Genomic DNA, 57,671 nt, shown 5'->3' with positions numbered 1-57,671 from the left:
TTGCGTCCACCATCTACCAGTTGGGCAGCCAGGCGTCCGGCGCCGGTGTTCGCCCAGGTACCATCAGGATTTACGGCCACCTGGGTAGGAGCCAGGTAGTATACATCTGTAATGTTATAGGTAGGCGCATCTGCTTTTGTCTGGTAAATGCTCAGGTTATTGTCGACCTGCAACCAGCTTATAGGCTTCACATTGATCTTGGCGCGCATGCCGGTACGTCCCCAGTCATCTTTGGCCAGTTTATTCAACCCATTTTCTTTGGTATAATCGGCCGACAACAGGTAGCTGATAGGCACTTTCTTCGCCGTTTCAGCGCTACCGCTTAACGTGATGCTGTGATTCTGAGAGAAATTATTTCTGCTGAAGAAGTAATTATTCCAGTTATTGCTACCCATATAAGCCCACTTGGTGGGGTCGCTGGGGTCAATCCTGGTATCCGGCAATGAAGGATTATCGGATCTTTCTTTTGCCCATTTATAATATTCGTCAGAGAAGTTTACGTAATCCCAGGGGGTGTTGTTGGTAGCTGTTTCCAGCACGCGGGAGTAGATGTAGGGATCCGTTACGGCTTCCGGCATTACGGTCCGGCGGGACATGGCAAAGTAATTACTATAGCTTACCAATTGTTTACCACCGGTAGTACCCTGTTTGGTAGTAATCAGGATCACGCCGAAAGCAGCTCTGGCGCCATAGATGGCTGCAGAGGCGGCATCACGCAAAATGGAAATGGAGGCGATATCTGTAGGATTGAGTCGCATCATATCGTCCGTAGAGGCATTAATACCATCAATAATGATCAGCGGTGCTACCATCCCGTTAGAGCTGGCGATAGTGGCAATACCACGGATATTGATATTAGGCACCTGTCCGGGACGGCCGCCTGCATAACTGATATTCAGCCCAGGGCTCAGACCCTGCAAACCCTGCATCACGTTGGCAATAGGCCGCGCTGCCAGTTGTTTACCTGAAATCTGGTCAATAGCGCCGGTGACATTTAATTTCTTCTGGGTGCCATAACCCACTACAATCACTTCTTCCATAGAGCTTTTGGAAGGTTCCATGGTAATGGTCAGCGTTTCCCGGCCATTCAGTGATACTTCCTGCTGGTCGAAGCCGATGTAGGTGAGTATCAGGATAGCATTTTCCGGCACCTTTAATTCAAAGTTTCCTTTATCATTGGTGGTGGCGCCTATGCTGGTGTTTTTCAACCGCACGCTTACGCCGGGTAATGGCTCTCCGGTAGTGTTTACTACGCGTCCTTTTACCGTGACATCTTTGCTCACCACGGCTGCCGGTGCAATCACGATCAGGTTGTCCGACATCTTCCGGAAGCGAAGGGAAGTATTATCCAGTATTTGATTTAATACCATATCGATGCTGCCATCCGTCACATCCAGTGATACTTTGTGATTTTGTGGCAGGTTATCATCATTGTAAACAAACCGGTAATGGCTGTTTTTTTCCAGCAACGTCAGCGCTTTTTCCAGTTGTACCTGGCTGAGCTTTAGCGTGATGGTCGATTGCGAATGTACCGATGCGCTGACGTGCAGGCAGGCAACGGTGAGCAGCAGCATAGAAAGCTTCATAAAGATCAACAGTTTATACAACTTCCGCTTAGGCGGAAGCCAATTGTCCACTGTACTTTTTTTCATACATTTGTTTTGTTGGTTAATAATTGTTGATGGAAAGTTTACCCAATACAATGCTGTTAACCGATATTTGGACGGGGAATGGTGCGAACATTTCCCGTTTTTTTTTTCGGTTAAAAGCTTACTTGTTAAAGCTGTTTGTTTACGGTGTTACTGTTTTAGTTGTTTGCTATTTAATGAACCTGTTTTAATTTTATTTCGTGCGTCTGATACTAAGTGAACTTTTTATTTATTGAATCCATATTTTTCCGGCAGCATCTTTTTGCCAGGTGAATGATAACGTGGTTTCCAGCGCATTGAGTACCTGTTCCAGGCTCTCTGATTCGAATACGCCGCTGAAGTATAATTGTTTTTTCCGATTGTCTTTAAATCCTATTTCCACCCCATACCATTCTTCCAGCATAACGGCTACTTTTTCCAGTTCGAGGTGTTTAAATGCCAGTTTGTTTTGTACCCAGGCGGTTTCTGTTAACACGCTGTCCTGAACAGGACTGAGTTTACTTTTGTAAATCACGATAGGCGCCGGCGCCGCCACTGTACGGACTTCGGCTATTGGCTGCTGTACCGGAACGGTCAGCTTTTCATTGGGCTTGAGAGATACCACCTGGTTGTCCGCCTGCTCCAATACTACTTCCACGGCGCCCTGTACCAGGGAGGTAACGGCGCTGTCTTCCTGCGGATACGCCCTTACATTAAACGAGGTGCCCAATACCCTTACGTGGAAGGTTTTGGTGTGTACGCGGAAAGGGCGCGCTGCGTCTGCGGTTACCACAAAGAAGGCTTCTCCTTCCAGTGTTACTTCCCGGGGCCCATGTGCGGCAAATTGTTTTGGATAGTCCAGTTTACTGTCCGCATTCAGCCATACCCGGGTGCCATCAGGTAATAATACCTGTGAACGCATCCTTTTAGGCGTAACCATTTGCGCCAGCTCAGCAGGCTTTTTATGGGATGGCTGATACCACCACCAGCCGCCTATAGCCAGCATTACCAATATGCTGGCGGCGATGCCGGCATACCATCCCCAGATCCGGCGTTTCACCGGTTCGTTGATGTCGGCCGCCGCTGTTAAAGCCTGCATCCGCAATTGGTGCTTCTCCAACAGCTGCTGTACCTGTGGACCGGTATATTGTTTCCCGGCAGGTACCCAGTTTTGTGCAAATACTTCACGGATATAGCTGGCATCAGGATATTGCTGCAATAGCTGCTGCAAATCCACTGCCTCGTCTTCCGTTAATATGCCGGCCATTTCGCGGGCCAGTAATGTGTACAGTTTTTCCTGATCCATAGTTTCAGTTAAGGACAAATAACGACCTCATTTGATGGGTGAATAGTAACTTTTGTCCTTCCCACTATAAGAAGGACAAATAAACCGGTGAAAATTCCCTAAAGAAAAATAAAAAAAGTTAAGAGTCAATCCGGAGGTAGGTTTGCGCCGTTTCATCCGATAGGTCAAAGCGGATGGCCTGGGATATTTTTTTAACAGCAATCGTCAGCTGGGCATCCACTGTTTTGGTAGAGATATTCAGCAGCTCCGCTACTTCCCGGTAACTTAAACGGTCTTGTTTGATTAAACGGAAAATCAGCTGGCAGCGGGCTGGTAAGCTGCGAATGGCCCTTTCAATTTTTTGGGATACTTCCGCCGATACCATCCCGTTTTCCGCATCCGGCGCAATGGCCAGGATGTCGGTATTGATATCGTCCAGGGAATGATGCTGATGCCTTTTTTGTTGCTGCAGGGTGTTGAGCGAAAGATTTTTAGTACTTACATACAGGTACACGACGGGGTTTTGTACGTGTAATAAGTCGTTTCTTTTTTGCCATAAGGAGATAAATACATCCGACACAATTTCTTCTGCCAGGTGAAAAGAGGAAACAATGGAAGCAGAAAAGTGGATCAGCCGCGCACATAAACTAACATATAATTCATTATACGCCTGTATATTGTTCTCATAGCAGATCCTGTGAAAAAGCAATTTTATCTGCTCATTTTCTCTCATGGCGCAAAAATATATAAAAGGGAATAAGTCTTTTATTAAGTGATTGTTACGTATTTTGGTTGACCAATGATCTTTTCCATTATTCAATGAACAGCAATATATACATTTTTTAGATTTCCCGCTTATTCCCTTCTTCTCCGGAAATAAACGTTTACTTATCTTTACCCCATTAATGAACGACTCACCCGCTATAAAGCTTTCCGCACTTACCAGTAAAATACAGCAGGCGCTCCACAACGTGTTTGCTGAGCAAACGTATTGGGTGGTAGCAGATGTCACCAATCATTCTTTTTACCAGCAAAAGGGATATCATTATTTCGACCTGGTGGAAAAAGATTTGGCAGCAGGTGGTATCGTGGCAAAAGTGTCGGCGGTAGCCTGGGGCAACGGCGCTATACGGATTAAGGAATTTGAAATCGTTACCGGGCAACCATTTAAAAACGATATTCACGTATTAATCCGGGTATCGGTGAGCTATCACCAGGTACACGGATTACAAATTGCTTTACTGGATATTGATACCAGTTTTACAATCGGTTTGCTGGAACAGCAGAAGCAACAAACGCTGTTACGGCTCACCAATGAATGCGCAGATTTTATCCGTAAAGTGGGCGACCGCTACCTGACGCGTAATAACCAGCTACCGCTCCCCCGGGTAATACAGCGCCTGGCAGTTATTACCTCCGGTAATTCTGCCGGGTACCAGGACTTCCGGCATACGCTGGAGCACAATCATTTCGGCTATACTTTTATCATCGATAATTATTTTACGGTAGTACAAGGTGAAACCAAAGCGGAATTGGTACAGCAGCGGTTGATAGATGTGTACAACAGCCAGGTACCCTATGATGCAGTCGTAATTATTCGTGGTGGTGGCGCACAAACGGACTTTCTTATTTTCGACACATTTATTTTAGGCCGTGCAGTAGCTAAATTTCCCATCCCGGTGATTACAGGAATCGGGCATCAGAAAAATGAAACCATCACGGATATGATGGCACATACGGCTACCAAAACGCCTACCAAAGCGGCGGAATGGATTATTGCACATAACAGGAGTTTTGAAGAAGCCCTGGTATCGATGCAACAGCTCATCGTGATCCGCTCCCAGCAGCTTTTTTCCGGTCATTTCCAGGAACTGTCGGCGCTGAACAGCAGCATTATCAATCAAAGCAGAACATTGTTGGCCAGTCATAAAGAGGAGCTGCATAGTATCAAAAATACGGTGTTACAGCACTCTTCTGCTGTTTTACTGAATCGCCACCGGGAGTTGTTGGCGGTGTCAAATGCGGTGCTGCAGCGGCCACGGATCACCGTATCCAACCGGCTCAATGACCTCGACAATATGGTTGCCCGCTTCCGGTCTTTCAGCCGGATGTATATACAAAATAAACGGGGACAAATTGCCCATTACGATACCTTATTCAAACTGATGAGTCCTGCCAATATCCTGAAACGCGGCTTCGCCATGATTTACCAGGATGGACAGGTACTGTCAAATGCCAGTACACTTCAGCCGGGCAGCCACATCAGGGTGGTATTGCCGGATGCCTCACTGGAAGCCACTATTACTTCAAAAAAAACTACGCATGAACCAGGAACTGACATATGAAACCGCCTATAATGAATTGCAGGAAATAGCGGCTGAAATAGAGAATGAAGCCGTTTCCGTAGATCTCCTGGCAGAAAAAGTAAAGCGCGCCGCCATACTGATAGAATTCTGTCAGCAGAAATTACGTTCTACTGAAGCGGAAGTAAATAATATTATTAAGCAGATGGAAGGGAATAAAGGAGGGGAGAAGTAACCCATTAAGGCTCAGCTACCACCTTATCTATACTGTCTTTATATTGCTGATATAATTTTTTGATATACGCCGATACATCATACGTATTGCTGGCCAGAATAGCGGGCGTTGGCCGGTAGTGTTCCATAAAATAATCCAGGCTATCTCCCTGCAGTCCTGTCACTTTTTGTACCAGAGCCGGGTCATACCTGCGTTGTACATAATCCTCACTTTCTTTTTCCAGTAATTGCCTGCGGAAAGCCGCCCGTTGCTTATTACGGCGGAAGGACAAGTTGGTAAATAATTGATGCAGGTTAACATGCTCCCGCATGGTATGAAACTGATCGTATAGTGGCTGATTGCTATCGGGAGGAATCAGCAGGTTTATACGCCAGTTCTGCCGTTTTTTGAAGTAGGCTCCATACTCCTCGCGTAAGCGCAAGGAGTCGTTGGCATAGTTCCGGCCGCGTACCAGCTGTTGTTGCAGGGTAATCACCCCTTGTTGCATACGAATAGAGAGAGAAGATAAGCTGAATAGTTCCTTCGTGATCACCACTTGTTGTGGGAGGTATCCGATCATGGAGAAGCGTAGTGTATCTCCGGGGTGACTCACTATTTGAAAAGCGCCTTGCTCATCTGTGATCACTGTTTTTCCGGTAGTGATATTACGCAGGCTGACGCCGGGTAGCACCACTGCAGTAGCGCCATCTTTCACGTTGCCTGAAAGGGATTGTTGCGCCATCAGGGCGGCCGGGAACAGCAGTAGCAGGGTACTGGAAATGGACAGTTTCATAGGGGCAAATTATCGGAAATAGGGATGGCCTGTATGGGGAGAACGTCTAAAGTTTTGTTATAACCCCGGGGAACTTATCTTCATACAAAAGCGATGTACAGCGGCGCAGGACGCCGGTGAACGCTATGCATGATCCATCTCCCTAAAATACTTCGTTAATCCCGAAATAGAACCCGGATTGGTCTTTTCCTCTGCCATAATCCAGGCGGATATTGACTCTTTTTTTGAATTCCCAGCGGTAGCCGATGCCATAGCTGATCAGGGATTGATGGAATTCGAAGGCATTGAATTCCGGAAATACGTTACCACCGCCTACCCAGGCCACCACGCCACTGCGGTTATAGATCCGCTGACGAAGTTCTATTTGTGCGGCGGCATAGTTTTTATCGCGAAAGCGGCCTTCATAATAGCCACGCAAACGATTCGAGCCGCCGGCTTCTGCCAGTAGGCTCCAGGGCACATCGCCACTACGTTCCTCGGCATAGAGGTCGGTCGCTAAAACGGCGCCTTTCCATAATTTTTTGTACCAGTCGAATTGCAGGTCGAACTGCGAGAACACTGCTTTGTTACCGAAGAAGGAAGGGAAGAAGCGATAGCCCAGGCGTATATATACGCCCTTGTAGGCGTTGGGAATAAAATCGCGGGTGTCGTAAACGATGAAGGGGCCGGCGCCTATGCCCAGTACTTTTTCTGGTAGCATAAAGGGTTTGCCGCCCGTGGTATCGAGCTTTTTCGTTTGTACATTTTGAATTTGAGCGCAGAGGCCTGCGAATAATTTGCCGTTTAGGTTAACGGAGAAATCGGCCTGCATTTTTTCGGTGAGCTGTACAAATTTGCTGTAATTATCTTTGTTCTCGCCGGCATCATAACCAACGCCCCAGTATTTGTTGGGACGGGAGCTAAAGGAGGCTTTGAGGGCCAGCCGGAAGCGGTCGTGCGGAAAAATGGTAGTATTGCTGATGCCTACTCCATAAAAGCCGGTAGCTGCCACAGAGGCGTAGATAGCGGCATTGGAAACGGGCAGCAGGGAATCCTGTTTATCAGTTTTGTATTGGGCGGCCATCATCACAGCAATGCCCACACTGGTTTCCGGCGTGTATACCGGGCCACCAATGAAGCTGAGATCTACTTTCTTCTTTTTCTTCTCCACATTGGTATGCTTTAGATAATACATGATATTATCAAAGAAGCCCCTGGGCACGGAAACAGTAGCCGTGGAATCGGCCTTGTCCTTAAGCTGAGCGTTCAATACAGCCGGGGTGGCAATAAGGAGAAACAGTAATCGGTATTTATTCATGTATGACAATGATATGAATATAACACGATTTTTAGAAAAATGATGAGGGAAGGGATAAAAAATGCAGATATGGCAATAGCAGCGCAGGCATATGCCCGGCTGCTATTGTGGAATATAGGTTAACAAATTAATCAATAAATAGCTGTGTCACGGCGGCGGTATTCATGGCCCATTGTGGGGTGTATACCTCATCGGCTGGCAGTTGGTCGGTGACCGTTAACTGCTGTGCTGCTGCTTTGATTTGCAGTAACTGACCAATGGAAAGCTTGTTTCCCAGTTTTCTCAGGGTCGCTTTTACATTCACCAGGTTCAGCTGCTGTACTAACAGTCCGTCGAACGGCATTTCCAACCAGATGATTTCTCTTGCCGCCACATCCAGTACGCCAAACACCAGGCCTTTGGTTAGTCCGCGGGTGATACGTACCATATGCTGTACACAGGATGGATCGTAGGCTACGCCTGTTTTTTCGGAGATTTTCATTGGATGTTTGCTATCCATCCATCCCAGCTCCAGGTTAGGCGTAATTTCCCCGCCGCTATACGCATTGCAGGTAAAGGTGACATAACGGGCATCAGCCTTTGCCAATGCTGGTATATCTATTTCAATATATTCCGCCGTACCCACTTGATGTGGAATAGAACGGATATCACCGCTATGTTTACACCCCGTAGTTTGCAGTCTTGAAAAAGAGCAGGTGTCCAGCCCTTCGTCGTAGGCGATACGGCAGCTCAGGTCCATATCCAGGTGCTGGGCACGTAATCCTTTACCCCATTGCATGAACAGGATGATTTTATCTCCGTCTAATTTATAACGGGTACCCATCAACGCAGCTGGCAGGTCCTGTATTTGTTCGCTACGGTCGCCGATAGACAACGGTATTTTGAACAACTCCGGCGCGATGTACATGCTTTTGGCAGTAGTGGCCTGTGCTTCAAAACGTTTGGTCATGGCCTGCAAACACAGTGTTGTTACTGCTTCCCGCATCTCTGCCAATTGTTTATCGTCGTACATCCCTAACAGGCGGTTGGCCGGTATGCTTTTGCTGACACCCCCCAGTGGTTTTACAGAGCGGGTAGCGGTTTTATCGAAATAATAATCTGCATACATCTGCAAGGTAAACAGCAAACGGGCAGGCACTTTATCTACAATGTTACCGAATGCAGCGGCTACCGGCGCAGGTCCGAACCACAGTATATTGGCAAACAGGGAGCGGGCAAATAATCCCGGACGCTGTTGCAACAGGTACATAGTACTGTTCACATCATAGCGTAAACGAAAATGGTTCAACGCCCCCTGCCATACGGTATAATCTTCCCGGTAAAATTTATCAATCACCGTACGCAACTGCTCAAATCCTGCGCGCTGGCTGAATTCGGCCAGGCGTAATGCCCGGATGAAGCGTACCCACATGCCGCGTTTAGGGTGCATGTTTTCGCACATCGCGGCCGCATCCATGGTCATGTTATTTAACCATCCGGCTACCATGATACCTTCGCGGCGGCTGTATTTCAGCTTCAGCTTCTGGGTCATCAATTTTTCATGGGCGCTGTAAGCCGGTAAGTTGGAAAGGTTTTTTATTTTCCGCTTAACAATGGTTTTAGGCGCTATCAGCTGCAGGAAGCCGGTATGCTTATACCACAGGTAACGGAGTATATCCGTAGGCGTAGTAAACAACGCGGCAGCTTTGTCCGCTTCGTTGCGTTCAATCAATATATCCACCACGGCTACCAGTGTTTCTTTCATACCAATCTTTACTTCTGGTAAAGGAAGCACAGACAGCAAGGATTTCAGGCTATCTACCTGGGTAGCATCCAATGCTGTTTTGGACGTTAATAAGTCCTGCAGGTAGGCAGATGCAGACGCATTGGTCCAAAGATCCAGCACACGCAGTTTATCGTTTTGTCCATAGTTTTCTATGGTACCGGCTTCCAGCGGTGTACCGCAGAAAGGGCATCCGTTATAGCGCTCCAGTGGAAAGGCATCCCGCGGAATAGTGTGTCCACAGGCCAGTAAGTGACCATAGCGGGGAAATATGTTATTGAACCAGGTGATGACGTAAGCCGAAAGATTTACATTTATAGGAATCTCCCAGTTTTTAATCAGGGGTGTCCAGTTTTTATTCACGCCCATCACATCCTGGAATGTTTCCAGTATAGTAGCCTGGTAGGCAGGTGTGGTTTTATTCAATACCTGCAATAAAGGCTCGGTTACACCAAACCCCAGCTTCGCCAGGTTCGCTACCAGTAAAGCGGTAGTAGGGGCAAGATATGCATCGTTGGCTTGCAAAATATTTTCAGGAATAAAAATGGACTGCTGACGTAAACCTACGCGTAATAATGTGTTCATGATAGTTGTTATTAAGAATCAGATAATGTTGTTGCTATTTCTTGGAATAAATGAAGTAAGCAACAATTGACCTCGATTATCGTAAAGCAGGTTGGATTCGAACCAACATCCCCGCCTCCCTGTGAGAAGTAAGTTTTAATTGACCTGCCGGTAATGTTAAAACTATTCAAGACGGTGTTTTACCATTCAACTACTGCTTTTCCCAGTACATTGTTATAAGTTACCAGGTAATGTTGTGGCTATTTCTCAAAAAAATGAAGTAAGCAACAATTGACCTCGGTATTCGTAAAACAGGTTGGACTCGAACCAACATTCCAAATCTTAGTGAGCAATAAGTTTTAATTGACCGGTTGGTAATATTAAAACTATCAGGACTTTGCTTTACCATTAAGCTACTGTTTTTCCAATCTTCGGCGGTAATGATGAATGTTCATTAACAGTGAGTTGAAGTAACATTTACTTGACCGCTTCCGATGACACAAAGATGCAAGCACAAGTGCGCAGTATACTTGCGTACTTAAAAAAAGTTTGAAAAAATATTTTAAGTAGATGATAATCATTAATTTGTGAGATAATTATTTTTTGAGATAGGTCAACTGCGCAGATAGATTGCGTAGAATTTTCTTTTCTTTGTATAAAATCCGTGTATGTCCATTAATAAACTGGCGCTGATCCGGTATAAAGCCATCGATGATTGTTTGCGTAACCGCTATCGTAAGTGGACCCTCGAAGACCTGATAGAGAAAGTAGCCGATGTATTATATAATGCAGAAGGTATCAGCTCCGGCGTCAGCAAGCGTACTATCCAGGCGGATATTCAACTGATGCGCAGCGATAAACTGGGATATAATGCGCCCATTGTGGTGAAAGACCGTAAATACTATAGCTACAGCGATTCCTCGTATAGTATTACTAACGCGCCTATTAACGAAGGAGACGTAGACAAGATGAAGGAAATAGTATCCGTGCTGAAACAATTCAATGGCTTCAGCTACTTCGATGATATGAGCGAAATGATTGCCCGCCTGGAAAATAATCTCTATAAATCTACGGATACACACCGCAACTGTATCCAGTTTGAAAATAACCACCAGTTGCTGGGATTAGCCCATATCAATCCCCTGTACCAGGCCACCCTGCACCGCAAAGCCTTACTGATAGAATATAAATCATTCAAAGCCACTAAAGCACAGCAACATATCTGCTATCCCTACCTGCTGAAAGAATACCGTAACCGCTGGTTCCTCATTACCCGCACCAAACAGTCTCCGCAGCTTACTACCATGGCGCTGGACAGGATCGTGACATTACAGGAATTACCAAAGGAAAAATTTGTTCCCTATAACGGCGTCCCATTCGAAGAATACTTTGGAGATCTCATCGGGGTAACTAAATCAGAGAAAGATGTGGCACATAAAATAGTGCTGGAAATAGATAATAAGCATGCCCCGTATGTGCTCACCAAACCCCTGCACCATTCCCAGCAGGTCATCAAAGAAGGGGAAAGCAGTACTATTATCAGTATTGAAGTAGTCCGGAACTTTGAACTGGAGAGAGAAATTATGGGATTTGGAGAACAAATGAAAGTATTGTCCCCCAAATCCCTGGCCCTGCAAATCGCTAAAAGACTGGGCATGGCCACCCGGAGATATAAACCCGGTAATGAATAACGTATACGCTTACACGCGATAAGCTGATTACCCCGCTACCTTGTGATACACCATGGTATCGGAGGCCAGCTGCTGCAAGCGATAACCACCGGTATCAATGGTCAGCTTCGGCATATACTTACGTAGCTCAGCTACTGCTGCCGGCGTTACGCCTGCCTGGTAAAGGTATACCTGTTGCAGTTTTTTGTTTTTCTGGAGAGATGTTAAAGATGCTCCCGTCAGCGCAGTGCCTCCCAGGTTGAGATAACGTAACTCTGTACAGGCATTTAACGCAGACAAGTCCCTGCCTTTTATCCCCGTATTCCTGAGATCCAGTCGTACCAGGTGCGTGAGTTTGCCGATCACGCCAAATGAACTGTCTGTTACCCGGCTACCTGCCAGGTTGAGCCATACCAGCTGCGCTTTCAGCGGCAACAACAGCTGCATATCTCCATTGGTGAAATTCGAGGCGTTGATGCCATCTACATTCAGGTAATTGCTGCCAGCAGCTACCGGCAATACTTTCATGCCTTTTGCCTCCAGTTTGGCAATATGCTCCGCGCTTACGGCGCTTACTTTTTCTTCCGGGATAAACTCCTGCTTATCCAATGGCGTAGCAGGTTGCATGCCTTCCAGTACCGCCAGCATCAACGGCGTTTTGGTGAGCTCTTTTACGGTTTTGCCGGTAGGCGCACCCTGTGAAATCCACCAGTGCAGCAGTTCCAGTTCCTGTGGTGTTACGCCCGGTTTACCCTTGGGGGGCATGCGGTGTTCGTCTTCCTCAGGTAAAATCAGTCGCTTAAATAATTCACTTTCTTCCGGCAGGCTGTCTTTCAACACGGGACCATGCTCGCCCCCTTTACGGATCAGGGCCACAGACTCCAGTCGCAGCCCGCCTTTCAGCTTTTGTTCATTATGACAACCATAGCAACGGTTGGTTAGCACCGGCATTACCAGGTCTTCATATACACGGGCATCGCCGATATTCGTATAGGCGGCAGCGTGTGCTTTCGTTAGGCCCACACCTGTCAGCTGCCGTAAACCATCCGGCATAGCCTGTGTGAGGTAGTCGTCGCCATGAGTCAGGCTGCCGCCATAATGGCCGGCGGCGCTCAGCAGCAATACCATCAACACGGAAGCCGGTACCTGCCAGCGGCGAAGACGCCCTTTGTGTTTATTCTTTTCCAGGATATACAGGCCGGTGCTCACAACGGCCACGCCTATACCGAGATATTTATGCGTGAGCAATAAATTTTCTTCGTAGCCGCCATCCAGGGATAGCAGGTAACCGGTAATACAACTGGCGATGGCAGACAATGCTGCAATCAGCAGGGTAGCCGGTAATGCACCCTGTAGGTGCCGCCATTTTTCGCGGCGGGCCAGCAAGGTCAGGATGCAGGCGATCAATAATATGCCAATTGGCAAATGGACCAGCAAAGGGTGCGAACGCCCTAGAAACATGCTCCAGCTGCCGGTATTTATCAGTAGTCTCATTATTTACTATAACGTTGTTTAAGCTGCTTCATCATATATACATTGATATCCCATTGGTCGGCTACCGGCTGACGGGTATACGGCAACGTAGGCAGGTAATCGGCCGGACCGAATTCCGTGAGGAATGTCAGCGGCTTGCCCGCGGTGCGGTGATACTGTACTACCTGGTCCCACCACGCAAAATGCGCTTTTACCGCACCTTCCCATTCTGGCGCCCGTGGATCATTTACCTGTGGGCCTTCCGGGTGACCAATACGCGCGTGTATATGCGAAGCACGCTCCAATGCTTTGGCTACGGTAGCAGATTGATCCTGCAACAGGGATTCGTGTACGTTACACCAGTGTGAAATGTCGAGCGTAAGCCGCAGATCCGGTTTTGCCTCAATAAACTGCCGCGCCACATGTGCCGCAAACAGCATCCGCGAACGGTGTGTTTCGTGATATACGGGAACGCCGGATTGTTTGGAAATACGAACGGTCATGTCAATCAGCGCACAGTTTTGCGCAAAAGTGAAATAGTCCCTACCGGAATGACAGTTAATATACAGCGGTTTTACTTTACTGTTACTGGTAGCCGCTTTCAGCATGGTTTCAAATTGCTGCGCATGTTTCGTATAGTCGCTGTCGTAGCCTGCGGCTAAGAAGCCTACTGCCATCTCATGTTTCGCCAAAGCAGCAAATAATTCCTGTTGTGCGTTGGCATCACCGGGCCACCATACTTCCAGGCCGTCGTAACCGGCCTGTTTGGCCTGTTGACAAAACGCATCTATACTACCGTTATAGCCCCAGTTAGTAGCTAACACAATTAACCGGAATCCTTCTTTTGCAGGGGCCATCGTGGTGCCGGCAAAAGAGGGGAGAGAAGGTAAACATAACGCAGAGGCCATCAGGGCTGATTGTTTCAGAAAATTTCTTTTTGTTTGATCCATGTTTTAGCTGAGTATGGGTGTAATTACTTTTCCTCCGGTATCTGTTAAACGGAAAGGACGTCCCTGGAAGTGGTAAGTGAGTTTTTCGTGATCAAATCCCAGTTGTTGCAGGATGGTGGCATGAATATCATTGATGGCTACTTTACCTTTTACGGCAGCATAACCTATTTCATCGGTTTCTCCGAAGGAACATCCTCTTTTGATACCAGCGCCAGCCATCCACATAGTGAAGGCTTCTACGTGGTGGTCGCGGCCCAGGAAAGGCATTTCTTTGCCATCCCTGTTTTCCTGCATCGGGGTACGGCCAAATTCTCCACCCCATACCACGAGGGTTTCATCCAGCAAACCCCGTTGCTTCAGATCCTGCAGCAGTGCGGTAATCGGACGGTCTATCTCGCGGCATTTGTTGCGTAAGCCATAGTCGATAGAGCCGCCTTCATCGGTGCCATGTGTATCCCAACCCCAGTCGTACAGCTGTACAAAACGTACGCCTTTTTCCACCAGCTTGCGGGCCAGTAAACAATTGTTGGCAAAAGATTCCTTACCGGGTTGTGTGCCATACATTTCATGGATATAATCCGGTTCGTTGTTGATGTTCATCACATCCGGTACAGAGATTTGCATCTTGTACGCCAGCTCATACTGGGAAATACGCGCCAGTGTCTCGGGATCGCCGAAGGCGGTGTATTCTTCTTTATTGATTTCGTTGATCGCGTTAATAGATTCTTTGCGCAGGTCCCGGCTCATACCATCCGGGTCGGAGAGATATAGTACCGGTTCGCCTTTGGTTCTGCATTGTACGCCCTGGTATACGGAGGGGAGGAAACCGCTGCCCCATACGCTTTTACCGGCATCCGGTGTTTTACCGCCGGAGGTAAGTACCACAAATCCGGGCAGGTTGCTGTTTTCAGAGCCCAGTCCGTAAGTTACCCAGGAGCCGGTGCTGGGGCGACCCAGTCGTGCGCTGCCCGTTTGCATGAGTAATTGTGCCGGGCCATGGTTGAACTGATCTGTTTGCACTGCTTTCAGGAAGCTCACATCATCGGCCATGGTGGTGAAATGTGGCAGGTGGTCAGAAATCCAGGCCCTGGATTCTCCATGCTGTTTAAATACGGCCTGTGGTCCCAGCATTTTGGGAACGCCTCTGATGAAAGCAAACTTTTTGCCTTCCAGCAGTGACTGGGGGCATAATTGGTTATGTAGTTTCGCCAGTTCGGGCTTATAGTCGAATAGTTCCAGTTGGGATGGAGCGCCGGCCATGTGCAGGTAAATCACTGCTTTGGCTTTACCGGGGAAGTGCGGTGCTTTGGGCGCCATCGGGTTGCCGGCAGCATCTACCAGGGTTTTATTGCTGCTGCTACTGCTGCCGCAGCTGGCGAGGAAAGAGCCCAATGCTGCTGCTCCCAGGCCTGTAACACAATCCTTCAGAAAGTGACGCCGGGTAAAAAAGCGCAGGGTAGTATCATTTGCTTCCTTGATCAGTTTTGCATGTTTGGTCATACTGCTTAGGATTTAGTCAGGAATTCATCCAGGTTCATAATAGCATTAGCCACTACTGCCAGGGCAGCCAGTTCGGCCTGTTGCGGTTCACTGTTTTTGCTTTGCAGCATTTTCATGGCGGCGTTAGGATCTTTCTGGAACTCTTTCAGCGCCTGTGTATAGAGTGTTTTTAGTACGTTCAGTTTATTATCAGGGATGGCTTTATACATCGCCGTTTGATAACCCCAACGGATACACGCTACCACATCTTTGCCCCCGTTTTGTTGCATATGTTTCGCCAGTACAGTAGCTGTTTCCAGGTAAACGGGATCGTTCAGCGTTGTAAGCGCCTGTAAGGGGGTGTTGGTACGGATGCGGCGTTGCAGGCATACTTCGCGGCTGCTGCCGTCGAAGGAAATCATAGACGGATAAGGGCTGGTACGTTTCTGATACACGTACACTGCTCTTCTGTATTGATTACCATCGGTGGCGGTTACCCAGTTGGCGCCGTTGTATACGGTTTGCCAGATGTTATCCGGTTGGTAAGGCATGATACTCGGGCCGTGCATTTGCGGATTGAGTAAGCCGCTCACGCGTAATGCCTGGTCTCGTACTTCTTCTGCGGTGAGGCGGAAGCGGGAACCTCTTGCCAGTAAACGGTTAGCAGGATCTTTTTCCAGCATCTCCGGGGTGGCGTTTGATGTTTGTTTATAAGCGTTTGATAAAACAATTTCTTTGAGTAATGGCTTGATATGCCATTTGTATTCGTGCATGAACTTGTAGGCGAGGTAGTCCAGCATCTCCGGGTGGGAGGGCAGGAAACCCTGTGTGCCAAAGTCTTCCAGTGTTTCCACGATGCCGGTACCGAAAATCTGTTCCCAGCAACGGTTTACCATCACACGGGCGGTGAGCGGATTCTGCGTAGCTGTCATCCATTCCGCCAGCCCGAGCCGGTTGCGGGGAGCATTTTTAGGGAAAGGATTGAGCGATGCCGGTACATCCGGTGTTACTACGGGGCCTTTCACGAGCCAGTTACCCCGTTCAAATACGTGGGTAGTGCGGGCCATGTAGGCAGGGTTTTCTATCATCACGGGCACATCGTCCGGGTTCTGATTAATCAGCGCCATCATTTCCGCGTTGATTTTGTCATATCCTGGTTTTCCTTTGCCGGGCATATCACCGCGGAAGGCAAACCATTCTATGGCGCAAACGGCATCTGCCGGGTTAAGCGCCGGGTTGCGGAATACCAGGTAGAGATCATGGGTGCCGGTGATGGCAGGTAATGGCATGGTGATGGCCAGTCGTCCGTTGGTAGTGGCCAGTTGGTGCGTGAGGATCGTTTTACCTTTGAGGCTATCGAGCCTGATTTCCATGGTGCCACCCGGACTACCGGTCCAGTAGTTCATGAAGAGCTGTGTTTTCCCGTCCAGTTGCTGATGGGGTAAACGGCAGCTACCATTATTTCTTACGCCCATGTACTTGGTATCGAGCAGGGCGCCGTTGATATATTGGTCGGCGTCGTGGGCATGTACTTTAGGTTCCAGTACTTTCAAGAATTCCTGTACATCCTGCAGCTGGTTGGTGTTGCCATTTTGGGCAACCCAATTGCTGATGTCCTGTACCTGTGATGTACTAACGCTGTCGTATAAACGCAATTTGGGATGCTCCATGTGGGTATCTTCATCGCGGGTGTTATTGAGGAATGCCAGCAGTTTATAATAGTCCTGGAATCGGAAGGGGTCGTAAGGGTGGCTATGGCATTGCACGCAGGCGATGGTTACGCCCTGGAACACGTCCATGGTGGTGGCTACGCGATCCATCACGGCGGCGGTGCGGAATTCTTCATCCTGTGTTCCTCCTTCGTCGTTGCACATGGTGTTACGATTAAACGCGGTAGCAATGAGTTGTGCATTGGTAGGATTGGGAAGCAGATCGCCGGCCAGCTGGTTAATGGTAAAGCTGTCGTAAGGCATATCGCTGTTAAAGGCATCAATGACCCAGTCGCGGTAACGCCATATCCTGCGGCCTTCATCTCTTTCATAGCCTTTGGTATCGGAATAACGGGCGAGGTCCAGCCACATGGCGGCCCAGCGTTCGCCATAGTGCGACGACTGTAGCAGTTCATCCACTATTTTTTCGTAGGCTTTGGGATCTTTGCTGTCGGCAAATTGTTTTGCCATTTCCGGCGTAGGTGGCAGACCGGTGAGGTCGAGGCTTACGCGGCGCAGCAGCGTCATTTTATCGGCTTCCGGCGAGGGTTTGAGCCCTTCTGTTTTCAGTTTGGCCTGTATAAAACGATCAATGTTGTTGCCATTGGCTACATCAATATCCGGAACGGCCACTTCTTTGGGGGCTACATAAGCCCAGTGTTCGCCCCATTCGGCGCCTTGTTTCACCCAACGGGTGAGGATATCTATTTCCGCTTCCGTGAGTGGTTCGCCTTTTTGTGGCATCCGTTCTTTTGGATCTTTACAGGTAAGGCGGCGGATGAATTCACTCTTTTCAGGGTGACCGGGAATAATAGCAGGTTTACCGGATTTGGTGTTGCCCAGGGCTTCTTCCCGGAACAGTACACTAAATCCGCCACTTTGTTTCACGCCTCCGTGGCAGCTGATACAATGCTTGTTCAGCACCGGTTTTACTTCCGTGCTGAAATCTACTTTTTTATTGGAATGACAGGCGGCAAACATAATGCCTGCGCCGGCAGCAATAGAGAGGACCACTGTTATCCTCAACGTGGAGAAATAATGCATTAGCAATTGATTGACACGTTGTAAAAATAGGCCGACAGTAACAGAATGCTACTAGATGATCTGCTGTTTTTGATGGATTATATTATGATTACACTTTCTTTTCGCGGTACTGGTTGGGCGAAACGCCCATGACTTTGGTGAACATCCGGGAGAAATAATATGGGTCTTCCATACCCAGTTGCATGGCTACTTCTTTAATGCGTAAGGGCGTGAAGAGCAGGTATTGGCAAGCCTTCTGCACTTTCAGGTGATTGAAATACTCAATGGGAGAGAAGCCGGTGTTGTTTTTAAAAAGGAAGGAAAAGTGCGACTGCGACAGGTTTACAGACTTGGCCATTTGTTGCAGGGTAAGCATTTTATCCAGGTGATTATTCATATAATCAATCGCCATATCTATGGCATCGTGGTGCTGTGCTGATTTTCCGGGTTTGTTGACGCCAGGATATATGCAGGACGAGAGATAAGACCAGAAGTTCATATTGGAATACACCAGGTTTTCCTGGCGATAGCCGCGTGCTAGTGGTTGATAAATAGCCTCAAACTGTTCCAGTCGCTCCGGTAAATGCGGCAAAAAAGTTTTATATCCATTCCATTCCTTCACGGCGGTGTCTACCAGGGGGCCGGCACTGCTGCCTAAAAAATGCACCCAGTAAATAGTCCATGGATCGGTGGCATCAGCACTATACTCGTGCGCCAGCTTGCGTGGCAGTATGAAGCAATCGCCTGGTTGAATAGGGAACGTTTCTTTTTTAATGGTGACGGTTCCTTTACCATCTACACAGTAAATAAGGATGTGCTGATCGGCACCCTGGGCTCTTTTCCGGTGGTGGAAAAGGGCTTTGGGATAATAGCCAATGTCTGTAATATAAAGTGGCGTCAATACAGGTTCTTTAGCACAGTTTTTATTCAGGATGTTGCGGGGAATGACGATCATGCGCTGCCCCTGGAAACCTTCCTTTTTCCTGATCATTACGTTGCTGGTTTTATCTTTAAACAATCGATTTTATCCTTTCATGGTTACCGGGAGGGTGGTGTGCCCTCAGCAAATGAATGCTTAGCAGTCCGGAAAAATATCACTATAGCTTATCTTATCCAGCGCCAAAACCAGGCGCTTCCGGTGCAAAGTCACTAGCAGACCGGATTTTAGTGGCATTGTTCACAAATGTCTCTCCCAATATATTAAAAGGAAAACGGTGATCAATGTTTTTTATTTTGGAAACTTTCAGAATATTTTGAAAATTCAATAAGTTAAAATAACTTTGAGGGCAGAAAGCAACAAATGGGTTATGAATATCATTGCTTACCTGGTTTACCTGGCCCTCACTTACCTGATCACTGTAAAAGTGGGATGGACATTTTATCGGAACGGCCGCGTTTTTATCCTCGGATTATTGCAGGGGAATGCCGCACTCACCGATGCCATTAATAACATTTTACTGGTGGGATATTACCTCGTAAACATTGGTTATGCTACCATCATGATCAGCACCTGGCAACCCATTCACAACCCGTTAGCCATGCTAACCGTGATCATTACCGTGACCGGACAGATTCTGCTTTCACTGGGCGTTATGCACTGCTTTAACCTGGCCGTGATCTATATTATCAGCAAACGAAACCTTTATCTTAAATCCTAGTATATGGAACAGTCCCTTAATTTTATTGCCTACACAATTTACTTGCCTATTGTGATTGCTGTTACCTGGTTAGTAGCACACACGCTTTTCAAAAACAGCCGGGTATTTATGCTGGATATTTTCCATGGTAAAGAAGACCTGGCCAATGCCACCAACAAGTTATTCGAAACGGGTTTTTACTTACTCAACCTGGGCTTCGCTTTCCTGATCATGGAAATAGCCGGTAAGGTAGCCACGCCCAGGTCTTTAACGGAAATCCTGAGTGTGAAAATTGGTGGCTTCCTTATTTATCTCGGCGTTATGTTATTCCTTAACCTATACCTATTCTTCAGAGGCCGGCGCGTGTCAAAAGAGAAAAGAAGTGTGATCCTCCAGTAGCCGGTCTTTCATCCAACCCAATGCGCGGGCGCCGGAATTATTTCCGGTGCCTGCCGTATTTATATCGCTCATCAAATTTATCGGGCAGGTTTAAAAAAATAATCCTTTCTTTATACGTTACTGAACGTATACTGAACAATGAAAGAGAGACTACTATTGGTAGCGCTGACCGCTTTATCTATAAACGGTTGGGCGCAACAGTTACCTGCTGAATTACAAACACCGGAAGTGGTATCGGTCAACAGGATGCCGATGCGGGCCACCGCGTTTGCCTACGAAAATCCGACCCTGGCGCAGCAACAGGAAAAAGAAAAATCCGCTTGCTTCCTGTCGCTCAACGGCTCCTGGAAATTCAATTGGGTACAGGATCCGCGGAAACGCCCCCTGGACTTCTATAAGCCTGATTTCAATGATGCCGCCTGGGATAATTTTAAAGTGCCGGCCAACTGGGAAGTGAATGGATATGGATTGCCCATTTATGTAAATCAACCCTACGAATTTGCCGGCCGTACCAAAACAGGTGAAGACCTGCATGCTCCTTTTGATATTCCGGAAGATAATAACCCGGTAGGCTCCTACCGCAAAAAAATCAATATCCCACAGCACTGGGATGGCAAGCAGGTGTTCATCCACCTGGGTGCTGTGAAATCCGCCTTTTTCATCTGGGTAAATGGCCAACAGGTAGGCTATAGTGAAGACAGTAAACTGGCGGCAGAATTTGATATCACCAAATATGTGAAACCCGGTGAAAACCTGGTGGCCCTGCAGGTATACCGCTGGAGCGATGGCTCTTACCTGGAATGCCAGGATATGTGGCGCATTTCCGGTATCGAAAGAGGCGTATACCTGTACGCTACTCCGAAAATAGATGTACGGGATTTTAAGATCACATCTACCTTAGATAAATCCTACACCAACGGTATTTTTAAAATAGATATGGAGGTAGATAATTACCGTATCGATAAAAATACCAACCATAGCAAACCAGATACCTTCACTGTAGCCATAGACCTTCGGGATGCCACCGGGAAAAGCGTGTATAGCGAAGAAACCCGCAGCGTACAGAAAGTACTGGGCAACTATAAATCCACCGTTTCTTTCAGTAAAGAAATACCAGCCGTACAAACCTGGTCGGCAGAAATTCCTTACCTGTATACCCTGTACATTACCCTGAAGGATAAAACAGGACAGGTGCTGGAAGTCATTCCGCAGCGGGTTGGCTTCCGCTCCATCGAAATTAAAGACCGTAATTTCCTCGTGAATGGTAAACGCGTATTCCTGAAAGGGGTGAATCGTCACGAACACAATGCCACACAGGGCCATACCCTTACCAAAGAGGATATGCGCAAGGACATGGAAATGATGAAACAGCTGAATGTAAATGCAGTGCGTCATTCTCATTACCCGCCAGATCCTTACTGGATGCAACTTTGCGACGAATACGGCTTATACGTTATTGATGAAGCCAATATAGAATCGCATGGCCGCTACTACGATCTTGCCTATACGTTTGCCAACGACAAGCAATGGCGTGTTCCCCACCTGGAACGGATACAGCGCATGTATGAAAGAGATAAAAACCATGCCTCGGTAATTACCTGGTCGTTAGGAAACGAAGCTGGTAATGGTTGCAATTTCTATGAAGGATACGACTGGCTGAAAGCAAAAGACAGTACCCGTCCGGTGCAGTATGAACGCGCCGAACACGACTATAACACCGATATCATTGTACCGCAATATCCATCACCGGGTTCCCTCGTAAAGTATTCCCAGCGCAATCCTGATCGCCCGATGATCATGAGCGAATACGCCCATATCATGGGAAACAGCTTAGGTAACTTCCAGGAATACTGGACGGCCATAGAAAACAATCCTTATTTACAGGGCGGCTTCATCTGGGAATGGATAGACCAGGGCATCGATACCGTAAAGAATGGTAAACGTATTCTCGCCTATGGTGGCGACTTCCCGCTGAGTGGTCCGGTAAATGAAGATTTCAGTGATAACAATTTCTGCGTAAAAGGCGTGGTAACGGCTCATCGCGGCCTTACGCCGATGGCGGTGGAAGTGAAGAAAGTGTACCAGCATATCAGCACTACTTTTAACGGAGCTGCGGGTATTGCCATCCGCAATGGTTATTTCTTCCGGGATTTATCCAACTACCGTTTAGTATGGGAAATACTGGAAGATGGGAAACCGGTAGAACGTGGCATTGTCAACGATCTTAAAGCAGGACCACAGCAAACCATTAACATGGAGCTGCCGGTAAAAACAACAATAAAAGCTGGCCGGGAATATTTTCTCACCCTACACTACCAGCTGAAGGAGAAGGAACCATTTATTCCCGCCGGCTATGAAATAGCCGCATCGCAGTTTGTATGGCGTCCAACCCTAAAGCCAGCAGTAGTAGCACCTAAGTCGGCAGCACTCACTGCAACGGAAACACCTGGTGCATTGCAAATAGCAGGAAGTGGCTTTGCCCTCGTTTTTGATATGAGCAAAGGTGCATTAATGCGTTATCTCCTGCAAGGGGAGGCCATGCTGGAGGGGAATCTGCAGCCATCGTTCTGGCGTGCACCCACCGATAATGATATTGGTGCCAACTTTAATCACACCCTGCGTAAATGGCGCAATGCTGCAGAAGAAGGCAAATTACTCAGCGCCAACCTGCAGAAAGAGGCCAACGAGTATATTGTGACGATTAAAAAAGAATTGCTGGAAGGCGACGCTACCATCACCCAAACCTTTCATATATATGGTGATGGCGCGGTAAAAGTGGAAAATCAACTGAACGTTATCAAAGGAAAATATCCGCTGCTGCTGCGTGTGGGTAATGATCTGCTGCTCAATAAACAACTCAGCCGGATCAGCTACTATGGCCGCGGTCCATGGGAAAACTATTGGGATAGAAAAACCGCTTCTTTCGTAGGTCTTTATCAGCAATCGGTCGATAGCCAATATTTCCCTTATGCCCGTCCACAGGAAAGCGGCAATAAGTCGGATGTTCGCTGGGTGAACATGACCAATAAGAAAGGTAAAGGATTGCGGTTTGAATATATCGATCAATTACTCAATTTTTCCGCTTTACCTTATAGTATCGACGACCTGGATCCGGAAGCAGATAAAAAGCAATATCACTCCGGTGAACTGGTGCCGCGTAATACCGTGTATATGCACGTAGATATGCAGCAGTCCGGTGTACAGGGAATTGATAGTTGGGGTTCTATGCCGTTGAAGGAGTATAGGATACCGTATGCGGATCAGTTTTATAGTTATTGGATAAAGCCGTTGAAGTAAACAGTGTAAATTTTAAATAGAAAACCCGGCAAATTTTGCCGGGTTTTCTATTTGTTTTATTGAATGAATTTGAGAATGTTATCATCGAAACGTTTCTTTAAGAAAGCCTATTGCTACTCCACAATCTCCACACCCAATCCATCCAGCAATGCCAGCGCATCCGGCAAACTAAACTTCGCTTTTCTTATTTTATTTTCCTGTACATTAATCGCATACCGGTGTGCGCCTACAAAATTTGCCTGGGTTAAATCAGTTCCTATGAACCGTGCTGCTGCAAGATCAGTTCCGGTAAAGTTGGCCTGCATTAAGTTGCAGTCGGAAAAGTCCACTTCATCTGCCTGGCAATGTATAAACACCGCTTTCTTCAGGTTTTTACCTGCAAATGTTCCGTAGCTGATGCGGCAGTGTTGGAACGTTGCGGTGAGCGGATCGCGGGCGTTGGTCCAGGCCACGCCGATGGCTTTGGAGTGCAGCAATGTTACCTTGCTGAAGGCTGTTTTTTTGAACTGAATCAGGGAAAGATCACAATCTTCAAAGGTGCAATTTTCGAAGGTGCAGTCCGCCAAAATACATTCCTTCAGACTGCATTTGTAGAACTTGCATTCATAGAATTCTTTGCCGGAAATGGTAGTGCTGTCCCATACCATGTTTTCGAATGATTGATGTTCGTATGAGTATTCCTGATCGTTGTTGTTCACGGGTAGAAAATTAGGGTTTAAAGATAAGGTATTTGCGTCTTTAGCGGTATTGCCGCATGTCTTTTCGTTGTATCTTTGGGTGGCTTCCGGGTGTAGAAATGGAGAAAGACGTACACAGCATACAACGAAAAATTATTCATATTGATATGGACGCTTTTTATGCGTCTGTAGAGCAACGCGATAACCCTGTTTATCGCGGCAAAGCTATTGCAGTGGGTGGTTCTCCGGAAGGAAGGGGCGGGGTAGTGGCCACAGCCAGTTACGAAGCCCGCAAATTTGGGGTCCGTTCTGCGATGCCGTCCAAGCGGGCATTGCAGCTTTGCCCTGAACTGATATTTGTGCGTCCCCGTTTTGATGCGTACAAAGAAGTTTCCCGCCACATCCGCGAAATATTTGCGCGTTATACTGATCTGATAGAACCTTTATCTCTTGATGAAGCTTACCTGGATGTTACCAACGACAAACAAAACATTGGCTCTGCCATTGAAATTGCAAAACTGATCAAACAGGCGATCCGGGATGAGTTGCAGCTCACCGCATCTGCAGGTGTATCTGTCAATAAGTTTGTGGCTAAAATTGCGTCCGATCTTAATAAACCGGATGGACTCACCTTTATTGGTCCGTCTTCGATTGAAACGTTCATGGAAAAGCTGGCGGTGGAAAAATTCCATGGCGTGGGAAAAGTAACCGCCGACAAAATGAAACGGATGGGACTCTTTACTGGTGCTGATCTTAAAAAGTTATCGGAACAAGACCTGAAGCATCATTTCGGCAAAGTAGGTAGTTTTTACTATCGTATTGTACGTGGGCAAGACGACCGGGAAGTGCAACCACACCGGGAAACAAAATCGCTGGGTGCAGAAGACACCTTCCCTTATGATCTCACCACGATTGAAGACATGGAAGCAGAGCTGATCAAAATTGGTAAAACGGTATACGACCGGCTGCAGCGTTATCAGCTCAAAGGGCGAACCATTACGCTGAAGATCAAGTACAGTGATTTTAAGCAGATCACACGCAATCAATCCTTTCCATTTCCGGTAGGAGATTTCGATACCATTGTCGAAACCGCCAAACAGTTATTAGCGGCTTCTGAACTGGAAAACAAACGTATACGGCTACTCGGTATTACGTTGTCAAATTTCCATGAAACGTCGGTGCCGGAAGGGAAGCCACTTTCGGCGACGCAGTTGTCGTTGTTTGATTTCGGAGAATAGCGTCGACCTGAATGGTGCGATACAGCACATAGTATCCCCATATTTACCAGTACTGCGGTAAGTACATTAGCAAAGCCATGTTGTTGTATTGGAAGAACCCTCTCGTTTACGCGTATTACCTGTCCGTCTCCGTTGTTATACAAAGCACAAGCCATGGCCTGTTATTTACCGATACACTACCGGTAAATTCATTAGCAATGCTATACAGTCTCCGAATAGCCTCCGGAGGCGGATGAAATAATTGACGCAACGTCCTTGCCTGCGATGTGAATCATTGGTCGCAGGTAGTGGGTCTTAATGTAAATTGGAATGAAGCAGTTCGCCTAAACGGCGTTACCTGTAACGTTATTACGCTTCTGCCTTCTTACGCCAGAATTCAGGTAAGTCGATTTCAGTTTCTATTTCTTCACTTCTGTCCTGCATCATATCGACGAGGTTTTGGTGAAGATCCGGGTGTTCTACCCAATAGGTGGAAGGTACGTCCAGTACAATCTTCAACAGGTCTCCAGGATACATACCGGCGGTTACCAGTACATCATTTTTTAATATCTCTAAAGCTAATGGTACCAGGTAAGTAGGATTAAAGGATTGTCCAATTAATGTCCGCAATTCACTGGCGGATAATTTTGCTACAGGTACCTTCACTAAAGCAAGAGATTTCTGAGTTATTCCTGAATCTTGATCTGTGGCCGTTCCCCAGGTCTTATTCTCCAACTGCTCCAAAGATTTATATCTCCAGATATCTTTCTTATTCATAAAAATGTGTCTCTCTTTTCGTGCTAATAAAATAGTTAATTATGAAAGTGATTTCAACGCGCAATCTTTCTTTTGATGGTGATCATCTGTCAGAGTCCTGCGGAGTTTGTGCAGGTGTTGCGATAGCCAGTCAGCGCCGGCGGTTATAAGAAACCAGGATCAACAGCTATAAATATAATAAATATTGTTGACGCGGAAATTTTATTTTCCACCTTTAACATTTCCTATAGCCCTGCTTTTGGGTTAATTAGTGTTAACCAGGCCATGGTATTGCCTTACGAAAGAGGGCGGGCGTTCCTGTTTTTTTTTAACGTTATCATTATCCACTGCATTTTTTATTACCAGGAAAGAAAAAGGGCCAGCCCGTACCACGACCCTGAGGAAGAACATACAGCTTGTTAAAGGAGCCGTACAACAAAAAAAGGTGTAACAGCCAGCTGTTACACCTTTTCGTATAATCGTATGCGTTAGTTATGCCGTTTTCTGATACTTTGGCAACACCAACAACTTTACAATGCTGTGTGCGGCGCCGGATAGTGCAAACGCAATCAGGAGGAGCAAGGCGGCCTTTCCAGGGGTATCAAATACATCGATAACACTGGATACCGATTTGCCGGCAAACATAATGGCAATCAGGCAGGCCAGTGCGCCTGTAATCCATAGGGTAATGTGCGACCATAAATATTTTTGTTTCTGAAAACCTGTCTTTCCAAAAGAGGTAAACAGCAGGAAAACGTGGGCCAGGAAAAATAGAGCGGCCAGAGTTGTAAGGGTTGTGAGCATTCTGGTTAATTTAGGTAATGGCAAAATAGTCTGTTTAACTAAAGTATCAAAACCTTTTCACATATACAAGTACCGGTCACTATATCTCTCCGGATTAGAAAGTAGCCAGTATCAGTTCCCTGTTCATGGCCGCTCCCGCCATATTACCCGCCGCTACGGCCGCTGCCACCGAACGCATCGGGGAGGTGGCATCCCCCGCCGCATATACACCTGGAATATTGGTCGCATGAAAATGATCTACCGCCAGATGCCCCATTTCTGTTAAGTTACAACCCAGTGCCTCCGGAACAGGACAGTGTTGCCGGAAAGGCGGGCGACTATACACCGCCTGCAGCGGATAGGTACCGTCGTCTTCCAGCAACAGGTGTTTTACTTGTCCATTTTCAGCAACGATGGCACTTATTGTCTGCTCATTGACGGAAATTCCGCGTTGGGCTAATTTCGCTGTTTGTTCTTCGGATAATTGGGATCTGCCGTTAGTAAATACGGTTAACTGTTGGGTCCAGTTGCTGATCAACCGGGCAAAGTCAAATGCGGTGTCGCCGTTGGCCAGGATACCGGTAGGCACCTGTTTCACTTCATAGCCATGGCAATAAGGGCAATGTAATACCGAGATGCCCCAGCATTCCGCAAAGCCCGTGATGGCAGGCATCTCATCTTTCACCCCCGTCGCAAAAAGCAGGAGGCGGGCCTGGAAGGTTTCGCCGGCCACCGTGCGCAACGCGAAGCCATCGGCATTTTTTGCTGCGCTGACCGCCAGACCGTTTTTAAAATGTACCGTAGGATATTGGGCTACCTGCGCTTTGGCTTTGGCCGCAATATCGGCTGGCGTAGCGCCATCCTGTGTAAGAAAGTTATGAGAGTGCGGTGTTTGTTGATTGCAGGGCGCGCCACTGTCCAATACCAGCACGTTTCTGAGTGAGCGGCCCAATGCCATGGCTGCAGATAGCCCGGCATAGCTGCCCCCCGTAATAATGACGTCGTATGATTGCATGTCCGTTTGTATAAGTCAGCAGCAAAGATAACAATTTGCAACAAAGTTGCATTTATTTCTCAGGAAAAAATAAATGTGCGGTTTTAGGGGCTATCGTCCGCACCGGCGCGGATGTTGGAAATATGCTCGGCTATCAGGTGAAGCCGGTAATAGTACTTCTCAAAAATATCGTCATACATCCGGTGCCTGTTTTCCAGGAAGGCATTCATCGCCTCATGAATAAATTCCTCCAATGTATGGTGCTCACTTACTTTGATTACACATTCAAACACGGGTTCCATGCTGGTGGCAAACTTTGCTTTCACCTGTATATCGGCCATACAGGTGATCATATCTTTATACAGGTTAGGCGCTTTGGCAAAGGGGACATAATGAATAGCGGTAAATCCATCTTCGTCATACACATATTTATCTACTTCTTCTGACAACAGGTATTGTACTACCTCGCGGTTGTTATTATGCCTGGTGGCCAATAGCAAAGGGGTATCCAGGCTGGCCAGTACAAAATTAAAATGAATGTTATGCTCAATGAGCAGCAACAACATATCTGTAATCGCCATGAGGCGATTATGCTTAAAAATATACGCAATGGCAAAAAGATAATCCGGATTATCTACGATCAGGCGGGCGCCTTTTTTCATGGCGTATTGCACGGCCTGTGGCTTGTTAGCCCCTACTGCACAAAAGATAATAGGAATAATACCCTCTTTCTTGTAATGTATATCTGCTCCCCCTTCTTCAATTAACAGTTCTGCTGCTTCAAAAAATATTTCCTGGTTTTCGAGTAAATCACAAAGTAATTCAGAACGCTCATCCCTGGTAAGAGAAGATAGATTGTACCCAAGCCCGGTGATAATTTCATCTGGCTCCTGGCTGATTTTCACTTTGCGCTTCAGGTCGTACAGTGAAATTTTTTGCATATGGTTGTCATAGTGTCTGTCTAATAGCTCCTGGGAGAGAACCTTTTCATAGGATGAAAATATAGGGAGACAATTGCTGATACTCAGGTCGTTAAAATGTTATATCCACCCAAGGATAATAGCTATCCTTTTCCTAAAAATCAATTTGTCTGATAATGGTCTGCCATCAAAGGTAATAATTTTTAATATATGAGTGGTCCATTCTTAAGTAACAGTATACTTTGCATGATAAAAAAAACACAACAGCGGTATTCCTCATTTGTTTTTAATTAACCAGGATGGGGTAGTAGTCTGGAATACCGTTGGCTATTCTGCCACACTGAAGCAGGAGATAGAGGAAAAAGTGGCGCCAATACTACATAAGCCATGACGCACACCATTTAGTTACTCTCCTGGTGTCTCCACAATTCCTGGAATGCCGGACTATGTTCACGTAGATAAGCGAAAGTTCCTTCTGCTACAATATTACCCTGGTGCAATACATAAATGTAATCGAACTGGGGTAACAGGTGTAACCGGTGCATAGCAGAAATCACTGCTTTATCTGCAAATGCCTGGAACATTTTATCATAGATCATCGCTTCGGTTTTAGGATCTACACTGCTGGTAGGCTCATCGAGGAGTATTACCTGGCTGTCGCGGGCCGCCAGGATGCCCCGTGCCAATGCCAGCCGCTGTTTTTGTCCACCGGAAAGATTCACGCCCTTTTCCCGGATATCGGCTGCCAGCCCCTGGGGTAACTGCTCCACCACTTCTGAAAAATGTGCGCTCTCACATACGGCCAGTACTTCTTCGGAAGAGAAGGGGAGGCCCAGGGTAATGTTATATTCGATTGTATTTTCAAAAATCTCAGGTTCCTGCGGAAACAGTGTTACGCTTTCATTCAGGGAGGCTAACGGTAACGGCTCTCCGTCGAGCTTCAGGGCCGTAGTGGCCGATGGTTCGTATAGTCCCCGCAATATGGCCAGCAGGGTGCTTTTTCCGCTGCCGCTGGCGCCTATCAGTGCTATCTTCTTCCCCTTTTCTATCAGGAGGTCGAGGTGATGTAAACTGTGAGGTGCATTCACTTCTTCGCTGTCGGCCACATGTGAAAAGCTGAGTTGCCGAATGGTAATTTGCTGCCAGTGTTCCGGTAACTCCGGCGCGGTATCTGGCCGGTGATGCGCCGTATAGGCGTCACTGATATTAGACGCCGTTTCTACAGCGGTATTGAACTGTACCACATCAGTATACTGCCAGGCGGCGTCCTGGAATACGCTGGTGAACTGGTTTACATAGCCCAACAGCATCACCAGACCCGCTACCTGGAATACTTCTCCCGGTACCCAATGTTGTAAAGTATAACCCAGGGCAATCACACAGTAAATCAGGGTAATCACCATTTCGGCCACAAACCATTTCCATTCATTGATCAGGGTATTTTTCCGGAACGGGGGCCATATACGCTGTACTTTTGCCAGCAGCCCGTTTTCCATGCTTTTTTCCAATCGCAGGGTGATCACCGTCATGATATTGGACAAGCTGTCAAACAACGTGGCAGATACCACATGTTCCCGCTCATTCATTTCATTCAGCGTTTTGATAAAAGGCCGGTCAAAGCGAAGCAACAACCACATACATAATACGCCCATAACGATACCAATACTACCATACAGAGGAGAGAAGTATAACATGGCAACCACGGAGAATAGCAGCTTGCAAAGGGCATGCAGGTACATAAATCCGCGCTCAAAGAATTCTTTGAGCGATTCATACGCCTTCCTGATCCGGTTGATCACCGAACCGCTATGATTGTCCTGGTGCCATTTGACAGGTAAATGAAGGGCCTGGTGATACCGCTCCTGCAGGAAGTTACGGCTCAGGTTAAAGGCTAGTTGCCGTTCCATGATCCTGGCAGGACCATGAAGACACCATTCCCCGAACTTGATGGCGAAGTATCCACCTACATAAAGCAGTGTATACCGGAGCAGGTGAGCAGTATCCTGTTGTGCTTTGCCAATGAACCACCCAAACAGCATGGGTGTTAGCGAGAAGACAATATTCGCCAGGAAAAATAAAGTATATACCAGCAGGTATTTTTTACGCTGATGCCGGGCATATTTCCAGGCAGTTTTCAGTAGAGAAATATAAGGGTTAGGCATGGTTCCGGTTTAATCATCTCTTAAAATTAAGTTATTTAACAGGAAGCCAGGCAAACAAATAATAATGGACGGCTGTTATGGTACGATATTCGCACATCCTCATACGTTAAATCTTACTATATGAAAAGGTTCTTTATTTTAAAAACATGCCTGCTTTTTGCGCTGGCCCTTACCGTTACTACCAGCCTTTTTGCGCAGGAAACCAAAGCGCAGAAAAAAGCCGAAAAAATAGCGCAGATTAAATCACTTATTGATGCGCAAAACTATGTATTCGTGGCACAGAATGCCTTCCCGATGGGTGGCCGCATGCGGAATATCACGCCGGATTATAACCTGACTGTTTCCGCCGATTCCGTTGTCAGCTACCTGCCGTTTTTTGGACGGGCATATACCGCTGATTACGGCGCCACCAAATCGCCACTGGATTTCAAAACCAAATCCTTCGATTACACAGTGAAGGCTGGGAAAAAGGATGGATGGAACATTACCATCAAGCCTAAAGACAATAAATCCGTGCAGTCCATGAATTTAACGGTTTCCAGCGAAGGTTATGCGTCTCTGCAGGTAACCAGCAATGATAGATCCGCCATGAGCTTCAACGGATATGTGACAGAGCGGAAAGTGAAGAAAAGTAAATAATTGAGCAGAAAGCGAAAAGCAAAAAGCTATTAAAGCGATTGACATAAGCGGATAAATACTTTAAATACTCGCTTATGTCAATCGCTTTAATAGCTTTTTGCTTTCTGCTTTTCGCTTTCTGCTTTCTGCTCCATCAAATAGTCTTTACCATTTCATAGTTCTCCAGCCCTACATCCCCCAATTGCACCTCCTGTTTTTTCACTACCCGGAATCCTTGTTTTTCGAAAAATGGTTTTGCCGTGATACTCACGTAAGACGTGAGCTTAGATAGTTTCAATGCCGCCGCCTGATCATAGATTTGCTGTATGAGTAGTGTAGCCACACCTTGTCCCTGGAAGTCTTTGTGTACAAACATCATATCCAGTTCCCCATCAGGTTCCAGGGAGGCAAAGCCCGTGATCATATCGTCTGCCGTGATGGCTACATAAAAATATTGTTCTTTAATTTTTTTTTCGAGAGAAGTAATTCTTTCGCCCCTGGCTGCCCAGGCGCTGATTTGTGCCGGGTTATAGTGCCGGCTGTTAATGTGCGTAATGGTGCCCTGGTACAGGTTTTTTAATGCCGGAATATCAGTAAGGGTTGCCTGGCGTATTTGCATGATGATGTTTTAATGCAAGGATAGCGTTATTTTAGTGACCTGATAAATTTTTTCATGATGGATAACCATACAAAAATTACCACCTTATTCCTGGATATCGGTGGGGTATTGCTCACCAATGGCTGGGACAGGGCTGCCCGCAAGCTGGCTATTCAAACTTATGGTTTGGATGCTGTAGAAATGGAAGAAAGGCACCACCTTACTTTCGATACCTACGAAGAAGGCAAACTGACCCTGGATGAATACCTGAACCGGGTGGTATTTTATGAAGACCGCTCCTTTACACGACAGGAGTTCCGTGATTTCATGTTCGCGCAAAGTGCGCCTTACCCGGAAATGCTGGAACTGGTAACAAAACTGAAAGCAAAGTATAAACTGAAAATTGCGATCGTTAATAATGAAGGCCGGGAGTTGAATGAGCACCGGATCAAGCATTTTAATATCAGCAGCTTCGTTGACTTTTATATTTCTTCCTGCTTTGTGCATTTCCGCAAGCCCGATGCTGATATATATAAGATCGCCCTGGACATTGCGCAGGTACGGCCGGAAGAAGTGGTGTACCTGGAAGACCGGTCCATGTTTGTAGACGTGGCCAATGGATTGGGCATTAATGGCATTTGCCATGCCAACTATGAAAGCACCGTAAAACAACTGGCTACTTTCGGACTTGTCTTGTAAAAGCAGAATTGTAGCGGATTTTGTCTTTGTACAGGATTAGACTGATTATGCTGATTATTTTTTTGAGATTTTAAAAGATGATGGGAGATGAAAGCAGGTATACTTGCCTTCATCTCCCATCTTTCTTAAATCCCCCAAAAAAATCAGTATAATCAGTCTAATCCTGTACAAAGACAAAATCCGCTTCCATCATCCGCCACTCTTTTTAAATAAAATTAAAAACCACACCAGCTTCTCTCCGTCCTCCCTTATTTACCGTTGGTGTAATTTTTTGACCCTTGCTACCAACTTTGTTACAATTAATTTCTATTTTGTTGGCTCGTTTGAAAATTAGCATAGTTCCACGTTTTAGCGTAGTTGAGAATTTAAATTTCATTAACATTTGGGATAACAGATATAAAGAAACTGATGCACATGGCTGAAAAGCTAAATGCATTTAGCAATCAATGTAAACTTTTTAAAAAAATCCAGATCTATGCTTAGATGGAACAAGTTCCGTCCAAAGTTGAAACAGTTAAGTGTGTACGACCGGAGAACTTTGGTATTGATTTTAAGTATTGGCAGTTGTCAGCAGATGATGGCCCAAAACAAATTGCCATTAACAGATTTATCTGCATTTGCACAACCTGCCGCCAACTGGCGTATAGCCGGCGGCGTGAAAGCAGACCTGCAACAGAACAATGTACTGCAAACCACTGCAGGTACAGGTATCCTGGTAAACTTACCAGAAAAGAATGCCCACGGAAAAGACCTCTTCAGCTCATTACAACATGGTGACCTGGACCTGGAACTCGACTACCTCATGGCTAAAGGTTCCAATTCCGGGATTTATCTGCAGGGACGATATGAAATTCAGCTACTCGACAGCTGGGGCACTATCAGCCCAAGCGCCGCCGACAATGGCGGTATCTATCAACGCTGGGACGACAGTAAACCATCGGGCCAGCAAGGCTATGATGGGCATGCTCCCCGTCAGAATGTAAGTCGCGCTCCCGGCTTATGGCAGCACATGAAAATTGCCTTCCAGGCACCCCGCTTCGATGCCGCCGGCAACAAAATTGCCGATGCTGTTATCTTAAAGCTGGAACTGAATGGCGTTACCATCCAGGAAAACGTGGTACTGTCCGGCCCCACCCGCGGCGCCATGGAGAATAATGAAGTTGCTTCCGGACCGCTCCGCATACAAGGCGATCATGGTACCGTGGCCTTCAGAAACATCGTCATCAACAACTACAGCGCTCCCAAACCAACGTTACAGGACGTGAAATACAGCGTATATAAAGGCCAGTTCGATAAACAACCGGACTTTGCTACGCTGAAACCTATTGCTACCGGCACCGCCGCGCAATTGACCCCGAATGTTACCGGCCTGCCGGACAACGAATTCCTGGTGCGTTATACGGCTACACTGTCCGTAAAAGCAGCAGGTACCTATCATTTCAACCTGCATACTTCCGGCGGCCCGGGTATGCTGAAAATAAACAACCAGGCGGTGATCAACCCACGTGGATGGGATGGCAACGGTCAAATTGAACTCGCTGCCGGCAACTACCCGGTAGAAGTACTGTATGCTAAAAATACCGACTGGGCAAAAGCTTCCCTCACCTTAGCCGTGAAAGAAGCCAATATCCGCGAATTCGTTATCAGTGATGTGAACGTTCCTGCCGATGATCCTACCGATCCAATCCTGGTAACTGCCAACGAAAACACCGTACTGCGCAGCTTTATGGATGTTCGTGGCGGAAAACGCGTAGTACATGCGATTTCTGTAGGCAGCCCCACTAAAGTGCATTACACTTATGATATGGATAACGGCTTACCGATGCAGGTATGGCGCGGCGAATTCCTCAATACCACCCCCATGTGGCACGACCGCGGCGACGGTTCTTCCCGCCCAATGGGTACCGTACAGGTGCTGACCAACCAGCCGGCCCTGGCCATCGCAAAACTGGCTAACAAAGACGCTGCCTGGACTACAGATACCGCCGGCACCAGCTTCCGTCCAACCGGCTATGCACTGGATGAATCCGGAAAACCTACTTTCCATTACAACGTATACGGTACTGCCGTTACAGACGATATCAGTGTGCTGCCGGAAAACCAGGGGATTCATCGTACCGTTACGGTGCAACAACCTGCCGCAGATCTTTATCTCCGTATAGCCGTTGGAGATAGTATAGAGCAGTTGTCTCCGGGCCTGTATGTGATCGGTGATAAATCTTATTATGTGAAGATGGACGATGCCAAAGCAACTCCTATCATCCGCAACCAGAACGGACGTGCAGAACTGATTATGCCGGTACAGGCCAAAACAGGCTACGCGGTTATCTTCTAAGCAGCAATACTAATGACTATTATGAAACTGAATTATAAAAGAATTACAGCAGGAATAGCCGCCGGTATGTTCCTGATGACCACCGCTATCACTTCTGTAAAGGCACAGGAATCTCCCAAGGAAGAGGACTTTTTCCGCATTGCGCGCATCAGTTCACCCGAAGGAACCCTGCTGGAAGTAGGTGGTTTATGCACCCTCCCGAACGGGGACCTGGGCGTAGCTACCCGCCGCGGTGACATCTTTATTGTAGAGAATCCTACCAGCAACAAACCTTACTTCAGGAAAGTAGCTTCCGGACTGCATGAAGTACTGGGGCTGGCTTATAAAAATGGTTCCCTCTACTGCGCACAACGCGGTGAACTAACCAAAATGACCGACACCAACATGGACGGTAAAATGGACCTGTTCGAAACCGTATATGCCTGGCCGTTATCCGGTCACTATCATGAATACAGCTTTGGCCCCGTACTGGGCACAGATGGCTCTTTCTTCGTATCCGGCAACGTAGCCTTCGGTGATGAAGAATGGTGGCGCGGTGAAAGCCGTGTTCCCTGGAGAGGATGGATGATGCACATTACTGAAGATGGTAAAATGGAACCATGGGCTACCGGTTTCCGCTCTCCCTGCGGCCTCGGTATGATCGACGGAGAACTGTTCTATACAGAGAACCAGGGCGACTGGATGGGATCCGGTGGACTCACCCACGTGAAGAAAGGTAGCTTTGTTGGTCACCCTGCAGGCTTACGCTGGACCGGCCTGCCTAATTCTCCGGTGAAACTGACCACCGAAGAATTATACGCTAAAGTAGATCCACGCTTCCGCAGAGATGCCAATGGCAACGCGATCAAACCAGAGAACGTGGAAAACGAAAAATTTGTGACACTGTTCGACATGAAGAAATACTTCCCTGAAGTACAGCTGCCTGCTGTATGGCTGCCTCATGGCGTATTGGGTATTTCTAACTCACAGATCACTACTATTCCGGAAGGCAGCTTTGGACCATTCGCCAAACAAGTACTGATCGGCGATCAGGGACAAAGTAAAATCATGCGTGTATTCCTGGAAAAAGTAAAAGGAGAATACCAGGGTGCTGCCTGGGATTTCAGAAGCGGCTTCCAGTCGGGCGTACTGCGCCTCGCCTGGGGTAAAGATGGTTCCCTCTTTGTAGGTGAAACCAACCGTGGATGGGGTTCTGCCGGTGATGCCAACCAGGGCCTGCAACGCCTCGTTTGGAACAACCGCGTGCCTTTTGAAATGAGAACTGTAAGCGCTATGCCCGATGGTTTTGAAATTACCTTCACCCAGCCGGTAGATAAAAAGTATGCAGAAGATATCGCGTCTTACAATGTAGAAAGCTTCATCTATAAATACCATCCTGTTTACGGTAGCCCTACCGTGAATACAGAAAAACTGAACATCAAAGGTGTACAGGTATCTCCTGATGGTATGAAAGTACGCCTGGTAATAGACGGCCTGCGTCAGTACTATATCCACAAACTGAGTCTGAATGGCATCCGTACTACGGAACGTTCTTATTCACTGGTACATCCGGATGTATACTACACGCTGAACAACATTCCTGATGGCGACAAGCTCCCGGTATCTGCACTGAGCACTAAAAACTCTGCTGCCAAACCGGCTACCACAGCTACGAAAGTAGCGGATGCGAAAGCAGCATCTACTGCAGCCGTAGCAGCTACTACCAAGGCACTGACCTATGAGCAGGTAAAACCTTTGCTGAACAAATACACTTGTTCTTCCTGCCACAACCCCGACAAAAAACAGGTTGGTCCGGGCTTTAAAGATGTTGCCAAGAGAAACTACTCTGTAGCAAAAATATTAGCGCTGATCAAAAATCCTAAACCGGAAAACTGGCCTGGCTATGCAACGCCAATGCCGCCTTTCCCGCAGGTGCCGCAAGCTGATGCAGTGAAGATTGCGACGTGGATTAATTCACTTAAATAAGTAAATAGGCTTTTAGCGATTAGCTTTTAGCTTTTAGAAAAAATGCAGCGAAGAACATGATCTCCGCTGCATTTTTTCTAAAAGCTAAAAGCTAATCGCTAAAAGCTAAAAGCTGTTCATCAATTCCTCTATCTCCGCTGCCTCTTTCGGAATATCCGCCATTAAATCTTCGCATCCGTTGGCGGTTACCAGCAGGTTGTTTTCTATCCGGATACCAATACCTTCTTCTGCATTGTAAATACCTGGTTCGTTGGTGATGACTGCGCCCACCGGCAGTTGTTGGTGGAGCCAGGCGGGGTCGTGTACATCGAGACCAATGAAATGGGATACGTTATGATAGCTGTATTTCTGCAGGTAGAAGGCCGCGCCGTTACGGCGGATATCATCGGGTGTACAGAGGTTTAGTTTGCAGAGTGCTTCCAGTATCAGTTCGTTCGATGCCTGCCACACGTCTTTCATATGAATGCCGGCGCGTACGTATTGCCGCACCTGGTGATGTACGTGCAGTACGGCGTCGTAGTAGGCACGTTGCCGCGGTGTATAACGACCATTCACCGGAATGGTGCGGGTAAGGTCAGCATTGTACAGATCCTGGCTGGCGGCAGCGTCTATCAGTACCAGGTCGCCGTCTTTTCCGGCGGTTTCATTGGCGCGGTAGTGAAGTATGCAGGTATCTGCGCCAAAAGCTACGACGGGCTCGTAATCGGCCCAGGTGGTATGGTGCTGCATATATTCATGAATTAATTCGGCGGCTACCTGGTAGCCGGTTTTGCCGGGCTTTATGAATGGCAGCAATCGCCGGAAACCGGCGCCGGTTACTTTACAGGCCTGGCGCAGCAGCGCTATTTCTTCCGGTGTTTTGGCCATGCGTTGTTGGCCAAGCAGGGGATATAAACGATCATATTCATGCAGGGGATATTTGCGCTTACAGTCTAGCAGGAGCCGGTCTTCACGGGTTTGTGTTTCGTTTTCGGAACGGGCGTGTTCATTGCTGTAGAGAAAAATACGGCGACACAACGGGATCACTTTTTTCATGATCACGTCGTATTCATCGGTGAAGTACACGGTATCAATACCGGATATTTTGGCCGCAGCAGGTTTGTCGAGGCGGTGCCCCAACCATTTTACATAGAGTTGATCGGTGCGGCGGATGAATAATATTTCCCGCAGGGATGGCTCCGGGTGATGCGGACAAAGTACCAGCATGGCATCATCTTCTTTGATACCGGTGAGGTAGTAGAGGTTTACATTGGGAACGTACCGCATGGTACCATCTCCGTTGGTAGGCATAATATCGTTGGCAGTCAGAATAGCGACGGCATCTGGCGGAAGCTGGCTGATTAGCCTTTTGCGCTGGGTGGAAAACATAGACGAGTGCTTTTGTTGCACAACAAACTTAGGGGGAGTAGTAACAGGAGTTGGTGTAAAAACGCGACAGTTTGTCTTTTTCAGGATTATACTGATTATACTGATTTTGATTTTTGATTTTCAGGAGATTAAAAAATGTTAAATCAATATAATCATCAAAAGTAAAATCAGTATAATCAGTATAATCCTGAAAAAGACAAACTCCGCTGCCGCCAGTCTTTCCGGAAATGTGAGAAGTCGTGATACCCCAGTGCTTCCCAGTCGGCTTTGTAACCGTGTTGTACATACTGCATTACAGCTTCACGGAAGCGGAGAATCGACAGGCAATGCTTGGGTTGCACACCCAATGATGCTGTAAAATACCTTTCCAGTGTGCGGGGAGAAAGATATAGCAAGGCAGCCAGTTTTTTTAGTTGGTAGCCGGATTGTAGCAGGGCCGGACTGTTGAGCGATTGCTGTACATAATGAAAATGCCTGCCGGCAGCAGGTAAAGGCGATTGCGCGCGGAGAAACTCATCCAGCAATGTTTTGATTTGCGCGGCATTAGTGGCTTCGTATACCGCAGATTCCAACCGGGAGATATGCGGCAGGGCATCGCCGGCAACCAGGGTTTTGCCATTGATATCGGCGCCTTGGATATGAAAGAGGTAATTGAGCGAGGCAGGTTTAAATTTGATGCCCACCAGGTAGTTATTAAAGAGATGGCGATAGGCCACGGCAGTGGGCCGGTAGCCAATTAATTCACTATGGGTACTGGCATGCAGGAAACTGTTTTGTGCATCATATATTTCGAAAGGAGCGCCCAGGTTGAGGACCAGCGAGGAACAGAGGTTGGCCAGCAATAATTCCCGGAACTCCTGTTGTTGTAAATGGGGCTGGCGAAGGTCCAGCAGCCAGTAATACACCACATGCTCCGCGAGATCCGGCGCCGGCGCCATGAACCGGTACTGGCTGGAAAAATATTGTTGGTCTATGAGCTCAATAGCTTGCATGGCGGGTAACGGATTATACCCGCAAAGTACGAATAAGCGGGCATAAATTTTTCCGGGGAAGCGGGTGAACCTTTTTGAAATAAGCCTGTTAACTATGTATGACTATGAAAAACACTATTGCAGCAGCTGGCTCCTCCTGTATTTGTTTTTCCCCGATTTATCTTTTTTTAACTCGTCAAGATACGGTTGATAAACAGGCACAGCATCTTGTAATGGTTCAAGATGTGCAGGGGCGGGCCCTTGAGCGATGTAGCGCCCGCCCTTTTTTTATCAGGAAAGATTAAACATAAACCCGATGCCGTATACATTCCGTATACTGATATGTTCATTGCCCTGGAAGTATTTACGGAAGCGGGATACAAAAACATCCAGGCTCCTTCCCACAAAATAATCATTGGTTCCCCATACATGATGAAGGATATCTTCCCGGCGGATTACCTTATTGCTGTTGTGATAAAAGTGTAATAGCAAATCACTTTCCAGCGGAGTGAGAATGGTTTCTTTCCCATTGATATCAACCAGTTTCAGGGAATCTTTATAAAAACGCATGCCGCCTAAGTCGATGGTATTGGGCGACTGGTGGGTGATTCCCTGGTTTCTCTTCAGGATATTTTTTATACGCAGCACCAGTTCATCTACATCGAAAGGCTTTATGATATAGTCGTCTGCGCCGATCTTTAATCCATGCAGCCGGTCTTTTTTTTCTCCGCGTGCCGTGAGAAAAAGGAAGGGTACATGGGGTTGTATTTTCGCTACGCGTTGTGCGAAATCAAATCCATCCATTTCAGGAAGGTTAATGTCGATGAGCAGGATATGCCACGCCTGGGGCGTAGCGATAAAGGCTTCCAGGGCGGACTGGCCGTTTTGTTGCCAGTCTACTTCAAAGTCCATTAGTTCCAGGTATTGTTTTACTACATTACCCAGATCGGTTTCATCTTCCAGCAGCAGAATGCGATGTTTCATGTGTACTTGTTTTTGCGGGTATGCAAATGGTAAAGGTGCTGCCAACGCCCGGCTCACTTTCCACGTGGATGGTCCAGCCATGTGTATCCACACATTGCTTTACATAATAGAGGCCAAGTCCTAAACCTTTGGTGGGCTTGGAAAGCCGGGGTTGGTGGCGATAGAATTTTTCAAAAATATGGCGTTGGGTATGGGCATCCATGCCGATACCATTATCTTTTATAACCAGCTGTAAGTTTTCTTTTTGTGGTATAATGCGGAGTATCACTTCTTTCTGTGCGTGATCATTATACTTCACCGCGTTGTCCAGTATATTTTGCAGTAGTGTGGTAAAATGAAAGGTATCTGTTTCAATAACGGCCGGTAAAGGCTGCGGGTCAAACACAAAGCGGATGCCTTTATTGACGGCATTCATGCGATAGATGGCCAGTATTTCGGTGATGAGTTCCTGCAGATCATGGCGCGTGAGTTTGAGTTGCAGTTGATCCGTAGCGGCTACATTGATTACTTTTTCCACCAGTAATTTCAATCGTTCTGCCTGCCGGTGAATGATCGCAGATAATGCCAGCAGGCTTTCTTTATTGTCCAGTGTTTTTTCGTTCTGTATATTTTTATTGGCCACCATGATGGCGGTGATGGGTGTGTTGAATTCGTGGGAGATGTTATTGATAAAGTCGGATTTCATATCCGATAAATGCTTTTGATGTATCCATTTGCGCAGGGTAATTCCGAAGAGTGTAATCACGGCGAGCAGGGTGAGTATGCCGGGAAGAATGGTATATCTCATTTGCCGCAATACGAGGGTGCGGCGGTTGTATGGATCCGCATAAAAGGAAAAAGACAACGAGTAAGAATAGGGCAGGGGAGAATTGGCTACCAGTGAAGATGCGGCGTTGTTTTGCGTGAGCTGCCGGAGGTTACCGCAAATATATAATCCCTTTTCATGTTGCTGCTGGGCGGGGATGAGCGGATATTTTTTAAAGCGGTTATAGAGGTTGATGTACTGGTTCTCTTTGAATCTGATATCGAGCCGGTGAATGCATACGGCATACAGGAGAGAGTCTTTAATACCGTTGGCTGCTTTGATGGCTTTCAGCATGCTGTCGGCGTTTTCATGTTGCTGGAGTACCTGTATAAGGTGGTTCACCAGCTGTTGGGCGGTGGTATCGAAGCGGCGGGGATTTGTTTTATAAACGTTTTCCAGGTAGGCATATTGCGGAATGATGATGCTATCGATCAGTGGTTGTCCGCCGGGAAATAGTTTATCGTCGGCGATCGCGAGGTTATAGGTTTCACCGATGCGGCCTTTCTCCTGGTAGTTAAAGCGGCTATCGAGCAGCTGGTAGGTATTATACAACAGGAGAAACTGTACAATAGCCAGGGCTACTATACATAGTATGGCGGTCAGGATATAGAGCTTAATGGAGTGCTTCATTCCCTGTGCGATTAATTTTGGTTGCAGTGTTGATATATAGTGCTCATGCTGGCAAAGCGTGACTCGGTTTGTTGGCTGTGCAGCCCTAAGATACATATTTTTTGGTTTAGAAAAATCGATTTAGCATTTTTTATTACCCGGGAGTTTTCGGGAGATGGGATTCGCGTTGGGGGAGCCGCCGCCCGGGTCATTTATTGCGGGGTAGCGTAATAACGGCGGCCGATAAAGGAGAGTGGCAGCCCAATCATTACCATGAGAATAGCCATGTTGATCAGCGCGCTGACGGGGCGCAGGGGGCCGTGTGGCACGTGGCTGAGTGGTAATACAATGAACTGCATGAAGCTCCAGATGAAGGCGCCATATACCAGTCCGGTGGCAATGGGGGACCGCCGCAGGACCATGATTTTAGGATAGATGACGAGGAAGATAAATGACCAGGAGAAGGCGATAAAATAATGAAACAGCAGTCCCCAGGCGGCCATTGCCGGATCGCCGTTAAAGGCGGCTTTGCCAAATACGCCGCTGCTGATGTAGGCAAACAGCAGGGTGAGTGGTTTCCCATGGCTGACGATGGTAAAATAGACGGCCGCAGAAAGGATATCCAGTGTGCCGGTGAAGAAGCCGGCAAATAGAAGCATACCAGGAAATGAACGAGGAAAACGCATGAAAGGAGGTGTTAGTCGTCTTATTAAATTATAAAATTCTATTATAAAAACAGTCGCTTAAAGGTCAAATTTTAACGTTCTATATGAAGCAATTATTAAGAAATATTAAAAATAGCTTAAAATTTTTATAATTATATTTGATAATCAATATAATATAAGTTATTAAAAATAAAATTTAAACAATCGATTAAATAAACGCTTGTTTAAATTAAACGTTTGTTTAGTTTTGTGGTGTCAAATCAAAAAAGGAACATGGAAGAGTATAGTGAAAAACAGCTCTCAATTTTAAAAGTTGCAGAGCGGCTGTTTGCCGATCAGGGCTTTCATGGCACTTCGGTAAGAGATATAGCACAGGAAGCGGATGTGAACATTGCCATGATCTCCTATTATTTCGGATCAAAGGACAAGTTGCTGGAAACAATTTTCACCTATAGGCTGGAGGCGTCCCGTAAGTTCATCAATGAATTATTGGAGAACGATACTATGGAGCCCCTGGAAAAAATAAATAGTCTGATTGACCGGTTTATCAATAAGATGTTGGGAGAGCAATACTTCCAGTGTATTATGAGCCGGGAGCAACTGAACAGCCAGCAAAGCCCGGTAAGGGATCTGATCTGGCAACTGAAAGGAGAGATGCTGGGACTGATGCAGCCTATTGTTACCAACGCCCAGGAAGCTGGCATCTTTGATAAAGATGTAGACGTGGAAATGTTGATGACTACTTTATTCGGGACTATTCACCAGGTAATACCTGCCCAACATATACTTAAAAAAAACGCACCTGCCGATGTGACTACCGAAGCAGAGTTTAGCGTGTATATCAAGAACAGAGTAAGTATACATTTAAAAAAATTGTTCAAAGCAATCCTAACACATGAATTCTAGAAGCATATACACACGATTATATGCGCTTACATCGGGAATCCTGCTGACTTTTTTCTTTCAGACAGCAACCGCACAACAGAGCGTAAAACCGCTTTCGTTAAATGAAGCCATATCGCTGAGTATACAAAACAGCAAACAATTAAAAGTGAGTAACGCAAAAGTAGCGCAGGCTACTGCCTCACTCAAAGAAGCAAACGAACGTCAGTTACCAGATGCCAGTATCTCAGGATCTTACATGCGCCTCACACAGCCCAACATAGATCTGAAACTGAAAATGGGTAGCGGCAGTGGAGGTTCTTCAGAAAGCCCCAAAGTAAACCAGGCTGCTTACGGATCCGCCAACGTATCACTCCCGATTTTTGCGGGTGGTAAGTTACAGGCTGGTAAAGAATCGGCCCGTTACCTGGAAACAGCTGCCAAACTGGATGTAGATAAGAACAGAGAAGATGTGATCGCGAACACCATCGCAGCCTACAGCAACCTGTTTAAGGCGAAAGAAGCAGTTTCACTGGTACGGGAAAACATCCGCCAGTCAGATGAAAGAGTGAAAGAGTTTTCCAATAAAGAACAGAACGGACTCCTGGCGCGTAACGACTTGTTGAAAGCAGAACTGCAACAGTCTAACTACCAGGTAGCTTTAATGGATGCGGAAAACAACCTGAAAATCGCTAACCTGAACATGGACATCATGCTGGGCCTGCCCGATAACACGGACATCCAGGTAGATACCACCACCTTTAAAGTAGACAACGGGGTAGATGGTCGTGGAGTAGCAGAGTTTGAACAACTGGCCTATCAGAACCGTAAAGATGCCGCCGCCCTCAGCTTCCGTGAAAAGGCAGCAGCAGCAGGTATCAAAGGAGCAAAAGCCGATTACTATCCTTCACTGGCACTCACCGGTGGATACATCGCCGCTTACGTTCCTAATGTCATCACCATTACCAATGCAATAACTGCGGGCGTAGGTGTTAAATATAATATAGCTTCTCTCTGGAAATCAGGATCAAAAGTAGCCGGTGCCAAAGCTCAAATGGCAGAAGTACAGGCCAACGAAGAGATGATCGCAGAACGTATACACCTGGACGTGTATCAGTCTTACGAAAACTATCTCCTGAGCCATAAGAAGATGGACACTTATATTAAGGCAATCGAACAATCAGAAGAAAACTACCGGATCACGAAGAACAAGCACGACAACAACCTGGCTACCACCACCGACCTGCTTGATGCAGACGTGGCTAACCTACAGTCGCACCTGAACTACGCTTACGCAAAAGCAGATGCCCTTGTAGCTTATAACAAACTGTTACAGGCAGCCGGTATACTGGAATCCAAGAACAAATAATACGAACAAACCAATAAATATCAAAGCCGTGGAAACGCAAACTCAAACAAAACCTACTAACAATATAAACATGCAGGAAACAACCGCGCCTAAAAAGAAAAGCAAAGGGTTCGTCATAGTGCTGGCAGCGCTGGTGCTGGGTGGCGGCGCATTTGGTATCTCTAAATATATCCATGGTCAACACCATGAAGAAACAGATAATGCGCAGATCGATGCTAACGTGAGCCCGGTAATACCGCGTGTATCCGGTTACGTTAAAGAAGTAAGAGTAAAAGATAACCAGTTTGTGAAGAAAGGCGATACCCTGGTAGTACTGGACGACCGCGACCTGGCCATTAAAGTACAACAGGCAGAAAATGGTCTCTATGCAGCGCAGGCTAACCTGAGCGCTGCTGAAGCAACTACCGCCGCTGCGCAAACAAATATCAGCACTGCACAGGCACAAATTGCCACTATCGATGCGCAAATTGAAGCTGCGAAAGTAAACCTCTGGAGAGCCAGCCAGGATTACCAACGTTATGCTAACCTGATCAAAGATCACTCTATTACCCAACAGGAATTTGAACAGGCATCTGCTGCCAAACAAACTGCTGAACGTCAGCTGGATGTATTGGCGAAACAAAAAGCAGCCGCCAGTCGTCAAACCAACGTGGTAACCTCCCAGAGTGGCGCTACTTCTAAACAAATCAACGTAGCCAACGCAGGTATCAAACAACGTCAGACAGATGTGGACGATGCAAAACTGAACCAGTCTTATGCAGTCATCACTGCACCAGAAGATGGCGTGCTGTCAAAAATCTATGTACAGCCAGGACAGTTTATCACTGCAGGTCAGTCTTTATTCAGCGTAGTATTAAATACTACTCCATGGGTAGTGGCTAACTTCAAAGAAACACAGCTGGACAAAATGAAACTGGGACAGAAAGTAACCGTTCATATTGACGCTTATCCTGAAAAAGCCCTGGAAGGAAAAATTACTTCCTTTTCACCTGCCACCGGTTCTAAATTCGCCCTGTTACCCGCAGATAATGCGTCTGGTAACTTCGTGAAAGTGGTACAACGTTTACCAGTTAAAATAGAGTTCGATAATCCGAACGAAGAATTGGTAAAACAGCTGCGCCCGGGTATGAACGTGTTGGTAGATGTACATCTCAACTAATCATATACATGAATAACAACTTATCCGGAGTTAATAATTAATGGAAACCATGCTATAATTAACAGACAGGCGTAATCGATAGACAAAAGTATCACAACAGAAAGGAAACGTGTCCGTCATTAATTATTAACTCCGGGTAAAATTGTACTCATTCAAAATACAAAGTGCTGCATGCAACAAGAATCATTGATAGAATACGGCTCGCGCAGGGTGATTATCACCATCACTGCTATATTTTGCGCGTTGCTGGAGATAGTGGATACCACTATCGTAAATGTGGCGTTGAATGACATGCGGGGTAACATGGGCGCCACGCTAAGTGAAATTGGTTGGGTGGTTACTGCTTATGCAATCGGTAACGTAATCATTGTACCGATGACCAGCTGGTTATCACAACAATTTGGTCGCCGGAACTATTTTGCCGCTTCCATTATTATATTCACCATATCCTCCTTCCTTTGTGGTAATTCCACCACTATGTGGGAACTGATCATATTCCGTTTCATACAAGGTTTAGGAGGCGGTGCACTGCTGGTAACCTCTCAAACAATTATCACCGAAAGTTACCCGCCTGAAAAACGTGGGATTGCCCAGGCCATCTATGGTTTAGGGGTAATCATTGGTCCAACTTTAGGACCTCCGTTAGGTGGTTTCATTACCGACAACTACTCCTGGCCTTATATCTTCTATATTAATATACCCATCGGCGTTATTGCTACCCTGCTTACCCTGCAGTTTGTACGTAGCCCGAAATATGGAGAAAAACGAGGCGTGAGTGAAATCGACTTCCTGGGAATAGGGCTCCTCGCCGTGATGGTAGGCTCCCTGCAGTTTGTACTGGAACGTGGACAGGAAGACGATTGGTTTAACGACCCCACTATTACGGCATTAACCGTGACCAGTGTAATGGCATTGTTCTTTTTCATCTGGCGTGAGCTGACCTACAAAAATCCCATCGTGGAACTGAGGGTACTCAAAAACGGGAATCTCCGGGTAGGTACCATCCTCTCCTTTATCATGGGTTTTGGATTATACGGCTCTACCTTTATTATCCCCTTATACACACAAGGTTCCCTGGGATGGACCGCTACCCAGTCCGGTATGCTCATGATTCCCGCCGCCTTAACTACGGCTGTCATGATGCCACTGATTGGTAAAATGCTGGAGAAAGGTATACCACAACAATACATGGTAGCCGCCGGGATGTTCCTGTTCTTTGTGTTCTGTTTCTGGGGTTATAAAATTATTACACCAGCCGACACCGGCTCAGATGCTTTCTTCTGGATGCTGATTGTACGTGGAGTAGGTATGGGTTTACTCTTCATCCCAATTACCACTTTGTCACTGTCTGGTTTGAAAGGTCAGCAAATTGGTCAGGGCGCCGCCTTCACCGGGATGATGCGTCAGTTGGGAGGTTCCTTTGGGGTGGCATTGATCACTACCTTTATGGCCCGCCGCAATATGATGCACCGTAGCGACCTGGTAGCCAAACTGGATGTCAACAACCCGGATGTTGTTAACCGGGTAAATGGTTTACAGCACAGCTTCGCAGCGAAAGGCATGGATCCGCACAAAGCCCTGAATACCGGGTACCAGTTGCTGGATTACACCGTTACCAGGCAGGCAGCTACGTTATCGTACATGGACGTGTTCCTGTACCTTGGCATACTGTTCCTGATCTGTGTACCATTTGTACTGATGGTAAAAGCGAAAAAAGCACCGAAACTGGATCCGTCTGCTATGCACTAACGGAACCGTTTTCAACATAAAAATATTGTTGCAATAACAGTGTAACAGTTGTAGGTTTAGGTAAATAAGCCCCGATTTTAATCGGGGCTTTGTTTTTTTGGGGTAATACATTAAATTCATACAAAGCCCCACTATGGAAACATTTGGTCATGTAAGAATGGTAATAGGGTTTATCCTAAGCCTTAGTATTGCCCACCTCCTGAAAGGCACCGCCAAGTTCATACAGCATCCCGACCGGGAAAAACCTTACTGGATACATCTTTCCTGGGTATTTTATATTTTCATCCTACTGATCCATTTCTGGTGGTGGGAAATGCCCCTGTACACCCTTAAGCGATGGACCTTCCCGGAATACATCTTTGTCATAAGCTTTATTACTACCTTCTTCCTGTTGTGTGCTTTGCTGTATCCGGATGATCTGAAAGATTATAATGGCTACCAGGACTACTTTTATTCGAGACGAAAGTGGTTCTTCGGCGTACTTGCTTTTTCCTTTATTGCTGATGTGGTAGATACCTTGCTGAAAGGAGAAATCTACTACCATCATTTCGGGATAGAATACCCGATACGTAACCTAGTGCATATTGTATTATGCCTGCTGGCCATCCGGATCAGCAACCGGACTTTTCACGGTGCGCTGGTACTCCTCCTTATTGTGTATGAAATGTCTTATATACTCCGGCTATATCTGTCTGCTTAAAAAAGTAAAAGGCGGTTACATCACCTGTAACCGCCTTTTGCTTTCTATATTATACTGTTAGAAGCTCAATGCCACTTTTGTAAACAGCCGGATGCCGTTAAAGCCCATCTGCACTGCATCCCAGGGGCCACCAGTTTCTCCGTCGTAAGCGGATAATTTGGCGCCTGGTACATAGCCCATGTCCGGATGTACATTGAAGATATTATCCGCACCAATGAACCAGCTCACGTGCGAGGAGAAACGAATGCTGGCATAAATATCCGTGGTGACCTTTCCGTTGTAATTAAATTGTTCCGGTACCAGCGTGCCGTCTTTATCCAATGCTACGAGCGGGTTGATGCCGGTGCCTTCGAGATTGGGATCGCCGGGTAAGCCGGTACCTTCTTTAGCAGGATCTCCCGCAAAACCATAACCCAGCAACACAATTTTGCCGTAATACGCCAACCGGGTACCAATGCTGAATTTGTTAATGCCATACTCAAGATTCAATCCCAGCTTGGTAGGCGGCGCAGATGCCAACACAAAATGTTGCTCTCTTTCACTGAAAAATTCGTTGCGGTGCAGGTAGCTGTCGTTCAGTTTATCCGGTACATTGATTTTGTCAATATTCATGTGCTGCACATTCCCGGTAAACAGGGCGCGGAAGTGTTGGTTTCCCCATTTTTTATGGTAGTCGATCACCATGTCCAGTCCCGTATTGGTAGTATTTACAGCGTTGGCGAAGAACTGCGCATTGTCAATGTGCAGGTCGTTCAGCGCTTTCAGGAAAGCTGGGTCCAGGGTGGCGTCGGATTTATTAAACTGCCCGGATAATACAATCCGGTCTTTCACCTTTACCATATAACCATCCAGCGTAATCGTCAAATCTGAGATAGGTTTCCAGGAGAAGCCCAGGCTGGCATTTACAGATTTTTCCTGTTTCAGCGAGGGGATACCGGCAGCCTTGGTGATAGCGTTGGTGTTAGGTGCAATTTTCACTTCAGTGATACGGCCGCCCTGTACATTGGTGAACTGGGAACTGTAATTGATTTGTTGCAGGGAAGGCGCACGATAACCGGTACTCACGGAGCCGCGTATATTAAAATGCGGCGCTACCTTGTAACGGGCCGCCAGCTTATAGTTGCTGGTAAAGCCGAAGTCGTTGTAGTTTTCAGCACGGATAGCAGCACCCAGTAAGAATTTAGTGGTGATATCCCATTCTGCATCTACAAATCCGGCAATGTTGGAACGAGTGGCATTCACTTCATCGGTAGGGCGGTATCCGGGGAAACCCTGTGCACCGGTGGCTTTGACAAAGCTGGGATCATAGTTTTTCCAGGAATTTTCGTCGCCGGCATATATTTTATAGCGTTCGAAACGGTATTCTGCACCCAATGCGAGGTTAAAGCCGGCGCCTATATGCGGAATATCTTTGGAGAACGTGAGGTTAGTGGTGTTTTGTAAAAAGGAGTAACCACCATCATTAAAGTGAGTAGGGGTAGTACTGCCCAGGGAAGCATTGAAGGTTTTATCACCATAGAAATGAAAATCATTTCTGCCGAGGGTATTACTAAAATCCCATTTCCAGTTGTTGTGCGTGCTACCTTTTACACCGGCTGCGAGCGACAGGTCCTGGATATGTGTTTGTATATGCGGGTTGAAGATCGTGTCTGGCGTACTGCCTGGCGTAGGGATGCTTTCCATGATGTCGGGGTAGAAAATCAATTGTCCCGCAGCGTTGGTAGGGAAGCGTTCGGGGTGCCCACTGAATGATCTCGTATAGGCAAAGGCGTCCGATGATTTATAATTGTAGCCACCAAAAGCATACACGGTGGTAGCGCTGCTGCTCACAGGCACTTCCAGGTTGAACATACCTCCGCCAGTAGTCACGGAGCCATCGCCATGGGCGCGTCTGCCGGTATTGATGGGGAGCGAATTGGCATGTGTGAGGTCAGTATCACCTACCTGCCGGAATGTTTTACCTTGTTTCAGGAAGTTACCGGAGAGATTAATAAACCCGCCGTGTTTGCCCAGTGGAAGCCCGTAATTGGCGCCAACGGTAACGGTGTTACCGTCAATGGGGTTGGCGTATTCATACTGCTTTAAATCGCGGCTGAAATAGGTATTGTATTTATGATCGTAGTAGCCGGCATAGCCGGTGGTAATATTCAGGTGATTGATATCTTTCTTCAGGATAATATTAATAACCCCGGCAATGGCATCCGAGCCGTATTGGGCGGAGGCGCCGTCGCGGAGTATTTCCACCCGGTCGATGGCCGATTCGGGGATGGCATTTAAGTCGGTCCCGGAATTACCACGGCCCCTGGTGCCGAATACGGCTACAAAGGCAGTCTGGTGGCGCCGTTTACCATTTACGAGTACGAGTGTTTGATCCGGGCCGAGGCCTCTTAAGGTGGCGAGGTCAATCTGATCGGCGCCATCACTACCACTTTGTTTGTTGTAGTTAAAGGAGGGGGCCGCCGCATTCAACAGGGAGGTGAGTTCCATGTTGGCGCTGGGGAGGCCGGCCTGGTTGACGCTGATCACATCCACGGGGACGGGTGTTTCTGTTTTGGCCCGTCCACCGCCGCGGGTACCTACGGATACGATAGGGCCCAGTTCAGCAATCAGGGAAACGAGTTTTACGCTTAACTGCGTTTGTCCGTTAACGTTCACCTGCTGTGGTGCGTAACCGATGGAACTGAACTCCAGCACGTCGCTGGAAGCTGCGTCCAGGCTAAATACGCCGGCAGCATTGGTTTGAGTGCCTTTGGGAGCGGATTTTACATGTACGGTAACGCCTTCCAGGGGCTGTCCCGTGCTGGCATCTGTGACTTTACCGCTGATTTTTTGAGTTTGTGCGAAGGCAGAAATGGTACATAGCAACACGCTAATGAAGCAAGGTAGAAGTTTGAGGTTCATATGCAGGCAGTTTTTTGAATTTAACAAAAAAACCGGAGATTTGATGCAATCCCGGTTGAATATTACTGCCCGAATGATAGATTGCTGTGTATTATAGTTTTATGCCCGCCTTCTTATAAATAAAACTCATCAACCAGGCCGGACCAATAAGTAAAAACTGCAAATCTTTAAAAAAGGAGGGCTTGGCGCCTTCTATTTTATGCCCGATAAATTGTCCTATCCAGGCCAGTACAAAAATGCCCAGCGCCACCTGCCAGATCACTAACCCGGTAAGCGCAATCAGCCGCCATAGCCACAGGCAAATAATCCCGATCACCAGCATCCCCGCTGCCAGTGAGGGAGAGAGGCGTACGTAGTAAATAAGCAGCAACAGCAGTGCTACGTGGGCCAGCGTCAGGAGACCATTCAGGCCCGGGACAGGCAGGGGCACCGCATATAAAAAACCTACTATGCTAAAGAAGATAGCCGGCACACAAATCCAGTGAATCAGTTTGTTGGTATGGTTACGGTGACTGGTACCGTAATCATCCAGCCATTGTTGGATAGTTTTCATCGTGGAAGCAGTTTATTCGTTGTACTATTAAAATACATTAAATAATGCAGTACTTAAAATTTACCCCCGTTTATTTCCCATTGATCACTACCTTTTTCATGGATTCCCGTCCATAAAACACGGGGAAGTACATCATTTCTGCTTTTGCCGGGTTGAGGTGATAAAAACCTGTGTAGCGCGGCATCAGTGAAATGGTAAAGGTATGTATGCCTTTAGAGAGATAACTACTGAAGATGCTTACCTTATTTTTGAAGTATTCCCGGTGGATTTCGTTGTTCCTCCATCCGCTGTTTTTATTGTCGTAAGAGCAGCCGGCAGGGATAGGTATTTCCACCATCACATATTCCGCATCCGCTTTCACATCTACTTTCACTTCCATGACTACAGCCCGTCCGGCGGTGAGATAGGATACGCTGCTATCCCGCTGCAGAAAACGACTGCTTACCGCAAACTGATTACTTACCTTTTCCGGTGTTGGATTCCAGTGTTGCTGCCAGGCCGTGAAGTATACGTTGGCACCGCCCTGTTTATTGATCTGTACGGGCTTACCGGCCGGGATGCTGTCGCTGTACGGGAAGTTGGTGATACGTTGTCCGTTGATGCGGAGCGTAGGCGTGGCCTGTTCGTTCGTCTGCAACACATCGGGCATAATGGTAGCCAGGATGGCGGCCGACTCATACGTATTGCGCCAGTTGCCGCTACGCCTGTTTTCCATGAACCAGTTGCGGATGCTTCGTAGTGTGGCGGTTTGTCCGCCCTGGGCACGCAGTATTTTGTAAGCGAGCAGCGTGAGTTGTACACTGTTATTAAAAAGATGATAGCTGTTGGTGCCCCAGTAACTATTGCCAAAGACGGTGCTGTGTTGTGCCGCCATCAGTGAATCGGTGCTCACCTTCATGCCTGCACGCTGTTTCAGGTATAACAAACGGTATTGGTCGTATTCATCGTTGCGGGCTACTTTCATCGTATCAAGGTAGCTGGCGTAGTCGACTTTTGCCTCCAGTGACTGCAATATTTCCAGCAGGGAAATTTTACCGGCATTGTTGGCGGAATTGAGTTCAAATACATAATAGTTCGTTAGCCTGCTCTTATCGATATTAACGCGGAAGCCTTCTTTTTCCGCCATTAGCAGGGCAGTGGTGACATGCTGCGTAACCCAGTATACGGTAGGGTTTTTCTTCCACCAGCCCCAGCCGCCATCGTTATTTTTATTTTGTTCGAGGTCGCGTATCAGGCCCGTTATTTTCTTTTCCTGTTTAAAGGGCTGGTCCATGAATTTCCGGGCTTGTTTTTCCAGGAGTAGCCCCATTAATTTGGAGGCCATTTGTTCATTGCACAGGTATTCATAGCGTTGCAGGTAGTCTATTTCATTGAGGAGTACGGGTAGTATGCCTGTGCTGGCGTACAGATGCAGTGTACCGGTATCTGCAAAGGAGGGTAATGTAAAGCTGGTATCTGTACCCAGCGATACAAACAAGCCCTTGGTTTCTTTTACGCCTTGTTCAAATACAGGGATAGCCCGGTATTCTCCATCAAAGTAGTTGTTGTTGCCGCGAATGGCGTATTGAAGCGGCACGCTGTCGCGGGGTTGCACGCGAATAGGGAATGTATCAATATGGCTGTTTGAAACGTGTATAGTATTGCTTTGTACAGATTGATGATAGGCCTCAAAACTACGTGTTACCGCAGCCGTGTCTTTATTGTAGTTCAATATTTTTCCGATGATATTAATGCTGTCGCCAGCTACTGCAAACGCGGGCAGCGACAAGTTGGCGCTGAGGGGCAGGTAAGACTTAATCTGTGCACTGGCGCTACCGTTTTGTCCCTTGCCGGTATAGGCAATGGCGAAGGTTTTCCAGCTGGTGATATCATCCGGGAAGGTGACATTGAATGAAGTTTCTCCTTTTTCGTTGGTGCGTAACCGTGGTTGCCAGAAAGCATCATCCCGGAAGTGGCTGCGGAGAGAGTTGTTACCAGTGGGCATGTCCGCCACATCTGCCGGGGGACGGCTGCTGGTAATGATAACCACCCCGCCGGCGGCGCGGGAACCGTATAATGCGGTGGCTGCGTCGTCTTTGAGAATGGTCATCTCTTTAATGCTTTTGGGGTCCAGGCTCTTCAGGTCTCCCTCAAACGGAATCCCGTCTACCAGGATCAGTGGTGGCGTGCTGTTCGTTGTAGCGGTGCCCCGGATCCGGACGCCTGCTGCGGTGCCTTGCAGCCCGTTTGACACTACGAGGGAACTGGCATAAGCCACTTCTTTACGAACAACACCATAACCAACCACCACTACCTCTTCCAGTTTCTGACGCCTGGCCCTCAGTTTAACCGCTATATAATTCCTGTGATTCACCGGGATATTCTGGGCCTCAAAGCCCACGTATTGGAAGCTTATTATTCCTGCGGGGGTAGTAAATAGCCGGAAGATACCTCGTGCATTGGTGACGGTGCGGTTATTGGTGCCTTTCAGCGTTACCGTTACACCAGGCAGAGGGACGCCTTTTTCATCTACCACCAGTCCTGATACCTCATGATTAAAATGGGTGCTATCTGTATAGTGATTGTTGAATGGCAATGTAAAATCTGTTGCTGCCGTGGGATCTACCTCTCTACCGTTATACCCTTTCCATTCAAGGATCGCTCTTCCCAATGCCAGGCTGGTTTCATCTCCTGTAATGATTTTGGCGGCGTGCAATTGGTAGAAGTTGATGCCGTTTTCTTTGAGATACATACTATCCTGCACGTAGTATTGATCATCATGCAGTAGTACCAGGAGTCGGTAGTAGCCGGGCTCAAGGCCGTCCATCTTAACAGTTGTTTTACCGTAAATGCGAATGAAGGAAGGATCATCGTACCGATACAGGAATAGTTGCCGGATGCTTTTGGCCCGTTGTGCAGTATCGGGAGCAATCTGCAGTTTACCTGTTACCTTGTCGTTGGTGGGAGTAGTAAACAGGCCCCAGTCGATGGATTTTTCGTTTTGATATGCTTTCCATAAACGTTCGATCACTCCCTCCGTCAGTACGTGATCGTATAAACGGGGGGAAGTTGATTCCAACTTAATAGGGTATGCATCGGGTGGCGGCATTTCTTTTTGCTTGATCAGGCCATGTTGGATATCAAATCCATAGCCTGGTTCGGGAAGAAAAGACTGTGTAAATTTTCCCTTGACGATGTAGTCTGCGCTGGTGTTTTGAAGCGGCCCTGCCAGCAGGAAGGAGGTGTTATAACGAGTGTCGGGACTGAACCGGAATGTGTTTTCGTTCTGGTTGATGTAAGTTATGTCATTACCGGGAAGTACCGCAAAGGGAATAACGTACATGCGCCGGAGCTGTACCTCTTCCGGTGTTAATTGATCAGGCATTTTATCTATCCGTATATCTTGGCCGGTAGTATTACTGGCAATACTGAGATAGTTTTTCATGCCCTTCACTATATTTATACTATCTATGATAATTCTGCTGTCGGAAATCCGTAATTCCATTTTATGGCGGCCGGGGTTCACCTCAAAGCAATAGTTGGGCACCAGGTCTGTGTTATCAAAGTAAACAGGGCGTTCATCTATTTTGATATAGGCGATATGCCGGATGATACCATTGCTTACCACAAAAGGGGCCAGCTCTGTGAGGCCACTCCCGGAAGTTTCCCGGTTATAGTAGATACCATCGGGGTGAAGAAATTGATAATAGGCAATAGTATCCAATGCCATTTCTTTCTTCCATCTTTCCCAGGTCATGGTTAGCTCTGTTGAAGCAATATGTGTATCACCCAGCTTATGACGATTATATGCTTTCCGCATATGGAATCTTTTACCCGGATAAGGCAAAAAAGGTAGTTTAGCGTCTTCAAATTTAGCCGTCATTGCATAGGCGGTCACATCGGCATCAGGCACTGGTTTCTCATCCGCATCGATAACAGTGATGCCTATACGGGATGTCTGTCCCGGGTAAACGGCAACCGGGTTGTTGATGAGTACCCGCAGTTGTTTGTCTTTGTAAGGCACCATGAATTGGTCGTTCACTACCTGGTCATTCCATACATATTGTACCGATACAAAATAGCATTGGGAAGAATGGGTAGCAGCCTTCCAGGACAGCTCCTGGCTATAGCCCTGTGTACGCAGTTTGTTGCCTTCAAAAATGCTGTACCAGAAATATAATTTTTCCGGGTTGATGATTTCAGTAAAAACGGAGTCCTTTGTACGGGAAGCATTGCATTGCAAACTGCTTTTCCGGTTATTGATTTCGAAGGTTTCACTGATACTATCCGTTATAACTTTATAGCTGCTTACGAATGGATGAATTGGCAGAATGGCTGGTAATTGGATAGCAGCAACAGATACTGTATCGGATTTCGCATTTTCTAAAATTAGTTGTGCCTGTTTGCTGACTGAAACTCCCGCCAGGTGATAGGTGATGCTCAGACTGTCGTTTTGCTGCTTGAAGTTGATCTGGGCAGGGTTGTATTGGTATCGTACATTACAGTGGCTGGTCCGGCTTTCATTATTACTGTTCAGAAAATCGGATTTGATGAGGTACGAAAAAGAAGCAGCCGGGAAAATGCTATCCGGGATTACGACTTTCGTTTCACCGGTAGTTTCCAGTGCCGTTTCATAGCGCCAGAGTGTATCCGGCATAAATGCCCTGTTGGCATGGTATTGAGATATGTATTGAGGAGTAATGGTTACAGATACACGACCATCCATTACAGGCAGGTCATTTTCGTCGGTGGCTTTGAGATAGAGGAAGAGCGGCATACCAGGGGTATGTTCCGTATAATTGGTACGGGAAGTAAAGTTGGTGGATTTCAGCTCGTATTCTTCAAACCAAAATTTACCGCGCATTAAAACAGTACGTTTGGCGGTAAATTCATCGTCCTCCAGATCCTCATTTTTATTGTTTTTCAGCATGTATTTTCTGCCGGATAAAGGCTCCAGCGTGAACAGGTATTCTGCGTCCAGGTCCAGTCCCAGTTCATTATTCAGTACCACGGCGGTTTCATAGCCACCTGGCCGGTAAGGCTGGAGGGTAGTGAGAATGGTATCTATGTCGCCATGGCGATCTGATAGGCGTAGCAGCAGTGGTTCATTTACTGGTTTATCTGCTTTGGAGGTAATAAATGCTTTGAGTCGCAGGGTATCGTTGGGTTTATATTTTATTTTGTTGAAGGTCATAAAGCCTTTATACCGCTCTTCCGATGGAACGCGGTAAAAGAACTCGATGTAAGGTTTTTCCTTATGGTGACGTGAGAATAGCTTCTTCCACCAGGGAGTTTTGGCGACGGTGTTTGCTTTCGGGATATCAAAAATGTTCATGGCTTCCTGGTAATACACCTGGATGATGCCTCCTTTTCTATATCGGGGCAGGCGGTAGGTGTGGGTAGCCGGGTCCCATGGAACCACCCGTTTATTGATAGTAACCCGGGCACCTGCCAGGGGTTTCCCATTAATATCATGTATCAGTAAGGCCAGGTCATAGTTATTGGGAACAACTTTAAGATGTACATTCTGTACCGGATGAAAAGTATAGTCGAGTTTATTACCCACGGCATATACATCTACATAATTTCCTGGAGGGAGATGGGCCGGAAACTTTTTACCATTGGGATAAGTGGCTGCCAGCGTGTGCAGGTAGTCTTCATTCGCCCAGTAGTCGTCCTCTTCGTTTTTGGCCTGCTGGTATATTTTCAGCGCTTCACGGTCTGTGATTTTATAAATATAGTGTAACGCGCTATGTGTGGTACTCGCAGA

Annotated in this window: 43 protein-coding genes and 2 tRNA genes (2 of these 45 only partly in view); 17 read left to right on the top strand and 28 right to left on the bottom strand. The window is 47.0% G+C overall.

All coding sequences use genetic code 11. The features are described 5' to 3' along the window. The 3 genes from AC5ZC7_RS17635 to AC5ZC7_RS17625 form a co-directional block, all read right to left on the bottom strand. Positions 1-1,652, bottom strand: partial view of a SusC/RagA family TonB-linked outer membrane protein gene (locus AC5ZC7_RS17635; RefSeq protein WP_496157593.1) — the beginning only. The gene continues 1,879 nt to the left of window position 1, outside the view; only the first 1,652 of its 3,531 coding nucleotides appear in the window; the start codon lies at positions 1,650-1,652; its stop codon lies beyond the left edge, outside the window. Between the two features lie 226 nt (positions 1,653-1,878). Further along, entirely contained in the window at positions 1,879-2,934 is a 1,056-nt protein-coding gene (locus AC5ZC7_RS17630; protein WP_496157594.1) for a FecR domain-containing protein, read from the bottom strand. Positions 2,935-3,052: 118 nt separating this feature from the next. Continuing rightward, a complete protein-coding gene (locus AC5ZC7_RS17625) occupies positions 3,053-3,646 on the bottom strand; it encodes an RNA polymerase sigma-70 factor (RefSeq protein ID WP_496157595.1) in 594 nt (197 codons plus the stop codon). A gap of 172 nt (positions 3,647-3,818) precedes the next feature. On the opposite strand from AC5ZC7_RS17625, the gene xseA reads away from it, so the two are divergent. Together xseA and xseB are read left to right on the top strand one after the other, a co-directional pair. Then, positions 3,819-5,258 carry an exodeoxyribonuclease VII large subunit gene (gene xseA, locus AC5ZC7_RS17620; protein ID WP_496157596.1) on the top strand — a complete coding sequence of 480 codons (1,440 nt, stop codon included), beginning with the start codon at positions 3,819-3,821 and terminating at the stop codon, positions 5,256-5,258. Next, positions 5,236-5,451: an exodeoxyribonuclease VII small subunit gene (gene xseB, locus AC5ZC7_RS17615; protein WP_496157597.1), complete on the top strand. Its 216-nt coding sequence runs from the start codon at positions 5,236-5,238 to the stop codon at positions 5,449-5,451. Before xseA ends, xseB begins: the two co-directional genes overlap by 23 nt. A 4-nt stretch (positions 5,452-5,455) precedes the next feature. Here xseB and AC5ZC7_RS17610 read toward each other — a convergent pair whose 3' ends face one another. From AC5ZC7_RS17610 to AC5ZC7_RS17590, 5 genes are all read right to left on the bottom strand, one after another. Further along, positions 5,456-6,223, bottom strand: a complete 768-nt coding sequence (locus AC5ZC7_RS17610) for a carboxypeptidase-like regulatory domain-containing protein (RefSeq protein ID WP_496157598.1) — start codon at positions 6,221-6,223, stop codon at positions 5,456-5,458. 142 nt (positions 6,224-6,365) lie between these two features. Next, positions 6,366-7,520 carry a BamA/TamA family outer membrane protein gene (locus AC5ZC7_RS17605; RefSeq protein ID WP_496157599.1) on the bottom strand — a complete coding sequence of 385 codons (1,155 nt, stop codon included), beginning with the start codon at positions 7,518-7,520 and terminating at the stop codon, positions 6,366-6,368. Between the two features lie 127 nt (positions 7,521-7,647). After that, positions 7,648-9,867: a hypothetical protein gene (locus tag AC5ZC7_RS17600; RefSeq protein WP_496157600.1), complete on the bottom strand. Its 2,220-nt coding sequence runs from the start codon at positions 9,865-9,867 to the stop codon at positions 7,648-7,650. An 82-nt stretch (positions 9,868-9,949) separates the two neighbouring features. After that, a tRNA-OTHER gene (locus AC5ZC7_RS17595) sits at positions 9,950-10,067 on the bottom strand. A gap of 86 nt (positions 10,068-10,153) precedes the next feature. After that, positions 10,154-10,269, bottom strand: a tRNA-OTHER gene (locus tag AC5ZC7_RS17590). Positions 10,270-10,514: 245 nt separating this feature from the next. Here AC5ZC7_RS17590 and AC5ZC7_RS17585 point away from each other — a divergent pair. Continuing rightward, positions 10,515-11,537 (top strand): WCX domain-containing protein, encoded by a 1,023-nt coding sequence (locus AC5ZC7_RS17585; RefSeq protein WP_496157601.1) that lies wholly within the window; start codon positions 10,515-10,517, stop codon positions 11,535-11,537. A gap of 27 nt (positions 11,538-11,564) precedes the next feature. Here the strand turns inward: AC5ZC7_RS17585 and AC5ZC7_RS17580 are convergent, their stop codons facing one another. The 5 genes from AC5ZC7_RS17580 to AC5ZC7_RS17560 all read right to left on the bottom strand — a co-directional run bounded on the left by AC5ZC7_RS17580 (position 11,565) and on the right by AC5ZC7_RS17560 (position 19,141). Then, positions 11,565-13,010, bottom strand: coding sequence for a c-type cytochrome domain-containing protein (locus AC5ZC7_RS17580; protein ID WP_496157602.1), 1,446 nt, complete (start codon positions 13,008-13,010; stop codon positions 11,565-11,567). Further along, positions 13,010-13,939, bottom strand: a complete 930-nt coding sequence (locus AC5ZC7_RS17575; RefSeq protein ID WP_496157603.1) for a sugar phosphate isomerase/epimerase family protein — start codon at positions 13,937-13,939, stop codon at positions 13,010-13,012. Before AC5ZC7_RS17575 ends, AC5ZC7_RS17580 begins: the two co-directional genes overlap by 1 nt. Before the next feature lie 3 nt (positions 13,940-13,942). Beyond that, entirely contained in the window at positions 13,943-15,439 is a 1,497-nt protein-coding gene (locus tag AC5ZC7_RS17570) for a DUF1501 domain-containing protein (protein ID WP_496157604.1), read from the bottom strand. A 5-nt stretch (positions 15,440-15,444) separates the two neighbouring features. Then, positions 15,445-18,171 (bottom strand): DUF1553 domain-containing protein, encoded by a 2,727-nt coding sequence (locus AC5ZC7_RS17565; protein ID WP_496157605.1) that lies wholly within the window; start codon positions 18,169-18,171, stop codon positions 15,445-15,447. A gap of 88 nt (positions 18,172-18,259) precedes the next feature. Then, on the bottom strand, positions 18,260-19,141 hold the full coding sequence (locus tag AC5ZC7_RS17560; protein WP_496157606.1) for a helix-turn-helix domain-containing protein: 882 nt from the start codon (positions 19,139-19,141) through the stop codon (positions 18,260-18,262). Positions 19,142-19,457: 316 nt separating this feature from the next. On the opposite strand from AC5ZC7_RS17560, the gene AC5ZC7_RS17555 reads away from it, so the two are divergent. From AC5ZC7_RS17555 to lacZ, 3 genes are all read left to right on the top strand, one after another. Then, the gene (locus tag AC5ZC7_RS17555) at positions 19,458-19,808 is read left to right on the top strand and encodes a hypothetical protein (protein WP_496157607.1); all 351 of its coding nucleotides are present in this window, start codon (positions 19,458-19,460) and stop codon (positions 19,806-19,808) included. Between the two features lie 3 nt (positions 19,809-19,811). Next, on the top strand, positions 19,812-20,186 hold the full coding sequence (locus AC5ZC7_RS17550; RefSeq protein WP_496157608.1) for a hypothetical protein: 375 nt from the start codon (positions 19,812-19,814) through the stop codon (positions 20,184-20,186). Positions 20,187-20,324: 138 nt separating this feature from the next. Further along, entirely contained in the window at positions 20,325-23,483 is a 3,159-nt protein-coding gene (lacZ, locus tag AC5ZC7_RS17545) for a beta-galactosidase, LacZ type (protein ID WP_496157609.1), read from the top strand. Positions 23,484-23,596: 113 nt separating this feature from the next. Here the strand turns inward: lacZ and AC5ZC7_RS17540 are convergent, their stop codons facing one another. After that, entirely contained in the window at positions 23,597-24,181 is a 585-nt protein-coding gene (locus AC5ZC7_RS17540) for a pentapeptide repeat-containing protein (protein ID WP_496157610.1), read from the bottom strand. Between the two features lie 56 nt (positions 24,182-24,237). Between AC5ZC7_RS17540 and dinB the strand changes: the two genes are divergently transcribed. Continuing rightward, positions 24,238-25,398 (top strand): DNA polymerase IV, encoded by a 1,161-nt coding sequence (dinB, locus tag AC5ZC7_RS17535; RefSeq protein ID WP_496157611.1) that lies wholly within the window; start codon positions 24,238-24,240, stop codon positions 25,396-25,398. Positions 25,399-25,746: 348 nt separating this feature from the next. Here the strand turns inward: dinB and AC5ZC7_RS17530 are convergent, their stop codons facing one another. From AC5ZC7_RS17530 to AC5ZC7_RS17510, 5 genes are all read right to left on the bottom strand, one after another. After that, positions 25,747-26,154 carry a contact-dependent growth inhibition system immunity protein gene (locus AC5ZC7_RS17530; RefSeq protein WP_496157612.1) on the bottom strand — a complete coding sequence of 136 codons (408 nt, stop codon included), beginning with the start codon at positions 26,152-26,154 and terminating at the stop codon, positions 25,747-25,749. A 471-nt stretch (positions 26,155-26,625) separates the two neighbouring features. Continuing rightward, complete coding sequence (locus tag AC5ZC7_RS17525) at positions 26,626-26,937, bottom strand: hypothetical protein (RefSeq protein WP_496157613.1); 312 nt, start codon at positions 26,935-26,937, stop codon at positions 26,626-26,628. A 94-nt stretch (positions 26,938-27,031) separates the two neighbouring features. Next, positions 27,032-27,931 carry an FAD-dependent oxidoreductase gene (locus tag AC5ZC7_RS17520; RefSeq protein WP_496157614.1) on the bottom strand — a complete coding sequence of 300 codons (900 nt, stop codon included), beginning with the start codon at positions 27,929-27,931 and terminating at the stop codon, positions 27,032-27,034. An 83-nt stretch (positions 27,932-28,014) separates the two neighbouring features. Further along, positions 28,015-28,851 carry an ankyrin repeat domain-containing protein gene (locus AC5ZC7_RS17515; RefSeq protein WP_496157615.1) on the bottom strand — a complete coding sequence of 279 codons (837 nt, stop codon included), beginning with the start codon at positions 28,849-28,851 and terminating at the stop codon, positions 28,015-28,017. A 380-nt stretch (positions 28,852-29,231) separates the two neighbouring features. Continuing rightward, positions 29,232-30,992 (bottom strand): ATP-binding cassette domain-containing protein, encoded by a 1,761-nt coding sequence (locus AC5ZC7_RS17510; protein ID WP_496157616.1) that lies wholly within the window; start codon positions 30,990-30,992, stop codon positions 29,232-29,234. A 120-nt stretch (positions 30,993-31,112) separates the two neighbouring features. Here AC5ZC7_RS17510 and AC5ZC7_RS17505 point away from each other — a divergent pair, with 120 nt between their 5' ends. Further along, entirely contained in the window at positions 31,113-31,631 is a 519-nt protein-coding gene (locus AC5ZC7_RS17505; protein WP_496157617.1) for a DUF4251 domain-containing protein, read from the top strand. Positions 31,632-31,764: 133 nt separating this feature from the next. Here the strand turns inward: AC5ZC7_RS17505 and AC5ZC7_RS17500 are convergent, their stop codons facing one another. Beyond that, positions 31,765-32,229, bottom strand: coding sequence for a GNAT family N-acetyltransferase (locus AC5ZC7_RS17500; RefSeq protein ID WP_496157618.1), 465 nt, complete (start codon positions 32,227-32,229; stop codon positions 31,765-31,767). Positions 32,230-32,283: 54 nt separating this feature from the next. Between AC5ZC7_RS17500 and AC5ZC7_RS17495 the strand changes: the two genes are divergently transcribed. The 3 genes from AC5ZC7_RS17495 to AC5ZC7_RS17485 all read left to right on the top strand — a co-directional run bounded on the left by AC5ZC7_RS17495 (position 32,284) and on the right by AC5ZC7_RS17485 (position 37,207). Continuing rightward, positions 32,284-32,907, top strand: coding sequence for an HAD family hydrolase (locus AC5ZC7_RS17495; protein ID WP_496157619.1), 624 nt, complete (start codon positions 32,284-32,286; stop codon positions 32,905-32,907). Between the two features lie 475 nt (positions 32,908-33,382). After that, entirely contained in the window at positions 33,383-35,242 is a 1,860-nt protein-coding gene (locus AC5ZC7_RS17490; protein WP_496157620.1) for a 3-keto-alpha-glucoside-1,2-lyase-like domain-containing protein, read from the top strand. A 21-nt stretch (positions 35,243-35,263) separates the two neighbouring features. Beyond that, positions 35,264-37,207: a hypothetical protein gene (locus AC5ZC7_RS17485; RefSeq protein ID WP_496157621.1), complete on the top strand. Its 1,944-nt coding sequence runs from the start codon at positions 35,264-35,266 to the stop codon at positions 37,205-37,207. A 105-nt stretch (positions 37,208-37,312) separates the two neighbouring features. Here the strand turns inward: AC5ZC7_RS17485 and AC5ZC7_RS17480 are convergent, their stop codons facing one another. Further along, the gene (locus AC5ZC7_RS17480) at positions 37,313-38,575 is read right to left on the bottom strand and encodes an aminopeptidase P N-terminal domain-containing protein (RefSeq protein ID WP_496157622.1); all 1,263 of its coding nucleotides are present in this window, start codon (positions 38,573-38,575) and stop codon (positions 37,313-37,315) included. A gap of 176 nt (positions 38,576-38,751) precedes the next feature. Next, complete coding sequence (locus AC5ZC7_RS17475; RefSeq protein WP_496157623.1) at positions 38,752-39,567, bottom strand: DUF6597 domain-containing transcriptional factor; 816 nt, start codon at positions 39,565-39,567, stop codon at positions 38,752-38,754. Between the two features lie 104 nt (positions 39,568-39,671). Here AC5ZC7_RS17475 and AC5ZC7_RS17470 point away from each other — a divergent pair, with 104 nt between their 5' ends. Then, entirely contained in the window at positions 39,672-39,851 is a 180-nt protein-coding gene (locus tag AC5ZC7_RS17470; protein WP_496157624.1) for a hypothetical protein, read from the top strand. Here AC5ZC7_RS17470 and AC5ZC7_RS17465 read toward each other — a convergent pair. From AC5ZC7_RS17465 to AC5ZC7_RS17455, 3 genes are all read right to left on the bottom strand, one after another. Continuing rightward, a complete protein-coding gene (locus AC5ZC7_RS17465) occupies positions 39,838-40,530 on the bottom strand; it encodes a response regulator (protein WP_496157625.1) in 693 nt (230 codons plus the stop codon). The two genes, AC5ZC7_RS17470 and AC5ZC7_RS17465, sit on opposite strands and share 14 nt — an antisense overlap. Then, the gene (locus AC5ZC7_RS17460; RefSeq protein WP_496157626.1) at positions 40,499-41,965 is read right to left on the bottom strand and encodes an ATP-binding protein; all 1,467 of its coding nucleotides are present in this window, start codon (positions 41,963-41,965) and stop codon (positions 40,499-40,501) included. Before AC5ZC7_RS17460 ends, AC5ZC7_RS17465 begins: the two co-directional genes overlap by 32 nt. 191 nt (positions 41,966-42,156) lie before the next feature. Beyond that, complete coding sequence (locus AC5ZC7_RS17455) at positions 42,157-42,630, bottom strand: hypothetical protein (RefSeq protein WP_496157627.1); 474 nt, start codon at positions 42,628-42,630, stop codon at positions 42,157-42,159. Between the two features lie 252 nt (positions 42,631-42,882). On the opposite strand from AC5ZC7_RS17455, the gene AC5ZC7_RS17450 reads away from it, so the two are divergent. The 5 genes from AC5ZC7_RS17450 (at position 42,883) to AC5ZC7_RS17430 (ending at position 48,468) form a co-directional block, all read left to right on the top strand. Next, entirely contained in the window at positions 42,883-43,515 is a 633-nt protein-coding gene (locus AC5ZC7_RS17450; protein WP_496157628.1) for a TetR family transcriptional regulator, read from the top strand. Beyond that, entirely contained in the window at positions 43,505-44,860 is a 1,356-nt protein-coding gene (locus AC5ZC7_RS17445; RefSeq protein WP_496157629.1) for a TolC family protein, read from the top strand. Before AC5ZC7_RS17450 ends, AC5ZC7_RS17445 begins: the two co-directional genes overlap by 11 nt. 70 nt (positions 44,861-44,930) lie before the next feature. After that, complete coding sequence (locus AC5ZC7_RS17440) at positions 44,931-46,019, top strand: HlyD family secretion protein (RefSeq protein WP_496157630.1); 1,089 nt, start codon at positions 44,931-44,933, stop codon at positions 46,017-46,019. Between the two features lie 171 nt (positions 46,020-46,190). Further along, the gene (locus tag AC5ZC7_RS17435) at positions 46,191-47,768 is read left to right on the top strand and encodes a DHA2 family efflux MFS transporter permease subunit (RefSeq protein WP_496157631.1); all 1,578 of its coding nucleotides are present in this window, start codon (positions 46,191-46,193) and stop codon (positions 47,766-47,768) included. 133 nt (positions 47,769-47,901) lie between these two features. Further along, the gene (locus AC5ZC7_RS17430) at positions 47,902-48,468 is read left to right on the top strand and encodes a hypothetical protein (protein WP_496157632.1); all 567 of its coding nucleotides are present in this window, start codon (positions 47,902-47,904) and stop codon (positions 48,466-48,468) included. A 57-nt stretch (positions 48,469-48,525) separates the two neighbouring features. On the opposite strand, the gene AC5ZC7_RS17425 is transcribed toward AC5ZC7_RS17430, so the two are convergent. From AC5ZC7_RS17425 to AC5ZC7_RS17415, 3 genes are all read right to left on the bottom strand, one after another. Next, on the bottom strand, positions 48,526-51,369 hold the full coding sequence (locus tag AC5ZC7_RS17425; protein WP_496157633.1) for a TonB-dependent receptor domain-containing protein: 2,844 nt from the start codon (positions 51,367-51,369) through the stop codon (positions 48,526-48,528). A gap of 91 nt (positions 51,370-51,460) precedes the next feature. Next, positions 51,461-51,922: an Mpo1-like protein gene (locus tag AC5ZC7_RS17420; RefSeq protein WP_496157634.1), complete on the bottom strand. Its 462-nt coding sequence runs from the start codon at positions 51,920-51,922 to the stop codon at positions 51,461-51,463. Positions 51,923-51,992: 70 nt separating this feature from the next. Then, positions 51,993-57,671, bottom strand: the 3' portion of a protein-coding gene (locus AC5ZC7_RS17415; protein ID WP_496157635.1) for an alpha-2-macroglobulin family protein. Its footprint extends 66 nt past the window's final position; only the last 5,679 of its 5,745 coding nucleotides appear in the window; the start codon falls outside the window, past its right edge; its stop codon occupies positions 51,993-51,995.

The sequence above is a fragment of the Chitinophaga sp. 9-1-y genome, assembly GCF_059511905.2.
This window is presented reverse-complemented; position numbering and strand designations above follow the sequence as displayed.

What these genes read in the sequence shown, in the direction of transcription:
- AC5ZC7_RS17630 (WP_496157594.1), bottom strand. Translation starts at nt 2,934, where the DNA reads ATGGATCAGGAAAAACTGTACACATTACTGGCCCGCGAAATGGCCGGC.
- AC5ZC7_RS17625 (WP_496157595.1), bottom strand. Translation starts at nt 3,646, where the DNA reads ATGAGAGAAAATGAGCAGATAAAATTGCTTTTTCACAGGATCTGCTAT.
- xseA (WP_496157596.1), top strand. Translation starts at nt 3,819, where the DNA reads ATGAACGACTCACCCGCTATAAAGCTTTCCGCACTTACCAGTAAAATA.
- xseB (WP_496157597.1), top strand. Translation starts at nt 5,236, where the DNA reads ATGAACCAGGAACTGACATATGAAACCGCCTATAATGAATTGCAGGAA.
- AC5ZC7_RS17610 (WP_496157598.1), bottom strand. Translation starts at nt 6,223, where the DNA reads ATGAAACTGTCCATTTCCAGTACCCTGCTACTGCTGTTCCCGGCCGCC.
- AC5ZC7_RS17605 (WP_496157599.1), bottom strand. Translation starts at nt 7,520, where the DNA reads ATGAATAAATACCGATTACTGTTTCTCCTTATTGCCACCCCGGCTGTA.
- AC5ZC7_RS17600 (WP_496157600.1), bottom strand. Translation starts at nt 9,867, where the DNA reads ATGAACACATTATTACGCGTAGGTTTACGTCAGCAGTCCATTTTTATT.
- AC5ZC7_RS17585 (WP_496157601.1), top strand. Translation starts at nt 10,515, where the DNA reads ATGTCCATTAATAAACTGGCGCTGATCCGGTATAAAGCCATCGATGAT.
- AC5ZC7_RS17580 (WP_496157602.1), bottom strand. Translation starts at nt 13,010, where the DNA reads ATGAGACTACTGATAAATACCGGCAGCTGGAGCATGTTTCTAGGGCGT.
- AC5ZC7_RS17575 (WP_496157603.1), bottom strand. Translation starts at nt 13,939, where the DNA reads ATGGATCAAACAAAAAGAAATTTTCTGAAACAATCAGCCCTGATGGCC.
- AC5ZC7_RS17570 (WP_496157604.1), bottom strand. Translation starts at nt 15,439, where the DNA reads ATGACCAAACATGCAAAACTGATCAAGGAAGCAAATGATACTACCCTG.
- AC5ZC7_RS17565 (WP_496157605.1), bottom strand. Translation starts at nt 18,171, where the DNA reads ATGCATTATTTCTCCACGTTGAGGATAACAGTGGTCCTCTCTATTGCT.
- AC5ZC7_RS17560 (WP_496157606.1), bottom strand. Translation starts at nt 19,141, where the DNA reads ATGATCAGGAAAAAGGAAGGTTTCCAGGGGCAGCGCATGATCGTCATT.
- AC5ZC7_RS17555 (WP_496157607.1), top strand. Translation starts at nt 19,458, where the DNA reads ATGAATATCATTGCTTACCTGGTTTACCTGGCCCTCACTTACCTGATC.
- AC5ZC7_RS17550 (WP_496157608.1), top strand. Translation starts at nt 19,812, where the DNA reads ATGGAACAGTCCCTTAATTTTATTGCCTACACAATTTACTTGCCTATT.
- lacZ (WP_496157609.1), top strand. Translation starts at nt 20,325, where the DNA reads ATGAAAGAGAGACTACTATTGGTAGCGCTGACCGCTTTATCTATAAAC.
- dinB (WP_496157611.1), top strand. Translation starts at nt 24,238, where the DNA reads ATGTCTTTTCGTTGTATCTTTGGGTGGCTTCCGGGTGTAGAAATGGAG.
- AC5ZC7_RS17530 (WP_496157612.1), bottom strand. Translation starts at nt 26,154, where the DNA reads ATGAATAAGAAAGATATCTGGAGATATAAATCTTTGGAGCAGTTGGAG.
- AC5ZC7_RS17525 (WP_496157613.1), bottom strand. Translation starts at nt 26,937, where the DNA reads ATGCTCACAACCCTTACAACTCTGGCCGCTCTATTTTTCCTGGCCCAC.
- AC5ZC7_RS17520 (WP_496157614.1), bottom strand. Translation starts at nt 27,931, where the DNA reads ATGCAATCATACGACGTCATTATTACGGGGGGCAGCTATGCCGGGCTA.
- AC5ZC7_RS17515 (WP_496157615.1), bottom strand. Translation starts at nt 28,851, where the DNA reads ATGCAAAAAATTTCACTGTACGACCTGAAGCGCAAAGTGAAAATCAGC.
- AC5ZC7_RS17510 (WP_496157616.1), bottom strand. Translation starts at nt 30,992, where the DNA reads ATGCCTAACCCTTATATTTCTCTACTGAAAACTGCCTGGAAATATGCC.
- AC5ZC7_RS17505 (WP_496157617.1), top strand. Translation starts at nt 31,113, where the DNA reads ATGAAAAGGTTCTTTATTTTAAAAACATGCCTGCTTTTTGCGCTGGCC.
- AC5ZC7_RS17500 (WP_496157618.1), bottom strand. Translation starts at nt 32,229, where the DNA reads ATGCAAATACGCCAGGCAACCCTTACTGATATTCCGGCATTAAAAAAC.
- AC5ZC7_RS17495 (WP_496157619.1), top strand. Translation starts at nt 32,284, where the DNA reads ATGATGGATAACCATACAAAAATTACCACCTTATTCCTGGATATCGGT.
- AC5ZC7_RS17490 (WP_496157620.1), top strand. Translation starts at nt 33,383, where the DNA reads ATGCTTAGATGGAACAAGTTCCGTCCAAAGTTGAAACAGTTAAGTGTG.
- AC5ZC7_RS17485 (WP_496157621.1), top strand. Translation starts at nt 35,264, where the DNA reads ATGAAACTGAATTATAAAAGAATTACAGCAGGAATAGCCGCCGGTATG.
- AC5ZC7_RS17480 (WP_496157622.1), bottom strand. Translation starts at nt 38,575, where the DNA reads ATGTTTTCCACCCAGCGCAAAAGGCTAATCAGCCAGCTTCCGCCAGAT.
- AC5ZC7_RS17475 (WP_496157623.1), bottom strand. Translation starts at nt 39,567, where the DNA reads ATGCAAGCTATTGAGCTCATAGACCAACAATATTTTTCCAGCCAGTAC.
- AC5ZC7_RS17470 (WP_496157624.1), top strand. Translation starts at nt 39,672, where the DNA reads ATGAAAAACACTATTGCAGCAGCTGGCTCCTCCTGTATTTGTTTTTCC.
- AC5ZC7_RS17465 (WP_496157625.1), bottom strand. Translation starts at nt 40,530, where the DNA reads ATGAAACATCGCATTCTGCTGCTGGAAGATGAAACCGATCTGGGTAAT.
- AC5ZC7_RS17460 (WP_496157626.1), bottom strand. Translation starts at nt 41,965, where the DNA reads ATGAAGCACTCCATTAAGCTCTATATCCTGACCGCCATACTATGTATA.
- AC5ZC7_RS17455 (WP_496157627.1), bottom strand. Translation starts at nt 42,630, where the DNA reads ATGCGTTTTCCTCGTTCATTTCCTGGTATGCTTCTATTTGCCGGCTTC.
- AC5ZC7_RS17450 (WP_496157628.1), top strand. Translation starts at nt 42,883, where the DNA reads ATGGAAGAGTATAGTGAAAAACAGCTCTCAATTTTAAAAGTTGCAGAG.
- AC5ZC7_RS17445 (WP_496157629.1), top strand. Translation starts at nt 43,505, where the DNA reads ATGAATTCTAGAAGCATATACACACGATTATATGCGCTTACATCGGGA.
- AC5ZC7_RS17440 (WP_496157630.1), top strand. Translation starts at nt 44,931, where the DNA reads ATGCAGGAAACAACCGCGCCTAAAAAGAAAAGCAAAGGGTTCGTCATA.
- AC5ZC7_RS17435 (WP_496157631.1), top strand. Translation starts at nt 46,191, where the DNA reads ATGCAACAAGAATCATTGATAGAATACGGCTCGCGCAGGGTGATTATC.
- AC5ZC7_RS17430 (WP_496157632.1), top strand. Translation starts at nt 47,902, where the DNA reads ATGGAAACATTTGGTCATGTAAGAATGGTAATAGGGTTTATCCTAAGC.
- AC5ZC7_RS17425 (WP_496157633.1), bottom strand. Translation starts at nt 51,369, where the DNA reads ATGAACCTCAAACTTCTACCTTGCTTCATTAGCGTGTTGCTATGTACC.
- AC5ZC7_RS17420 (WP_496157634.1), bottom strand. Translation starts at nt 51,922, where the DNA reads ATGAAAACTATCCAACAATGGCTGGATGATTACGGTACCAGTCACCGT.